This is a genomic window from Streptomyces sp. NPDC055099 (genome assembly GCF_053607685.1).
In genome coordinates this window covers 58351-101873 of record NZ_JBSGUA010000024.1, presented here as the reverse complement: position 1 = coordinate 101873, position 43523 = coordinate 58351, and the positions used below count along the sequence as shown (strand labels likewise).

General features: G+C 71.2%; 38 protein-coding genes. 11 read left to right on the top strand and 27 right to left on the bottom strand.

All coding sequences use genetic code 11. The features are described 5' to 3' along the window. The coding region (locus ACWFRU_RS37925) for an ROK family transcriptional regulator (RefSeq protein ID WP_453692654.1) at window positions 1-1078 on the bottom strand (1078 nt) is incomplete at its 3' end. 97 nt (window positions 1079-1175) lie between these two features. Here ACWFRU_RS37925 and ACWFRU_RS37920 point away from each other — a divergent pair. Further along, a complete protein-coding gene (locus tag ACWFRU_RS37920; RefSeq protein ID WP_453692652.1) occupies window positions 1176-2381 on the top strand; it encodes an MFS transporter in 1206 nt (401 codons plus the stop codon). Between the two features lie 77 nt (window positions 2382-2458). After that, complete coding sequence (locus tag ACWFRU_RS37915; RefSeq protein ID WP_453692650.1) at window positions 2459-3877, top strand: uracil-xanthine permease family protein; 1419 nt, start codon at window positions 2459-2461, stop codon at window positions 3875-3877. On the opposite strand, the gene ACWFRU_RS37910 is transcribed toward ACWFRU_RS37915, so the two are convergent. After that, on the bottom strand, window positions 3856-4977 hold the full coding sequence (locus tag ACWFRU_RS37910; RefSeq protein ID WP_453692666.1) for a glycoside hydrolase family 6 protein: 1122 nt from the start codon (window positions 4975-4977) through the stop codon (window positions 3856-3858). The genes ACWFRU_RS37915 and ACWFRU_RS37910 overlap by 22 nt on opposite strands. Window positions 4978-5209: 232 nt before the next feature. Here ACWFRU_RS37910 and ACWFRU_RS37905 point away from each other — a divergent pair, with 232 nt between their 5' ends. Further along, window positions 5210-5914 (top strand): DUF5995 family protein, encoded by a 705-nt coding sequence (locus ACWFRU_RS37905; RefSeq protein WP_453692648.1) that lies wholly within the window; start codon window positions 5210-5212, stop codon window positions 5912-5914. 88 nt (window positions 5915-6002) lie between these two features. Continuing rightward, window positions 6003-6935 (top strand): LLM class F420-dependent oxidoreductase, encoded by a 933-nt coding sequence (locus tag ACWFRU_RS37900; protein ID WP_453692646.1) that lies wholly within the window; start codon window positions 6003-6005, stop codon window positions 6933-6935. 102 nt (window positions 6936-7037) lie between these two features. On the opposite strand, the gene ACWFRU_RS37895 is transcribed toward ACWFRU_RS37900, so the two are convergent. Both ACWFRU_RS37895 and ACWFRU_RS37890 read right to left on the bottom strand, forming a co-directional pair. Continuing rightward, window positions 7038-8732: a flavin monoamine oxidase family protein gene (locus ACWFRU_RS37895; RefSeq protein WP_453692644.1), complete on the bottom strand. Its 1695-nt coding sequence runs from the start codon at window positions 8730-8732 to the stop codon at window positions 7038-7040. Window positions 8733-8788: 56 nt separating this feature from the next. Then, window positions 8789-9577, bottom strand: coding sequence for a carbon-nitrogen hydrolase family protein (locus ACWFRU_RS37890; protein WP_453692664.1), 789 nt, complete (start codon window positions 9575-9577; stop codon window positions 8789-8791). 334 nt (window positions 9578-9911) lie between these two features. Here ACWFRU_RS37890 and ACWFRU_RS37885 point away from each other — a divergent pair, with 334 nt between their 5' ends. Further along, window positions 9912-10532, top strand: a complete 621-nt coding sequence (locus ACWFRU_RS37885; RefSeq protein ID WP_453692643.1) for a Repetin — start codon at window positions 9912-9914, stop codon at window positions 10530-10532. Here the strand turns inward: ACWFRU_RS37885 and ACWFRU_RS37880 are convergent, their stop codons facing one another. Together ACWFRU_RS37880 and ACWFRU_RS37875 are read right to left on the bottom strand one after the other, a co-directional pair. Continuing rightward, on the bottom strand, window positions 10533-10988 hold the full coding sequence (locus ACWFRU_RS37880) for an Lrp/AsnC family transcriptional regulator (RefSeq protein ID WP_363211043.1): 456 nt from the start codon (window positions 10986-10988) through the stop codon (window positions 10533-10535). Between the two features lie 10 nt (window positions 10989-10998). After that, entirely contained in the window at window positions 10999-12468 is a 1470-nt protein-coding gene (locus ACWFRU_RS37875) for an amino acid permease (protein WP_453692642.1), read from the bottom strand. A gap of 316 nt (window positions 12469-12784) precedes the next feature. On the opposite strand from ACWFRU_RS37875, the gene ACWFRU_RS37870 reads away from it, so the two are divergent. The 3 genes from ACWFRU_RS37870 to ACWFRU_RS37860 are packed head-to-tail and all read left to right on the top strand — an operon-like array spanning window position 12785 to window position 15641. Beyond that, entirely contained in the window at window positions 12785-13900 is a 1116-nt protein-coding gene (locus ACWFRU_RS37870) for an LLM class flavin-dependent oxidoreductase (protein ID WP_453692641.1), read from the top strand. Further along, window positions 13897-14706 (top strand): SDR family NAD(P)-dependent oxidoreductase, encoded by an 810-nt coding sequence (locus ACWFRU_RS37865; RefSeq protein ID WP_453692640.1) that lies wholly within the window; start codon window positions 13897-13899, stop codon window positions 14704-14706. The genes ACWFRU_RS37870 and ACWFRU_RS37865 overlap by 4 nt, the downstream gene beginning before the upstream one ends. Continuing rightward, window positions 14703-15641: a GDSL-type esterase/lipase family protein gene (locus tag ACWFRU_RS37860; protein WP_453692639.1), complete on the top strand. Its 939-nt coding sequence runs from the start codon at window positions 14703-14705 to the stop codon at window positions 15639-15641. The genes ACWFRU_RS37865 and ACWFRU_RS37860 overlap by 4 nt, the downstream gene beginning before the upstream one ends. Before the next feature lie 81 nt (window positions 15642-15722). On the opposite strand, the gene ACWFRU_RS37855 is transcribed toward ACWFRU_RS37860, so the two are convergent. The 5 genes from ACWFRU_RS37855 to rpe all read right to left on the bottom strand — a co-directional run bounded on the left by ACWFRU_RS37855 (window position 15723) and on the right by rpe (window position 20074). After that, window positions 15723-17165 carry a GuaB1 family IMP dehydrogenase-related protein gene (locus tag ACWFRU_RS37855; protein ID WP_453692638.1) on the bottom strand — a complete coding sequence of 481 codons (1443 nt, stop codon included), beginning with the start codon at window positions 17163-17165 and terminating at the stop codon, window positions 15723-15725. A 174-nt stretch (window positions 17166-17339) separates the two neighbouring features. Further along, window positions 17340-17693: a barstar family protein gene (locus ACWFRU_RS37850; RefSeq protein ID WP_453692637.1), complete on the bottom strand. Its 354-nt coding sequence runs from the start codon at window positions 17691-17693 to the stop codon at window positions 17340-17342. Beyond that, complete coding sequence (locus ACWFRU_RS37845) at window positions 17690-18100, bottom strand: ribonuclease domain-containing protein (protein ID WP_453692636.1); 411 nt, start codon at window positions 18098-18100, stop codon at window positions 17690-17692. Before ACWFRU_RS37845 ends, ACWFRU_RS37850 begins: the two co-directional genes overlap by 4 nt. Before the next feature lie 51 nt (window positions 18101-18151). After that, on the bottom strand, window positions 18152-19150 hold the full coding sequence (locus ACWFRU_RS37840; RefSeq protein WP_363211159.1) for a sugar-binding transcriptional regulator: 999 nt from the start codon (window positions 19148-19150) through the stop codon (window positions 18152-18154). A gap of 237 nt (window positions 19151-19387) precedes the next feature. After that, complete coding sequence (gene rpe, locus ACWFRU_RS37835; protein WP_453692635.1) at window positions 19388-20074, bottom strand: ribulose-phosphate 3-epimerase; 687 nt, start codon at window positions 20072-20074, stop codon at window positions 19388-19390. A 132-nt stretch (window positions 20075-20206) separates the two neighbouring features. Here rpe and ACWFRU_RS37830 point away from each other — a divergent pair, with 132 nt between their 5' ends. Further along, on the top strand, window positions 20207-22414 hold the full coding sequence (locus ACWFRU_RS37830; RefSeq protein ID WP_453692634.1) for an MMPL family transporter: 2208 nt from the start codon (window positions 20207-20209) through the stop codon (window positions 22412-22414). On the opposite strand, the gene ACWFRU_RS37825 is transcribed toward ACWFRU_RS37830, so the two are convergent. Both ACWFRU_RS37825 and fmt read right to left on the bottom strand, forming a co-directional pair. Further along, window positions 22388-23836 (bottom strand): RsmB/NOP family class I SAM-dependent RNA methyltransferase, encoded by a 1449-nt coding sequence (locus ACWFRU_RS37825; RefSeq protein ID WP_453692633.1) that lies wholly within the window; start codon window positions 23834-23836, stop codon window positions 22388-22390. The two genes, ACWFRU_RS37830 and ACWFRU_RS37825, sit on opposite strands and share 27 nt — an antisense overlap. A gap of 34 nt (window positions 23837-23870) precedes the next feature. Beyond that, window positions 23871-24815, bottom strand: a complete 945-nt coding sequence (fmt, locus tag ACWFRU_RS37820) for a methionyl-tRNA formyltransferase (protein ID WP_453692632.1) — start codon at window positions 24813-24815, stop codon at window positions 23871-23873. 353 nt (window positions 24816-25168) lie between these two features. Between fmt and ACWFRU_RS37815 the strand changes: the two genes are divergently transcribed. After that, on the top strand, window positions 25169-25717 hold the full coding sequence (locus ACWFRU_RS37815; RefSeq protein WP_363211029.1) for a hypothetical protein: 549 nt from the start codon (window positions 25169-25171) through the stop codon (window positions 25715-25717). A gap of 323 nt (window positions 25718-26040) precedes the next feature. Here the strand turns inward: ACWFRU_RS37815 and ACWFRU_RS37810 are convergent, their stop codons facing one another. From ACWFRU_RS37810 to pyrR, 14 genes are all read right to left on the bottom strand, one after another. Then, complete coding sequence (locus ACWFRU_RS37810; RefSeq protein ID WP_453692631.1) at window positions 26041-28194, bottom strand: primosomal protein N'; 2154 nt, start codon at window positions 28192-28194, stop codon at window positions 26041-26043. 123 nt (window positions 28195-28317) lie between these two features. Then, a complete protein-coding gene (gene metK / locus ACWFRU_RS37805; RefSeq protein ID WP_453449769.1) occupies window positions 28318-29526 on the bottom strand; it encodes a methionine adenosyltransferase in 1209 nt (402 codons plus the stop codon). A gap of 305 nt (window positions 29527-29831) precedes the next feature. Next, window positions 29832-31061: a bifunctional phosphopantothenoylcysteine decarboxylase/phosphopantothenate--cysteine ligase CoaBC gene (gene coaBC, locus ACWFRU_RS37800; protein WP_453692662.1), complete on the bottom strand. Its 1230-nt coding sequence runs from the start codon at window positions 31059-31061 to the stop codon at window positions 29832-29834. 124 nt (window positions 31062-31185) lie between these two features. Continuing rightward, the gene (gene rpoZ, locus ACWFRU_RS37795) at window positions 31186-31458 is read right to left on the bottom strand and encodes a DNA-directed RNA polymerase subunit omega (protein WP_005319902.1); all 273 of its coding nucleotides are present in this window, start codon (window positions 31456-31458) and stop codon (window positions 31186-31188) included. Window positions 31459-31532: 74 nt separating this feature from the next. Continuing rightward, window positions 31533-32126 carry a guanylate kinase gene (gmk, locus tag ACWFRU_RS37790; protein WP_453399536.1) on the bottom strand — a complete coding sequence of 198 codons (594 nt, stop codon included), beginning with the start codon at window positions 32124-32126 and terminating at the stop codon, window positions 31533-31535. A gap of 38 nt (window positions 32127-32164) precedes the next feature. Continuing rightward, window positions 32165-32488 carry an integration host factor gene (locus tag ACWFRU_RS37785; RefSeq protein WP_005319887.1) on the bottom strand — a complete coding sequence of 108 codons (324 nt, stop codon included), beginning with the start codon at window positions 32486-32488 and terminating at the stop codon, window positions 32165-32167. Between the two features lie 296 nt (window positions 32489-32784). Further along, window positions 32785-33630 (bottom strand): orotidine-5'-phosphate decarboxylase, encoded by an 846-nt coding sequence (gene pyrF, locus ACWFRU_RS37780; RefSeq protein WP_453692630.1) that lies wholly within the window; start codon window positions 33628-33630, stop codon window positions 32785-32787. Beyond that, complete coding sequence (locus ACWFRU_RS37775; protein WP_453692629.1) at window positions 33627-34733, bottom strand: quinone-dependent dihydroorotate dehydrogenase; 1107 nt, start codon at window positions 34731-34733, stop codon at window positions 33627-33629. Before ACWFRU_RS37775 ends, pyrF begins: the two co-directional genes overlap by 4 nt. A 74-nt stretch (window positions 34734-34807) precedes the next feature. Further along, on the bottom strand, window positions 34808-38116 hold the full coding sequence (gene carB, locus ACWFRU_RS37770) for a carbamoyl-phosphate synthase large subunit (RefSeq protein ID WP_453692628.1): 3309 nt from the start codon (window positions 38114-38116) through the stop codon (window positions 34808-34810). Then, on the bottom strand, window positions 38109-39257 hold the full coding sequence (carA, locus tag ACWFRU_RS37765) for a glutamine-hydrolyzing carbamoyl-phosphate synthase small subunit (protein ID WP_453692627.1): 1149 nt from the start codon (window positions 39255-39257) through the stop codon (window positions 38109-38111). Before carA ends, carB begins: the two co-directional genes overlap by 8 nt. Beyond that, complete coding sequence (locus ACWFRU_RS37760; RefSeq protein WP_453692626.1) at window positions 39254-39826, bottom strand: PH-like domain-containing protein; 573 nt, start codon at window positions 39824-39826, stop codon at window positions 39254-39256. Before ACWFRU_RS37760 ends, carA begins: the two co-directional genes overlap by 4 nt. Further along, window positions 39823-41109 (bottom strand): dihydroorotase, encoded by a 1287-nt coding sequence (locus ACWFRU_RS37755; RefSeq protein WP_453692625.1) that lies wholly within the window; start codon window positions 41107-41109, stop codon window positions 39823-39825. The genes ACWFRU_RS37760 and ACWFRU_RS37755 overlap by 4 nt, the downstream gene beginning before the upstream one ends. Window positions 41110-41112: 3 nt before the next feature. Further along, window positions 41113-42099 (bottom strand): aspartate carbamoyltransferase catalytic subunit, encoded by a 987-nt coding sequence (locus tag ACWFRU_RS37750; RefSeq protein ID WP_453692660.1) that lies wholly within the window; start codon window positions 42097-42099, stop codon window positions 41113-41115. 81 nt (window positions 42100-42180) lie between these two features. Then, a complete protein-coding gene (gene pyrR / locus ACWFRU_RS37745) occupies window positions 42181-42753 on the bottom strand; it encodes a bifunctional pyr operon transcriptional regulator/uracil phosphoribosyltransferase PyrR (protein WP_383271943.1) in 573 nt (190 codons plus the stop codon). A gap of 198 nt (window positions 42754-42951) precedes the next feature. Here pyrR and bldD point away from each other — a divergent pair, with 198 nt between their 5' ends. After that, window positions 42952-43452, top strand: coding sequence for a transcriptional regulator BldD (gene bldD / locus ACWFRU_RS37740; protein ID WP_249591133.1), 501 nt, complete (start codon window positions 42952-42954; stop codon window positions 43450-43452). The last annotated feature ends 71 nt before the right edge of the window (window positions 43453-43523 follow it).

Here is a 43523-nt window from a genome sequence, read left to right as displayed (position 1 = left end):
GCCCCCGCCCCCCCCCCGGGGGGGGGGGGGGGGGGGGGGGGGGGGCCCCCCCCCCCCCCCGGGGGGGGCCCCCCCCCCCCCCCCCCGCGCGGCCGATCTCGCCGCCGAGCACGACGCAGCCGGGGTCGAGGATCGCGGCCATGGCGGCGGCGCCCACGGCGACACGGTCGGCGGCGGCGTCGAGGAAGGCCTCGGGGCCGGACTCCACGGCGCGGCGCACCATGTCCGCGGCGTCGCCCCCGGCCGCCATGCCGTGTTTCTCGCCGAGTTCGCGCAGGGCGGCGGCGCAGGCCAGCGAGTGGAAGCCGCCTTCGCAGGCGGTGGCGGAGGGCAGTACGTGTGTGCCGGGCACCGGCAGGAAGCCGATCTCCCCGGTGCCGCCGGACGCCCCGCGGCGCAGGGTCCCGTCGAGCACGACGGCGGCGCCGACGCCTTCGCCGAGCCACAGGAGGACGAACGTGTCGCGGTCGTGGGCGGCGCCGTCTCGCTGTTCGGCGCGGGCGGCGAGGTTGGTCTCGTTCTCCACGAGCACGCGGGCCGGGAGCCGTTCCTGGAGGGCTCCGGCGAGGCGGCGGTGCCAGGCGGGCAGCGAGGTGGTGTCGCGCAGTTCGCCGGTGGCGGGGTCGATGAGGCCGGGGGCGCCGATGGCCACGGTGTGCAGCCGCTGGACCCCGCCGTCGCGCGCGGTGCGCTCCACGAGGGCGGCTGCGCGCTCGACGGCGGGCCCGGTGCCGGTGTCGCCGCCGATGGGCGCGGAGGCCTCGGCGAGCACCGCGCCGAGCAGATCGGTGACCACGACGGAGAGGCCGTCGGTGCGTACGTCGAGGGCCGCGAGGTGCGCCCGGTCGGCGACGATCCCGTACAGCCGGGCGTTGGGCCCCCGGCGCCGGGCACCCGCCTCCCCCACGACCGCGATCAGGCCGGAGCCCTGGAGGCGCTCGACCAGGTCGGCGACCGAGGGCCGGGAGAGGCCGGTGAGCTGCTTCAACTGGTTGGCCGTCAGCGGTCCTTCGCGCTGCAGGAGCCCCAGGGCGAGCCGGTCGTTGATGGCCCGGGCGGTGCTCGGTGATGCGGGCATGCCGGGGATCCTTCCATAAAGCTGCTATTTATCAGGCAGGGTTCCTGATAGTTTACGTCGCCGTAGCGGGCGGCATCTCGGGAGGGGCAGAGCATCGATGAGTGAAGTGACCTACGACGTAGGGCAGTTGAAGCGCGCGCGGTACGCCGTGGCCGCCGTCTTCTGTGTGCACGGTGCCGTCACCGGCTCCTTCGCCACCCGCGTGCCCTGGATCCAGGACCACGCGGGCCTCAGCGCCGGACTCCTCGGGCTCGCCCTCGCCTTCCCCGCGATCGGCGCCTCCGTGGCGATGCCGCTCGCGGGCTGGGTCAGCCATCGCTTCGGCGCGCGGACCGCGCTGCGCGGCCTGCTCGCCCTGTGGACGCTCTCGCTGATCCTGCCCTCGCTCGCACCGAACCTGCTCACGCTCTGCCTGGCCCTGTTCGTGTACGGCGCGACGGCGGGCATGTCGGACGTGGCGATGAACGCCCTCGGCGTCGAGGTCGAGGCCCGCATGAAGAAGTCGATCATGTCGGGGCTGCACGGCATGTGGAGCGTCGGCGCCCTCATCGGCTCCGCGGCCGGCACGGTCGCCGCCCACCTGGGCTCGGACGCCCGGCTGCACCACGCGCTGGCCGCCGCGGCGCTCACCGCGATCGGTCTCGTCGCCTGCCAGGGCGTGCTCGACCTGCAGGCGGAGCCCGAGGACGAGGCACCGCCGCGCTTCTCGCTGCCGCCCAAGTCGGCGCTGCTGATCGGCGCGGTCGGCTTCTGCGCGGTCTTCGCGGAGGGCGCGAGCCTGGACTGGTCGGCGGTCTATCTGCGGGACGTCCTGGACAGCTCGGCGGGTGTCGCGGCGGCGTGCACCACCGGGTTCACGCTCACCATGGCCATCGCGCGGCTCGCGGGCGACGCGGTGGTGGACCGCTTCGGGGCGGTCCGCACGGTGCGCGTGGGCGGCGTGGTCGCGGCGCTCGGCGGTCTTCTCGTGGTGGTGGCGCCGCACCCGGCGGTCGCCATGTCCGGGTTCGCGCTGCTCGGGCTCGGCATCGCGGTCGTCGTCCCGCTCGCGTTCGCCGCCGCCGGACGCAGCGGCCCCAACCCGAGCCAGGCCATCGCGGGCGTCGCCACCATCACCTACACCTCGGGCCTGATCGCCCCGTCCGCGATCGGCACGCTCGCCGACGCGACGAGCCTGGTCGTCTCCTTCGGCCTGGTGACCGTGCTCGCCTGCGGGCTCGCGGTGTTCGCGGGGGTGCTGCGCACGGACGGCCGCGAGACCACTGTGGTGGCTCCGGCGGACGCGCCCGCCGGGAAACCGTGAACCTTACGCCGGATTAACATTGCGCTGACTCATTCGGGTCTTGACAAAGTCGGGCGCACAGAAGGCGGAACTGAACCATGGATCTCGGCGTGCGCTGGAGACTGCACGGCGACGGGCGCACCCCCGCGCCCGGAGCAGTCGTCCGTCCCGACGAGCGGCTCTCGTGGCCGCGCACCTTCGGGCTCGGCGCCCAGCACGTGGTCGCCATGTTCGGCGCGTCCTTCGTGGCGCCCGTCCTGATGGGCCTCGACCCGAACCTCGCGATCATGATGTCGGGCGTCGCGACGGTCATCTTCCTGCTGGCCACGCGGGGCCGGGTGCCCAGCTACCTGGGCTGCTCGCTCTCCTTCGTGGGCGTGGCCGCCGTCATCCGCGCACAGGGCGGCTCCTCCGCGACCGTGACCGGCGCGGTCTTCGTGGTCGGCGCGGCACTGTTCCTGGTGGGCCTGGCCGTCCAGAGGTTCGGGGCGCGGATCATCCACGCCGCGATGCCGCCGATCGTCACCGGCGCCGTCGTCATGCTGATCGGCTTCAACCTGGCGCCGGTCACGGCGTCCACGTACTGGCCGCAGGACCAGTGGACGGCGCTCCTGGTGATGCTGTTCACCGGTTTGGCCGTGGTGTGCCTGCGCGGATTCTGGTCGCGCGTCGCGATCTTCCTGGGGCTGATCTTCGGGTACGTCCTGTCCTGGGTCCTCGACCTGGTCTTCGGCAAGATCCACTCGGCGGACGGCTCGGGCAAGGTCGTCGACCACTGGCGCCTGGACCTCTCCGCCGTCGGCAACGCCGACTGGATCGGCCTGCCGACCTTCCACGCGCCGAGCTTCGAGTGGTCGGCGATCCTCGTCGCGCTGCCCGTCGTCATCGCCCTGGTCGCCGAGAACGCCGGGCACGTCAAGGCGGTCGGCGAGATGACCGGCGACTCCCTGGACGACAAGCTCGGCACCGCCATCTCCGCCGACGGCGCCGCCTCCATGCTCTCCACGGCGGTCGGCGGCCCGCCCAACACGACGTACTCCGAGAACATCGGCGTGATGGCCGCGACCCGCGTCTACTCCACCGCCGCCTACTGGGCCGCCGCGTGCTTCGCCCTGCTCTTCGGCCTGTGCCCCAAGTTCGGCGCGGTCGTCGCGGCCATCCCGGGCGGCGTCCTCGGCGGCATCACCGTCATCCTGTACGGCATGATCGGCCTGCTCGGCGCCCAGATCTGGATCAACGCCGGGGTGGATCTGCGCAATCCGCTGAACCTCGTCCCGGCCGCCGCGGGCATCATCATCGGCGTCGGCGGCGTCTCGCTGAAGATCACCGACAACTTCGAGCTGAGCGGCATCGCGCTCGGCACCATCGTCGTGATCACCGGCTACCACGTCCTGCGCGCCTTCGCCCCGCCGCACCTCAAGTCTCAGGAGCCGCTGCTCGATTCGGGCACGTCGACGTACGACACCGCCGACGGGGACGAGGGCGACGACGGCTCTCAGCCGCCCGCCAAGTCGTAGGCGTAGCCGGGCGTGAACGTCCCGGGCGCGCCCTTGCAGCCGTCGGACTCGCCCGGCAGTTTGACCCACAGATAGGCGTCGATGCGGGCCTGGCCGGTACGCAGGGTCGGGTTCGGCCCGAGTCCGCGGCCGTCCGGGTCGCACCACTCGCCGTCCGCCGGGGCGCCGTTTCCGTTGCGGCTCGTGTCGATGACGGCGCCGAGGCCCGCCGGACCGCCGAGCGCGGACAGGACCTGGCGGGCGTACGCGGCCTCGGCGTCGGTGCGGTGGAAGTTCGAGACGTTGGTGAAGACGCCGTCGGACGACGCGGGGGACGCCGCGCCCGCCGCGCGCAGCCGTCCGGCCTGCTTGGCCGCCGCGTTCCAGCCGGAGTGCCCGGCGTCGTAATAGACCCTGGCCCTGGGGTTGGCGGCCTTCAGGGTGCGGCCCGCGCGGGCGAGCGAGGCATAGCGGGCGGTGCGCTCCTTGGCCGTGAGGCACTCGGAGAGCGCGATCGCGTCCGGTTCGAGGATGACGATGACCTCGCCGGAGCCGAGGCCCGCGGCGAACTTCCCGATCCACGCGTCGTACGCCGCGAGGTCCGGCGCACCGCCCTGCGACGCGCCCCCGCAGTCGCGGTCCGGTATCGCGTACGGCACGACGACGGGCACCCGGCTCCCGGCGTTCGACGTCACCGCGCGCACGCGTGAGGTGATGGTCCCCGGCGCGTACTCCGCGAACCACACGGCGGCGGGATGGGCGGCGATCCGTGACTCGATGAGGGGTCTGCGCGGGTCGCTCCGGTTGGCCCTGACCCAGTCCAGGACCTGCGAATCGCCGTGCCGGTAGAGCGAACCGGCCGGGGCGGCGGCGCTGCTCGGCTTCTTCGGACGCTGCGTCGAAGGCTTCGGTCTCGGCTTCGGGGACGCGGCGGACTTGGTGGACGACGGCTTCGCCGAGGTCTTCGAGGGGGACGGCGTCGGCACCGCGGGCAGCGGTTCGAGCGTCGGCGACTTCGTCACCTTCGGGCGCGCCTGGTCCTTGCCGCCGCCTTCGTCCAGGGCGGACACCATTCCGGTGACGGTGCCGACGGCGGCCACGACCGAGGCCGCGGCGACCATGACGCCACGGCGGGCGGCGCCCCTGCGCTCGGCCCGCCGCTCGGCCCTCGGTTCGGCGCGATGTCGTGCGCGGTTGCCTGTCACGGTGCTGTCCCTCCCCCTCACCCGTGTCCCCCTGACACGGCGTGCCGGCTCCCCTCCCCAGGGGCACACACGGCCGCCGTTCCCTCGTTCTGGGGAAGCGGCCGGTGCGGTGGCACTCGGGCCAGCCTACGGCTGGGACCCTGCCACCATGGCGCAGTCGGAGCGGTTCGCGGAGTTCACAGGCTCGGCACACGGGGTTGACGGCGTGGTGACGCGGATGCGCGCGCTGGGCGCCGGATTCCCCTCGGGCGACGGGGTCGGGGTGTTCAACCGGGTCTATCTGTCGGTGACCGAAGAGGTGGGGCGCCATCTCGGCACCGGTCGCTTTCCGGACACCGGAGCGGCGGTCACGCTGGACGTGCTCTTCGCCGAGCGCTATCTGCGGGCGGTCGACGTGGTGGCCGCCGACCGCAGGCCGCCCGCCTGCTGGCGCCCGCTGTTCCAGCTCCGGCGCCATCCCGGCGTACGTCCGCTGCAGTTCGCGCTCGCGGGCATCAACGCGCACATCGGCCACGACCTACCGCTGGCCGTCCTGGACACCTGTCGTACGCTCGGCTGCGAACCGGCGGACCTGGAGGACGAGTTCGACCGCGTGGGCGACATCCTCGTCTCGCTGGAGGAGAGCATCCGCGAAGACCTGATGCCGGGCCCCGACCTCTTCCAGATCGCCGACCCGCTCACCCACCTGCTGGGTTCCTGGAGCCTGGAGCGGGCCAGGGACAGCGCCTGGGCGACGGCACTGACGATGCGGGCACTGGACGAACTGCCCGGCGTCGCCGAGGAGTTCCTGGAGCGTCTGGACGGAGCGGTCGGCCTGGTGGGCCGGATGCTGCTCACTCCCCTGCCGGACTGACCCGGCCACCGTGCGCCCACCGCCGAGGAACTCCCCGACAGTAGCTGTACGTTGAAGGAAGTGACCCCGGATGCGAAGGAGCACCAGCATGGCCACACGACTCGGTCTCAGCCTCCCGCAGGGCAAGCAGTACAGCATCGGACGGGACGTCCCGGCCGTCGCCCGCGCCGCGGAGGAGATCGGGTACGAGAGCTTGTGGGTCTACGAACGCGTCCTGTTCCCCGAACCCGCGACCCAGGGTCTGTACGGCATCGAGGGACTGCCCTGGCCCGACACCTACCGCTCGGTGCCCGATCCGCTGATCACGCTGACCCTGGCCGCCGCCGCCACCGAGCGGGCCCGCCTGGGCACCAGCGTCCTGGTCGCCCCGCTGCACGTGCCGTTCCAACTGGCGCGCTCGCTGGCCACGTTGGACGCGGCGAGCGGCGGCCGGGTCGTCGCGGGGTTCGGCACGGGCTGGTCCCATGACGAGTACGCGGCTTCGGGGGTGGCCCCCTTCGAGAAGCGCGGCAAGGTCCTGGACGAGCTGATCGACGTCTGCCGCGCGGTGTGGGGCCCGGACCCGGTGTCGTACGAGGGTGAGCTGACCACGATCGCCCCCTCGGAGGTCGGCCCCAAGCCCGCGCGCCCCATCCCCGTCCTGCTGCCCGCCAACAGCCCGCGCGCCCTGCGCAGGCTCGTCGACCGCGCCGACGGCTGGATGCCGGTGGGCGTGGGCGCCGAGAAGCTGGCCGAACAGGCCCAGGCACTGAAGGAACTGGCCGCCGAGCGGGGGCGCACCGAACCGGTCCAGAGCGTCATGCGGGCCAACGCGCGGTACACGGCGAAGCCGTACGAGGGCGAGAAGCGCGCCCCCTTCCGGGGCAACGTCGCCCAGATCGTCGAGGACCTGGAGGCTCACGCCTCGACGGGCGCGGTGGAGGAGATCCTCATCGAGCTCCAGGGCAGCACGAGGGACGCGGAGGAACTGAAGGATCTGGCGGCGCAAGTTTACGAAGCAGCAAGGGCGGCAGGGGTATAAGACAGCCGCCCCGAAGGGGCGCTCGTCTTAGGGGCGCGGGGAACTGCGCGACCAGCCACAACCGGCCGGCAGACTCCCACGCGCCCAGGAAGAACGGCGCTCTCAGTCCTCAGGCAGTTCGACGGGAGCAATCTCGTCGTACACATCTCCAGGACCGGGGTTGGTCGCATCCGTGGCCCCGCCAAAGTGATGCATGACCCCCCAGACCGCGTTCAGCGCAGTCTGCACCGCACCCTCGGCCCATCCCGCCGTCCAGGAGATGTCGTCCCCGGCAAGGAAGATCCCCCGCTTGTCCTCGGGCAGCGACTCCTGCATGAAGTGCGTGAACAGACGCCGCTGGTAGCGGTAGTGCCCCGGCAGGTTCGCCTTGAAGGCGCCCATGAAGTACGGCTCGTTCTCCCACGACACCGTCACCGGGTTGCCGATGATGTGCTTGCGGATGTCGACCTTGGGATAGATCTCGCCGAGCGACTTGAGCATGACCTCCATGCGCTCGTTCGCCGACAGCGGCAGCCACTTCAGGCTGTCGTCGCACCAGGTGTACGAGAGGCAGATGACGGCGGGCTTGTCCGGGCCGTCGTCCAGCAGGTAGGTGCCGCGCGTCATCCGGTCGGTGAGCGTCATCGACATGACGTCACGCCCGGTCTCCTCGTCCTTGTCCAGCCAGAACGGCCGGTCGACCGGGACGAAGAGCTTGGAGGACTCCATGTAGTGGGTCCGCTCCATCGCCGTCCAGTGGTCGATGGGGAAGAGCGAGTCGTCGCAGGCGATCTTGCTCAGCAGCAGCCAGGACTGGGCGGTGAAGATCGCCGCCTGGTAGGTGCGGATGTCGCCCGAGGAGTCCGTGACGGTGACGCGGTTGCCCGCGGTGCGGTCCAGACGGGTCACGGCGGGCTTCGGCACGCCGCCCTCGTGCAGCGAGCTCAGGGAGGTGCCGGGCGCCCAGTGCACGATCTTCTGCGGCTCGCGGTCCCACATGCGCAGGGGCAGCTGCTGGCTGCCGCCGACGATGCCGCGGTGGTGGTCGTCGGCCTCGGTGTAGACGACGCGCAGGATCTCCAGGATGGAGTTGGGGAAGTCGGTGTCCCAGCCGCCCGTGCCGAAGCCGACCTGGCCGAAGATCTCACGGTGCCGGAAGGACTTGAAGGCCTCGGACTCGCAGAGGAAGCCGTAGAAGGTCTGGTTGTCGAGCTTCTCGACGAGCTTGGACCAGATCTCGCGGATCTTCCGCACGTCGCGCTCGCGCAGGGCGCGGTTCATGTCGGAGAAGTCGGCGCCCTCCTCCAGGCAGTCGTTCCACGCCTTCGCCACGTCGCGATAGACCTGCGGCAGGTCGGCGACGGTCTCGGCGTAGTGCGACTCGCCCTTGAGGTCGACGACCGTGGAGGGCGTCGACTCGGCGAGCGGGTTGGGGAACGGCTGGGTCTTGAGGCCCACCAGGTCGATGTAGTGCTGGAGCGCCGTCGAGGACGGCGGGAAGCGCATCGCGCCCATCTCGGCGGTGAGGTCGCCGTCACAGCCCTCGAAGCCGACGGTGCGCAGCCGGCCGCCGATCTGGTCGGCCTCGTAGACGACGGGCTTGAGGCCCATCTTCATCAGCTCGTACGCCGCCACGATGCCGGACAGGCCGCCGCCGATGACCGCGACCTCCGTGCCGTGCTCGGTCGCGGGTATCTGGCCGAGGCCCGCCGGGTGGGCGAGGAAATCGTCGTACGCGTAAGGGAAGTCCGGACCGAACATGGTGATCGGCGGCTGGGCGTCGGTGTGCTGGACGGCGGTGGGCACCGTGGACGTCATGGGGTACGGACTCCTTGCGGGAACGGCAGAACAGAAGACAGGGGGCTCGGGAGGGGTCAGACCAGGGAGGCGTACAGACACGGGCGGCGGTCGCGCAGGTAGGGGTTGGCCTCGCGCGACGCGGCGAGGAAGTCCGGGTCCGCGTCGGCGAACACCAGCTGCTCGTCCCGTCCGGCGCGGGTGCGTGCGACGCCGTCGGGTCCTGCCAGCGTGGAGAGTCCGACGAACTCGAACTCCCCTTCCTTGCCGACCCGGTTGACGTACGCGACGTACATCTGGTTCTCGAAGGCCCGCACCGGCACGACCGACTCGGCGACGAACTGGAAGGGGTGCATCTGGGCCGTGGGCACGAGCAGCAGATCGGTGCCCGCGAGGGCGTGCGCGCGGACGTTCTCCGGGAACTCCACGTCGTAGCAGATCATCAGGCCGATCCGCAGACCGCCCAACTCCGCCTGGACGACGTCCTGTTCACCGGGGGTGAAGTGATCCCGCTCGAAGCAGCCGAAGAGGTGGGTCTTGCGGTAGTTCGCGAGGCGCGAGCCGTCGGCGCCGATCAGCTGGACGGAATTGAAGACCTGGTCCGCCTCCCGCTCCGGGTAGCCGTAGGCGATCGCGACGCCGTGGCGTACGGCGGTCTCGGCGATCGCGGCGGCCGACGCCCCGTCGGCGGCCTCGGCGAGTCGCGGCACGTCGTCGCCGATCGCGTACCCGGTGAGGTACAGCTCGGGCGCGACCAGCAGCCCCGCTCCCGCCGCCGCGGCGCGGCCCGCGGCGTCGTCGAGCGCCTTGAGGTTCTCGGCGACGGAGCCGAGCCGCCCGGAACTCTGGAGCAGGGCGGTGCGCAGCGCAGGCATGGCGGATCCTCGGGGCGTACGAAGGGGCAGGTGGGGTCCGTTAGACGGTACGGTCGGCGGCCCTGTCCGGACAAGGCGCGAGCGTTGCGGGCAGATGCGTGATCTGTTGCGCGTGCGGGGCCCTTGGCGGCGATTCGTTGCGCGGCGGTGTGGGACCGGAGCCGTAGCCGTGTCCACCGGCGGGCGCAGGGCGGGCGGGGGTGTTCCCCGCCGCATGGCGGAGGCGGATTGCCGCCCGTGGCCGGACGTGCCGGCACCCCCTGCCGCGAGACCGTGATCTCGCCCGGAAGGACCGGGCGAACGGCACTTCGGACGGAGGCTCCCCATGAGCCGCAACGCAAGCACCCGGATCACCGACGGCCGCCCGACCCGCACACGCAACCGCGCGATCGCCGTCGGGACCGCCCTGCTGCTGTCCATGGGGGCGGTGGGAGCCGCCGTCGCGTCGGACGACGGCGGGGCGCCCAGGGCCGCCTCGGACTCCCGGGCCCGCGAGGCCGCCGCGCTCACCGGCAGCGCGAAGCTGGACCGCAAGACCACCGAGGACGTGACGTTCACCTTCGACGCCCACCTGGCACAGCGCGACAACATGCGCCCGGACAAGGCGACCGGCACCTTCAAGTTCGTGCACCTGGACAAGCCGGGCGGCGAGGGCGGCTGGGCGAAGGGCCGCATCGACTGCCTGATCACGGGCGGCAAGGTCGCCACGGCCACCGGCGTCATCACCGACACCAACCTCGAGGGCATCAAGGGCGGCCGGGTCGGCTTCACGGTCCACGACCAGGGCAAGCGCGACCGCGTGGGCTACAGCTGGGCCGCCGTGGGCCACCCCGACGGTACGAAGAAGCTGACCAAGTGCACCAGCTCCGCCCCCTTCGAGAAGGTCGAGAAGGGCACCGGCGACTTCGACGTCACGCCCTGGCACCCCACGTACCCGACGGACTGACTAGGCAGGCGCCCCGGAGGAGAAGCGCCGCATCAGGGGCGATAGGACGAGCACGGACTTCGTCCGCTCCACGAACGGCTCCCCCGCGATCCGTTCAAGGACCCGCTCGAAGTGCCGCATGTCGGCGGCGAAGACCTGGACGACCGCGTCCGCGTCACCGGTGACGGTGGACGCGGACGCGATCTCCGGATACCTCTCCAGACCTCGCCGGATCGCCTCCGGCGAGGTGTTGCGACGGCAGTAGATCTCGATGAACCCCTCGGTCTCCCAGCCGAGCGCGGCCGGGTCGACCCGCACGGTGAAGCCCGTGATCGCCCCGGTCTCCCGCAGCCGGTCGACGCGCCGTTTCACGGCCGGCGCGGAGAGCCCGACCAGCTGGCCGATGTCGGCGTAGGAGCGGCGGGCGTCCTCGGCGAGGGCGTGCACGATGCGTTCGTCGAGATCGTTCAGTCGCACTGGGGGTGGATCACTTCTCTGCGGAGGCCAATCGGGAGCGGCTCATGCCGTACAGGAAGTAGAACACGAGGCCGACGGCCATCCAGACACCGAAGACGACCCAGGTGACGGTGTCGAGACTGAACATGTTGTACGCGCAGAAGGCGAAGCCGAGGACCGGGAAGAGCCAGCCGAGCGGCACGCGGAAGGTGCGCGGCATGTCCGGGCGGGTCCGGCGCAGCACGATGACGGCGATGTTGACCAGGCCGAAGGCGAAGAGCGTGCCGATGCTGGTGGCGTCGACGAGCTTGCCGAGCGGGATGACCGAGGCGAGCGCGGCGCAGAACAGCGACACGATGACGGTGTTCACGCGGGGCGTGCCGGTCTTCTTGCTGACCTTGCCGAACGCCTTGGGGACCAGGCCGTCGCGGGACATGGCGAACAGGACGCGGGTCTGGCCGTAGAGGACGGTCAGGACGACGGACGCGATGGAGATGACGGCGCCGGCGGCGAGCAGCGTGCCCCAGAAGCTCTGGCCGCTGACGTCGTTCATGATCGCGGCGAGCGCGGCCTCGGAGCCCTCGAAGTCCTTCCAGTTCCAGGCGCCGACGGCGACGGCGGCGACCAGGACGTAGAGGGCCGTGACGATGATCAGCGACAGCATGATCGCGCGGGGCAGGTCGCGCTGCGGGTTCTTGGCTTCCTCACCGGCGGTGGAGGCGGCGTCGAAGCCGATGTACGAGAAGAAGAGGCTCGCGGCGGCCGCGCTGACACCGGCCGTGCCGAGCGGCATGAAGTCCGAGTAGTTGCCGGACTTGAAGCCCATGAAGCCGATGGTGCAGAAGAGCACGAGCGCGGCGATCTTCACGATGACCATGATCGTGTTGGCCCGCGCCGACTCCTTGGCGCCGCCGAGCAGGAAGACCATGGCGAGCAGCACGACGATCAGGCCGGGCAGGTTGATGATGGCCCCGTCGACCTCGCCGGGCGCCGCCGAGAGGGCGTCCGGGATGGTGACGCCGATGGTGCCGTCGAGCAGTTCGTTGAGGTATTCGCCCCAGCCGACGGCCACGGCGGCCACGGACACGCCGTACTCCAGGACCAGGCACCAGCCGCAGACCCAGGCGACGAGTTCGCCCATGGTTGCGTACGCGTACGAGTAGGAGGAGCCCGCCACCGGTATGGAGCCGGCCAGCTCGGCGTACGAGAGCGCGGAGAAGAGGGCGGTGAGTCCGGCGATCACGAAGGAGATGGTGACGGCGGGCCCGGCCTTGGGGACGCTCTCGCCGAGGACGACGAAAATGCCGGTGCCGAGGGTGGCGCCGATGCTGATCATGGTCAGCTGCCACATGCCGAGTGAGCGCCGCAGTGTGCCGCCCTCACCCTGGCCGCCCTCCGCGACCAGGAGTTCCACCGGCTTGCGCCGCATCAGGCGACTGCCGAACCCGGCGGACGCCGGGGGACTCGGTCGGTTCTGCGGGGGTGCGCCTTGGTCGAGCACGCATGGCTCCTTCATCGCTGCCGGTCAGGCGGTCAGGGCGGGCAGGACCGGCGGCAGCTCCCATGCATGGATGGGGACCGCCGAGCAGGCGGTCCCCGCCACACCACGTACAGCGGACGACTCTATGAGGCGAGCTTCACGTACGTAATGCAGCAACCTTGCGCAGACCCGCATGATCGTTGCGTACTTCCCCTTCCCGCGGGTCTTCGTTGCGCGGTCCGTTTCGTCCGTTGCGTGCCGGGGCGCCGGGGAAGTCATTGACACTTCGTCAGATCTCCCCCATCGTGCACCCCGGTCGAGAGGGAGGCAGCAGGCGATGGACCTCGATGTGCTGTACGAGATCGACGTACCGAAGCCCTGGAGCGGACCCCATCCGCATGGCCAGCGCACCGCCGAGCAGCGCGCCTACCGCGAGGCCGTCGAACAGATCCGGCTCGCGGACCGGGTCGGTTTCCGCACGGTGTGGGCGGTGGAGCACCACTTCCGCGAGGGCCGCTCGCACTGCCCCGCGCCCGAAGTCCTGCTCGGGCATCTCGCGGCGCTCACCGAGCGGATACACCTCGGCTTCGGCGTCACGCTCACCCCCTTCGGCTTCACTCCCCCGCAGCGGATCGCGGAGAAGGTGGCGGCCGTGGACGTGCTGTCGGACGGCCGTGTGGAGTGGGGCACGGGACGCTCAACCCCCATGGAACAAACGGCCTTTGGCGTCGACAGGGAGCAGTCGCGGTCCGACTGGCGCGAGGCGATCGAGATCGTGACAGGCATGTGGCGCGAGGAGTACTTCGCCTACGAGTCGGAGCGCTTCACCTTCCCCCGGCGGATGGTCACCCCGAAGCCGGTCCAGGACCCGCACCCACCGTGCTGGATGGCGGCGACGTCCCCCGGCTCGGCGGAGGTGGCGGGCGCGGCGGGCCTGGGTCTGCTCTCCTTCTCGATCATGCAGCCGCTCGACGCGATGGCCCGCCAGGTCGCCGCCTACCGCGCGGCGGCCCGCACCCCGTCCCCGATCACGGACGTCACCACGGACCGCGTCAGCGCGTACACGCTGGTGCACGTGGCGGACCGCCCCTCGCGGCGGGTCTGGGACTCCGTGGCCTGGTGGTACCGCAACCTCGCCCAGTTCACGCTCGACTGGGAGCTGCCGCATCTGACGCCCGACGAGCGCGAGCGGACGTTCCCCTTCCTCACCCCGATCATCGAAGGCAACGTTCCCGTCGACGAGTTCAACGACGGCGACATGATCCTCATCGGCGACGCGGAGACGATCGTCCGCAAGGCCAAGCGTTACGCCGACCTCGGCATCGACCAGCTCATCTGCTACGTCCAGTGGGGCTATCTGGAGCACCAGGAGATCCTGCGCACGATCGAGATCCTGGGCAAGGAAGTCATCCCGGAACTGGCGTCCTACCGGCCCCGGCGGGCGACACCGTGAGCGAGCCGCTCGACACCTCCCCCGTCCCCGACTACGCCTCCCTGCACCGCCTGGACGACCGCGCCTTCGTCGTCCTCGGCGCGGGCAACGGCATCGGCCGCCAGACCGCGCACGCACTCACGGCGGCGGGCGCGCGGGTCCTGTGCGTGGACCTCGACAAGGGCCGCGCGGAGTCGGTCGCCGCCGAGACAGGCGGCGTCCCGTACGTCGCGGACGTGACGCGGCGCGAGGAGATGCGGACCTTATTCGCCCACGCACGGCGGGAGTTGGGGCCGCTCGGGGGTGTCGTCGACATCGTCGGCATGGCCCGCTACACGCCTCTGGACGAGCTTGACGACGCCTCCTGGGACTGGCACTTCTCCCTCGTCCTGCGGCACGCCTGGCTGGCGGTCCAGTACGGCGGTGAGGCACTCGCCGACGCGGGTGGCGGCTCGCTCGTCTTCGTCGCGTCCGTGTCGGGCCTGACGGCGGCGCCCTTGCACGCCGCGTACGGGGCGGCCAAGGCCGGCCTGATCTCCCTGGTCCGCTCGGCGGCGGTGGAGTACGGCCCGCGCGGGGTGCGGGTGAACGCGGTGGCGCCCGGAGTGGTGTGGACGCCGCGCGTGGCGGGCCTGATCGGCGAGGAGGGCCGCGGACGCAACGCTCGCAACGCCCCGCTCGACCGCGTGGCCGAGACCTCGGACATCGCCTCGGCCCTGCTCTTCTTCGCCTCGCCGCTCTCCTCGTACGTCACCGGGCAGACGCTCGTCGTGGACGGCGGGGTCGGCGTGAAGTTCCCGTATCCGACCATCGGAGGCGCACGATGAGGGAGTTCGTGCGGGGTGCGGCCTGGTGGACCGAGGACGGCCGGGTGGTGCGTGCCGATCCCGCCGATCGCGCCCGGCTGCCCGGGGACACGTGGGAGCGGGCGGGTCTCCCGGCCGGGGTGCGGCTGGAGTTCACGGCGCGCGGAGTGAGCGCCGTGGACGTCGCGTACACCGCGTCGCTTCCCTCGGAGACGGACGCCTACCGCGCCGCGCCCGCGGTGTTCACGCTCCTCGCGGGCGAGGACGCCGTCGACACGCCCGCGTCACCGGGCGAGCACCGGGTCTTGATCCCGCTCCCCTCCCCCGACGGCACGTTCACCCTGCACCTGCCGGAGGCGCTGCGGCCCGCCCTGCACGACGTACGCCCGGTGAGCGGCACCCTCACGCCCATCGCCCGGCAGCCGCGCTGGCTCGTCTACGGGGACTCCATCGCGGAGGGCTGGTCGGTCTCACGGCCCCCTCTGGCGTGGCCCGCCCTCGCTGGGCACGCCCTGGGGGTGGAGATGGTGAACCTCGGGTACGCGGGCGCCGCACGCGGGGAGCTGGCCTCCGCCGAGCAACTCGCTTCCCTGGACGCCGACTTGATCACCCTGGCCTTCGGCACGAACTGCTGGTCGCGTACGCCGCATTCGGCGCGGCTGCTGTACGAGACGGCGCGGGCGTTCCTGGATCTGGTGCGCCGGGGCCACCCGGACGCTCCCCTCCTGGTCGTGTCCCCCGTGCTGCGCCCGGACGCCGAGACGGTGCCGAACGTGCTCGGCGCCTCGCTGCGGGACCTGCGCACCGCCCTGGAGCGGGCGGCTCTGGACGCGGGGGTCGACCTGCTACCGGGCGGCGGCCTCCTCGACGCCAAGCACCTGGTGGACGGAGTGCATCCGGGGGACGAGGGCCACCGGATCCTCGCGGAGGCGGTGACGGAGGCGCTCCGCAGGTGAGCGCCCCGCCAGGGGCGCGGGGAACTGCGCGACCAGCCAGTACGGCCCGCGGCGGCAAGACGGCAGCTCCCCGCGAAACGCCTAGCTCCAGCTGGCGTGCAGCGGCTTGCCCTCCGCGTAGCCCGCGGCACTCTGCACGCCCACGGTGGCGCGCTCGGCGAACTCCTCCAGGGAGCCCGCACCGGCGTACGTGCAGGACGAGCGGACGCCCGCGATGATCGAGTCGATCAGGTCCTCGACGCCGGGACGCTCCGGGTCCAGGAACATCCGCGAGGTCGAGATGCCCTCCTCGAACAGCGCCTTGCGGGCACGGTCGTAGGCCGACTCCTCGCTGGTGCGGTTCTTGACCGCACGCGCCGACGCCATGCCGAACGACTCCTTGTAAAGGCGGCCGTTGGCGTCCTGCTGCAGGTCGCCCGGGGACTCGTACGTCCCGGCGAACCACGAGCCGATCATGACGTTCGACGCACCGGCGGCCAGCGCCATGGCGACGTCACGGGGGTGCCGGACGCCACCGTCGGCCCACACGTGCTTGCCGAACTTCGCTGCCTCGGCGGCGCATTCGAGCACCGCGGAGAACTGCGGCCGGCCGACGCCGGTCATCATGCGCGTGGTGCACATGGCGCCGGGGCCCACGCCGACCTTGATGATGTCGGCACCGGCCTCGATCAGGTCCCGTACGCCCTCAGCGGCGACGATGTTGCCCGCGACGATCGGCACCTGCGGGTCGAGCGCGCGCACGGCCTTGACCGCGGCGATCATCGACTCCTGGTGGCCGTGCGCGGTGTCCACGACGAGAGTGTCGGCGCCCGCGTCGAGGAGCTGCTTGGCCTTGGCCGCGACATCGCCGTTGATGCCGACGGCGGCGGCGATGCGCAGCTTGCCGTCGGCGTCAAGGGCGGGCGTGTAGAGGGTCGCGCGCAGGGCGCCCGTGCGGGTGAGGATGCCGGCGAGGCGGCCGTCCTTGCCCACCGCGGGGGCGTAGCGGCGGTTGGCGGCGTCCAGCTTGTTGAAGGCGTCGCGCGGGTCGATGTCCGCGTCGAGCAGCACGAGGTCCTTGGACATGACCTCGGAGAGCTGGGTGAAGCGGTCGACGCCGTTCAGGTCCGTGTCGGTGACGACGCCGACCGGCTTCTGGTCGGCGTCCACGACGACGCCCGCGTTGTGCGCGCGCTTGGAAAGCAGCGCGAGCGCGTCGGCGACGGTCTGCGTGGGGGCCAGGACGATCGGGGTGTCAAGGACGTGGTGGCGCGTCTTGACCCAGGAGATGACCTCGGTGACGACCTCGATCGGAATGTCCTGCGGGATCACGACGAGGCCGCCGCGGCGGGCGACGGTCTCGGCCATCCGGCGTCCGGCGATCGCGGTCATGTTCGCGACGACCAGCGGGATCGTGGTGCCGGTGCCGTCCGGCGAGGAGAGGTCCACGCCCTGACGCGATCCGACGGCGGAACGCCGCGGCACCATGAAGACGTCGTCGTACGTCAGGTCGTACGCAGGCTGGATGTCATTGAGGAAACGCACGTGCTGCTCATCCCAGTCGATCAGAGGTGGCCCCCGGACAGTTAGGCCGAGGGAAAAGCACGTACTTCAGTGTCCCATGTCCCGGGTGATGCGCCGCCTGGGACGATCACCCAGCCGGGCCGCTGGAGCCCTGGTCGGATCCTCCAAGCAGCCACCCGGACGGTCACGCTCCGCTCAGGCGCGCGTGCCGAGCGCGAGAACGATCTCCAGGCCGGTCCCGCGCTCCCTGGCGTACTCCACCGCGTCGGTGAAGACCTCCTGGGCGACGATCCACTCCTGGGGCGCGGCCTCGGCGTACTCCTGCCAGCCGGTGACGACGAGCAGCCGTCCGGGTGCACGCCCCTGGTCGGTGAGACAGTCGGCGAGGGCATCCCAGTTCCGGCCGAACCAGTCGGGCAGGTCGAGCGCACGGGCGCAGCGGTCCATGAAGGCCGACTTGTCGCGCGCCCCGCTCAGGTCGAGCGAGACGGTGCCGAGCCCGGCGGCCCGTACGGCCTCCAGGACGGCTGCCAGCGGTTCGGGCGTCATCTCAGTACCGCCTTGAAGGACGCGTAGTGATCGTCCGTGTAGTAGGTCTCGTCGCCGCTCCCGGTGACGATCCGCCGTGCGCCCCGGTCGCGTTCGCCGGGGGTGCGCACGGTGTACTCGCGATAGTGGCCGCGCCGCTGCTTCGGCAGCTCGCCCTCGAAGTTGCCGAAGACCGACCCGTCCTTGGCGTACGGGAAGGGCCCGCCGTCATCGATGAGCCGCAACGTCCGCCGCGCCTCGGCAGGCAGCCGGTCGGCCCGTACGGTGGCCATGCCCTGCGGCGCCCACGCGGGGGCGGAGGCGGAGGCTTCCGCTGTGCTGCCGTCGCCCGAGGAACACCCGGTGACGAGCACGGCCAGGCAGACAAGGGCCGCACCAAGGACCCGAGGGACAAACCGGAGCACCATGGGCCAGATGCTCCCATGACCGATCCCGAGCCGCAGCGCGCCCGCGGGCGGTCAGCTGCCGTCCGGATCCGCCCGGTCCAGCGCGGGATGCGGCGTGTGCCCCATGACCATCAGCTGATCCGCGGCGGCGGTGTCCGTCACCAGGCTGGTGACGAGCCCGGACCGAAGCACCGCGTCGATGGCAGCGGCCTTGCGCTGTCCGCCCGCGATGGCGACGACCTCGGGAATCCGCCGAAGCCGGTCCGCCTCGACCGTGATGCACCGCTCCCCCAGGTCGCGCCCGACCCGACGCCCTTCGGCGTCGAAGAGGTGCGCGGACATCTCGGCGGCGACGCCCAGCGAGGCGTAGTGCGCACGCTCCTCGTCGCTGAGCATGTCGTGGACGGTGGAGATGCCGGGCTCCCAGGAGCCGATGGACACCGCGGCCACGGTCACCTTGTCGAAGTACTCGAAGGCCCGCGCGATGCCCGTCTGGTTGCGCAGGGCCGCGGCGGTGGCCGGGTCCGGCAGGAGCATCGGCGCGTAGATGGGGTGGGCCTCGCCGCCGGAGACCTGCGCGGCACGCCGCACGGCCTCGACGGAGCCGCGCTCGGCGGTCCCGGCGTCGTACACACCCGTCAGCTGCACCACCGTGCACGGCGGCAACTGGTCGAGGGCGGCCGCCATGTGAATGGTCGAGCGCCCCCACGCGAGGCCGAGGACATCGCCCTCGGTGACCAGCTCGCCCAGCAGGTCGGCCGCGACCTCGCCGAGGTTCTCGGGGTCGGGCGACTCGTCGATCTCGTCGGCCGGGGCCGGCGACTCGACGACGACCGCGTGCCGCAGGCCGTAGCGGGCGCGCAGCGCGTCCGAGCGCTCCGCGTCCAGCTCGGCGGGCACACGGATCTCGATCCGTACGAGGTCACGCTCCAGGGCCGTCTCCAGGACCCGGGCCACCTTGAAGCGGCTGACGCCGAACTCCTCGGCGATCTGGATCTTGGACTTGCCCTCGAGATAGAAGCGGCGGGCCATGGCCGCCGCCTGCACCAGCTCCGCGGGTCCCATCCGCATGGCTGACCGGCCGCCCGTCGACACGACGGTCTCCTCACTGTCATTTCAAGACTGTCATTTCAAGCAACTGCCGTGCACGCGTTCGCACGCATACGCATTCACGCGCATTGGTGCGGCTTCGCGCACATTGCCACGGCTTCTCGCGCATTGCCGCAGCGCAACCAGGGTTCGCCGTTCATCCTTGCAGATCCGGCGTACTTGATCAGCCCCGAAGGGCTGCGTTCACGTATCCGTGGCTCAGTGGTCGCATGCCCACGCCGCCGAGGACGTCGCCCCGGCCGCCTGGGTGCGCAGTGCACGTACCGCCGCCGCCGGGTCGTCGGCCCCGTAGACCGCGGAGCCCGCGACGAAGACGTCGGCGCCGGCCTCGGCGCAGCGCTCGATGGTCGCCGCGGAGACGCCGCCGTCGACCTGGAGCCAGAGTTCGAGGCCGTGCTTGCTGATCAACTCGCGGGTGCGGCGGATCTTCGGGAGCATGATGTCAAGGAAGGCCTGGCCGCCGAAGCCGGGCTCGACGGTCATGATCAGCAGCATGTCGAGCTCGGGGAGCAGGTCCTCGTACGGCTCGATGGGCGTCGCGGGCTTCAGCGCCATGGAGGCGCGGGCGCCCTTGGCGCGGATCTCGCGGGCCAGGCGGACGGGAGCCGCGGCCGCCTCCGCGTGGAAGGTGACCGATCCGGCGCCCGCTTCGACGTACTGCGGCGCCCAGCGATCGGCGTCCTCGATCATCAGATGGCAGTCCAGCGGCGTGTCCGTCGCTCGGGCGAGAGACTCTACGACCGGCACCCCAAGGGTGAGGTTGGGGACGAAGTGGTTGTCCATGACGTCTACATGGAGCCAGTCGGCACCTTCGACCGCCCTTGCCTCCTCGGCAAGACGGGCGAAATCCGCGGACAGGATGCTGGGGTTGATCTGCACGGCCATGCCCCAAGACTGCCATGCCCCGCGCTCGTTGCCTTCCGCGGTCCGTAGCGTGAGCCAACCGGCTCCTTTGACCATGGACCCCATGCCATGCTGGGCGGTCCACCGGCACCACGTGGGGCAGCGGGGGTAGCCATGCCAGACGAACGGTCGGACGTTCGGTCGGACGGACAGCGCACGGCGGGCCGAGGAGTGGCCTGGCTGGTGTGCGGGCGGCGCACCAAGTGGCTCGTGGTGCTGTTCTGGCTGGTGGTGACCGTCGCCGCGGCACCGCTCGCCCAAAAGCTCACCGACGCCCAGGACAACCAGGCCTCGTCCTGGCTGCCCGGCTCCGCGGAATCCACCCAAGTCCTGGAGATATCCGAGGAGTTCAGGCCCGAGCAGATCCCCGCGATCATCGTGTACGCCCGTGACGGCGGGCTGACCGCCGAGGACCGGGCGCGGATCTCCGAGGACGTCGACGAGCTCAAGGAGCTGAGCGCCCACGGCGTGCGCGGCGCCGAGACCCGTGGCCCCGTCTTCGACACGAAGAACACCTCGGGCGCCGACGCGGCCGAGGCGGCCCAGATCTTCGTGCCCATCACCATGGACGAGAAGGGCTGGGAGCGGATCACCCCGGCAGTGGACTCCATGCGCGAGGTCGTGGGCGAGGGCTCGGGCGGTCTTTCGGTGCACGTCACCGGGCCCGGCGGTACGTCGGCGGACTTCTCCGAGGCGTTCGAGGGCATCGACTCGACGCTGCTCCTGTCGGCGGCCGCCGTCGTCGTCGTGATCCTCCTGATCACCTACCGCAGTCCGGTCCTCCTGATCGTCCCGCTGCTCGCGGCGGTCGTCTCCCTCTTCACGGCGCAGGCGCTGATCTACCTCCTGGCGGAGCACGCCGGCCTGACGGTCAACGGCCAGAGCGCGGGCATCCTGACGGTGCTCGTCTTCGGCGCGGGGACGGACTATGCCCTGCTCCTGGTCGCCCGCTACCGGGAAGAGCTGCGCCGCCACGAGGACCGGCACGAGGCCATGCAGCTCGCCCTGCACCGGGCGGGTCCCGCGGTCATCGCGTCGGGCGCCACGGTCGTCGTCAGCATGCTGGTGCTGCTCACCGCCGACATGAACTCCACGCGGGGCCTCGGCCCCGTGGCGGCCATCGGTGTCGCGGTCGCCCTGCTCGCGATGCTGTCGCTGTTCCCCGCGCTCCTGGTGGTCTGCGGCCGGTGGCTCTTCTGGCCGCTGATCCCGCACAACGGCTCCGAGGAGCCCACCGAGCGCGGCATCTGGGCCCGCATGGGCCGCCGTATCGCCCACCGTCCGCGCCTGACCTGGAGCGTCACCGCGGTGGCGCTCGCGGCCCTGGCTCTCGGCCTGACGCAGCTGCGTGCCGAAGGGCTCAGCAACGCCGACTCGTTCACGGACAAGCCGGACTCGATCGTGGGTCAGGAGGTGCAGGGGAAGTACTTCCCCGCGGGCAGCGGCGACCCGCTGGTGATCGTGGCGAACGCGGACCAGGCCGACGAGGTCCGCGACGCGGTCGCGGGGACGCGTGGCGTGGAACCGGCGAGCATCGGCGTACCGCCGGGGACGAAGGCGGAGGCCGGGGGCCAGGTCCTGTTCGAGGCGACGCCGACCGACCCCTCCGACAGCGACGCGGCCAAGCAGACCGTGGAGCGGGTGCGCGACGCGGTGCACGCGGTGCCCGACGCGGACGCGCAGGTGGGCGGCGGCACGGCGGCCCTCCTGGACATGGACCGCGCGACGACCCACGACAACAAGCTGGTGATCCCGCTCGTCCTGGTGGTCGTCCTGCTGATCCTCGCCGTGCTGCTGCGCGCCGTGGTCGCACCGCTGCTCCTGATCGCGACCGTGGTGCTCTCCTTCTCCGCCGCGCTCGGCATCAGCGCGCTCGCCTTCCGCCACCTCTTCGACTACGCGGGCGAGTCCACGGACTTCCCGCTCTTCGTCTTCGTGTTCCTGGTGGCGCTCGGCATCGACTACAACATTTTCCTGTCGACCCGCATCCGTGAGGAGGCGGGCCGCCAGGGCACCCGTGCGGGCGTGGTGACGGGCCTCGCCGCGACCGGCGCGGTCATCACCTCGGCGGGCCTGGTCCTCGCCGGCACCTTCGCCGCGCTCGGCACGCTGCCGATGGTGGCGTTCGCCGAGATCGGCTTCGCGGTCGCGCTCGGCGTCCTGCTCGACACCTTCGTCGTACGGTCTGTCCTGGTCACCGCCCTGTTCTTGGACGTGGGACCGAAGGTGTGGTGGCCGCACGCCCTGAGCAAGGACCCGGCGGTCCCCCGCACACCGGAGCCGGCGAAGGTCTCCTCAGGCGGTCCGCCGGATCAGCGCTAGGTACATCGCGTCCGTGCCGTGCAGATGCGGCCACAGCTGGACGTCGGGGCCGTCACCGAGCGCGGGGACGCCCGGCATCAGCGGCCGCGCGTCGATGAGCTCGGCCCCCTCGTGCTGCTTGAGCACGTCGTCGACGACGGCACGCGTCTCCGCGAGGTGCGGTGAACAGGTGGCGTATCCGACGACGCCCCCGACGCGCACGGACTCCAACGCGGTGCGCAGCAGCCCCCGTTGGAGCGGCGCGAAGCCGTCCAGGTCCTCCGGGCGGCGGCGCCAGCGGGCCTCGGGGCGGCGGCGCAGGGCGCCGAGCCCCGTGCAGGGCACGTCCATCAGAACGCGGTCGAAGCTGCCGGGCTGCCACGGCGGCCGGGTGCCGTCGGCGGCGATGACCTCGTAGGGGCCCGGGTTGCCCCGCAGGGCCTGCGCGACGAGGCGGGCCCGGTGCGGCTGCTTCTCGGCGGCGAGGAGGGCGGCGCCCCGCCCGGCCGCGAGACCCGCGAGCATGGCGGCCTTGCCGCCCGGCCCGGCGCATCCGTCGAGCCACTTCTCGTCGCGCCCCTCGACCGGGGCGTTCGCGAGTGCGATCGCGACGAGCTGGCTGCCCTCGTCCTGAACCCCGGCACGCCCCTCGCGCACGGCCTCGATGGACCCGGGCTCGCCGCCTTCGCTGAGCCGCACGGCGTACGGAGACCAGCGCCCCGGCAGCGCGGACTCCTCGCCCACCACGTCGAGGAGTTCATCGGCGGTGGTCCGTCCGGGCCGTGCCACGAGCGTCACCTCGGGCCGTTCGTTGTCGGCCTCCAGGAGGTCTTCGATGCCCGCACGGCCGCCGCCGAGCGCGTCCCACAGCGCGGAGACGACCCAGCGGGGATGCGAGTGGACGACGGCGAGATGGTCCTCGGCGTCCTCGTCGTAGGGCGGCGCGACCTTCTCCACCCAGCCGTCGAGATCGTCGGCGGCGACCTTGCGCAGCACCGCGTTCACGAACTTGGCCCGCCCGTCACCGAGCACCACGCGCGCCAGCTCCACGGAGGCGGAGACGGCGGCGTGCGTGGGGATGCGCGTGCCGAGCAACTGGTGCACGCCCATGTTCAGGACGTCGAGGACCGGCGGGTCGACCTCGCGCAGCGGCCGGTCGATGCAGGCGGCCACGATCGCGTCGTACGTCCCCTGCCGGCGCAGCGTCCCGTAGACCAGCTCGGTGGCGAGCGCGGCGTCACGCGCGTCGAACTTGTCGGCGCCCTCCTTCTCGCGGGCCTTGCGCAGGAGTGGCGGCAGGACGAGGTTCGCGTAGGCGTCCCGCTCGTCCACGGCCCGCAGCGCCTCGAAGGCGAGGAAACGGACGGGGTCCTTCTTGGGACGGCGGTGGGGCTTGCCGGGCTTTCCCTGCTTCTGGGGACGCCGGCTCGGCTGGTCGCTCAAAGGTGCTCCGCTATTGGATGGGGGCTGAACCTATTCAGCGTACGTCGGTGTCGCCGAGCCGCTCGCCCGGGGCGATCCGCACCCCGCGCGCCCAGTCGGCGCCGCGCATCGGCTTCTTGCCCTGCGGCTGGACCCAGAGCAGCTCCACGGCGTGCGAGCCGGTGCCGACGTACACGTTGTTCTTGGCGGCGCCGAGTTCACCGGGCGCGAGGTCGGTACGGTCGGCGACGAGCGCGGACTGGATGATCTTCAGCCGCTCCCCGCGGAACACGGACCAGGCACCGGGCGCCGGGGTGCAGCCACGCACGACCCGGTCGACGCGGAGGGCCGGAGCGGCCCAGTCCACCTGGGCGTCCTCGACGGTGATCTTCGGGGCGAGGGTGATGCCGTCGGCGGGCTGCGGTACGGCCTTCAGGGAGCCGTCCTCGATGCCGTCCATGGTGGCGGCGAGCAGCCCCGAGCCCGCGAAGGCGAGGCGGGTGAGCAGGTCACCGCTGGTGTCGGTGGGCCTGACGACCTCGGTGACGGTCCCGTACACCGGCCCGGAGTCGAGCCCCTGCTCGATCAGGAACGTCGAGGCACCGGTGATCTCGTCCCCCGCCATCACGGCGTGCTGCACGGGCGCGGCGCCGCGCCAGGCGGGCAGCAGCGAGAAGTGCAGGTTGACCCAGCCGTGGGCCGGGATGTCCAGGGCGGCCTTGGGCAGCAGCGCGCCATAGGCGACGACCGGGCAGCAGTCGGGCGCGATCTCGCGCAGCCGCGCAAGGAAGTCCTCGTCGCGCGGCTTCGCGGGCTTGAGCACCTCGATGCCGGCCTCCTCCGCACGCTGGGCGACGGGGCTCGCGACGAGTCTGCGGCCGCGGCCCGCGGGGGCGTCGGGCCGGGTGACAACTGCGGCCACCTCGTGCCGGTCGGAGGCGATCAGGGCGTCCAGGGCGGGGACGGCGACCTCGGGGGTGCCTGCGAAGACGAGCTTCATCGGTGGCTGTCGGCCTCTCGGGGCGGGAACGTACGGGGAAGGTGCGGGAAGGTACGGAAAGGTGCAGGAAGCACACCAGTCTATGAGCCGCACCACCGGGCCGCTCTCCGCGGGGCGGTGGCGGTCCGCCCTCCCGTCCCGGCGCCGCTCCCCTCACGCCGCCCGCTTCCGTCACGCACGCCGCATGACGGCCCGCACGGGGGCGTACGCGCGGCCGTGCGCCCTGTGCATATGCGCACACGCCCCCGCACCGTGACCCCACACGAACTAGCGCGTTGGTCAAGAAAGAGTTGACCACAACGGGCCGCGACAGCGGCCCGATCCTTTTCAACGCCGGTTCGAGAGGCTTGTTCATGGCCGACCACGCAACCCACGACGCCCAGGCACGGGCGAGCCTGCACCTTCTGGTTCGGGACATCGAGCGGGTCCGCCGGCAGGTGGACGCACTGCGTACGCTCACCGCCCAGCTCGGCAACGTCTACCGCCCGCGCCGCTCCAGCCCCTCCGCGGGCTTCGTCGTGTACGGGCGTGCCCCCGCCCCGACCGTCCGCCTCGCCCAGGAACTGCGGGACAGCGTCGAGACGCTGGTGACCGCCGCGGTGGACTTCGACCGTTCGCTGGGCTTCTCGTGGGACGCGGTGGGTTCCGCCCTCGGGGTCACCAAGCAGGCGGTGCACCGCCGTTACGGAGCCCGCAGGGCCACGACCCAGGCCGCGGCTGAGGCGGAGCGCGCCACGGAGACGGTCCCCGCAGCCACGGCCGCCCGGCCCCCGGTCCCGGTCGGCGCCCCGCTCCCCTCGGTGCCCGCGGCCCGCGCGATGCCGACCCAGCCCACGGCGGGCAGCCCCGCCCTCCGCGAGGACCCCCGCCCCAACATCTTCCCGGGCCCACGCAACGGCTGACACGGCAAAGCGGCGGCTGTCTCCACCGGTTTCCCCCGGCGAGGACAGCCGCCGCCGTCGTTCCCCACTACGACCAGGCGAGACCGCCCCGCCCTCGTTGTGGGCAGGCGTCACCGCCCCTCCGCCGTTGTGGGCAGGCGTTCCGCAGGGCGATTGGGGTCTCCCCTGGTCGAGCGAAGCCGAGAGCTTGGGGAAGGGTGGGCACAACAGCGAAGCCGCCGTGCACCGAGAAACGAGACGGCAAGAACAACCCGGGCAGCCCCGCGCAGCGGGAGTCCTCTGCCCAGGCAGGGAGCCCCCCGGCGGGAAGCCGGGAGAGAGCCCTAGCCAATGTCCAGCGGGTCCACCCGGATCCGCACCAACTCCCCACCCCCGGCGCCCCGCGCCATCCGCGCGGCCTGAGCCGCCTTCAGCGAAGCGGCAAGCGCGGCCCCGCTCCCCGGCGGCACCCGGATCAGCACCCGCTCCCACCGCTCCCCGGCCGGCGCCGCCCCGGCCCGTCGCGCGGGCCCGGGCCCCGCGTCCGGTACGGGCACAGGCCCCAACACCGCCGCGTCCGAAGGGAGTTCGGCCGCCGCTAGGAAGCCGGAGAGCGCCTCCGGGGTCCCCGCGACCGACGCCATCCGCGACACGGGCGGAAACCCCAGCTCGGCCCGCTCGGAAAGCTCCCGTACCGCGTGCCCCACGGGATCCCACCGCACCAGGGCCTGCACCGGCCGCAGCGTCGGCTCGGCGACGACCACCACGGTCCCGCCGACTCCCTGGGGCCGCACCAGCGCGGACGCCGCGATCCAGCGCCGCAGCGCGTCCTCCCCGGCCCGCAGATCAGGGCGGCCCAGCATGGCCCAGCCGTCGAGCAGCAACGCGGCGGCGTAACCGCCCTCGGCCACCGGCTCGGCCCCCGGCGTACTCACCACCAGCGCGGGTGTCCCCGCCACGGTGTCGAGGACCTGCTCACGCCCCGACGTCCGCACCGGCACCGCGGGAAAGGCCCGCCCCAACTCCTCTGCCGTACGCCGCGCACCGACCACCTGCGCCCGCAGCCGGAAGCCCCCGCACTCCCCGCAGTGCCAGGCGCCTTCCTCCACCCCGCACCAGCCGCACCACAGCCCGCCGCCGTCCCGCGCCTCCAGCGGCCCCGCACAGTGCCTGCACCGCGCGGGCTCCCGGCACCGCTCGCACGCGAGCCGGGGCACATAGCCTCGACGGGGCACCTGGACCAGCACAGGCCCGTGCTTGAGTCCTTCCCGTACGACATTCCAGGCCAGCGACGGAAGCCGCGCGGCCCGGGCCGCCTCGTCGCGGGCGAGGTCGCCGTCCCCCACGGTTCGTACGAGCGGCGCTGCCCCCCGCACCTGCTCCCGGTCAGCGACCAGCGGCGCCGCCCACCCGCTCTCCACGAGCTGCGCGGCCTCCACCGTGCAGCTCCAACTGCCCAGCAGGAAGCCGCACTTGTCCCGCGTGGCCCGCAGTTCGAGCACCTCCCGCACATGCGGGAAGGGGGCGTTGTCGTCGCTGTGACCGGCGTCGCCGTCGTCCCAGATCACGACGAGCCCAAGATTGCGCACCGGGGCGAACATGGCCGCACGCGTGCCCACCACGGCCCGCACGACGCCACGCCGCACGGAGAGCCACTCCCGATACCGCCGCTCCTGCCCGGCGTCAGCGGTGAGCAGAGCGTGCTGCCCCTCCCCCATCAGCCGGGTCAGCGCCGCGTCGACCCTGGCCGCGGGCCGCCCGGCGGGCACTACGACCAGGGCCCCCCGCCCCGAGGCGAGAGTCGCCTGCACGGCACGCGCGATCTCCTCGGCCCACTCCGGCCCGGGAAGAGCGGTCCACACGGCCCGAGGCGCACCCCCGGAGGCCAGCGCCCCCAGTAACTCCGCCCCATGCCCGTACCGCCGCCAGGTCCCCGCATCAGGCGCGGGAGGAGCTGGTGGAGCCTCCCCCATCTCCCGCGCCTCGGCCTTCGCGTGCCGGGGCGGGACCGCCAGCTGCAACACGTCGGCAAGGCTGCCCGCATACCGGTCGGCCACGGCGCGCGCCAACCCGAGCAACTCACCGTCCAGCACAGGCTCGGGCGACACGACCTGTGCCAGCGCGGCCAGCGGCCCGGAGTAGTCGGTCTCGGCGACCCGCTCGACGAGAAACCCGTCGATCAAGCCCCCGCCCTCACGCCGTCCACCGCGCACGTTCCGCGCCCCGGCCCCGAACCGCACCCGGACCCGCACCCCGGGCTGAGCCTGCTCGTCCAGCTCCTCGGGCACCGCGTAGTCGAAGTACCGGTCAAGATGCAGCACGCCCTTGTCGACCAGTACCCGAGCCACCGGCAACGACTTGGCCAACGCGGCCCCCCGCCACGTCCGCGGCTTGGCCCGGGGCACCTCGGCCTTGCGCACCGCTTCCCGAATGAGCGCAAGCTGCTCCGGAGGCTCGGCCCCGCCGCCCCCCTCAGACTTCCGATTCTCGCTGCTCACAGCAGCATTCCTACCAGACCCCACTGACACGGCCCCGAGCCCGATGGGCACCACGGCACGACGAAGCCCGGCACCCCCACCAGGGGCGCCGGGCTTCGTCGGAACTGGTCGGGCCAGGGAGTCCTAGAGCCCCGCGGCCTTCCGCAGCGCGTCCACGCGGTCCGTGCGCTCCCACGTGAAGTCGGGGATCGCGCGGCCGAAGTGGCCGTACGCGGCGGTCTGCGCGTAGATCGGGCGCAGCAGGTCCAGGTCGCGGATGATCGCGGCCGGACGCAGGTCGAAGACCTCGGAGATGGCGGCCTCGATCTTGTCGGTGTCGACCGTGGCCGTGCCGAAGGTCTCCACGAACAGGCCCACCGGCTCGGCCTTGCCGATCGCGTACGCGACCTGGACCTCGCAGCGGGCGGCGAGGCCGGCCGCGACGACGTTCTTGGCGACCCAGCGCATCGCGTAGGCGGCCGAGCGGTCGACCTTGGACGGGTCCTTGCCGGAGAAGGCGCCGCCGCCGTGGCGGGCCATGCCGCCGTACGTGTCGATGATGATCTTGCGGCCGGTGAGGCCGGCGTCGCCCATCGGGCCGCCGATCTCGAAGCGTCCCGTCGGGTTGACCAGGAGGCGGTAGCCGTCGGTGTCCAGCTTGATGCCGTCGTCGAGGAGGGCCTTCAGCTCGGCCTCGACCACGAACTCACGGATGTCGGGGGCCAGGAGCGAGTCCAGGTCGATGTCCGACGCGTGCTGGGAGGAGACCACGACGGTGTCGAGACGGACGGCCTTGTCGCCGTCGTACTCGATGGTGACCTGGGTCTTGCCGTCGGGGCGCAGGTACGGGATGGTCCCGTTCTTGCGGACCTCGGACAGGCGGCGCGAGAGACGGTGCGCGAGGTGGATCGGGAGCGGCATCAGCTCCGGCGTCTCGTCGCAGGCGTAGCCGAACATCAGGCCCTGGTCGCCGGCGCCCTGCTTGTCGAGCTCGTCCTCGTCGCCTTCGACACGCTTCTCGTACGCCGTGTCGACGCCCTGCGCGATGTCGGGGGACTGCGAGCCGATGGACACCGAGACACCACAGGAGGCGCCGTCGAAGCCCTTCTTCGAGGAGTCGTAACCGATCTCGAGGATCTTGTCGCGCACCAGCTGCGCGATCGGCGCGTACGCCTTGGTCGTCACCTCGCCGGCCACGTGCACCAGGCCGGTGGTGATCAACGTCTCCACGGCGACCCGGGATTTCGGGTCCTCACGCAGAAGGGCGTCGAGAATGGTGTCGCTGATCTGGTCAGCGATCTTGTCGGGGTGACCCTCGGTCACAGACTCCGAGGTGAAGAGACGGCGGGACACATCGCTCCCTGTGGTTGCAGCGGCTGCTGGCTGATCATTGGTGGACGGCCGGGAGCTGCGCCCGGCGTCGTCCGAGACCAGTTTATCGGTCGCACTCGGCCGCCGGACCACGTGTCTCGCCACTTGGGAGCGCTGTGACCTGCGGCACTGCATTGTGCGGTAAGACGATCCTTCTCCACCAGAGGGCCTCACGCCCGAATTTCCCGGGTTTGAGGCGCCCAGTGGGGCGATTGTGACATTCGAGGCCCGGATTCCGCCCCTGTTCTGCCGTGGTTTTCGACAGGGGTTTCTTCTGGGGGTCACCCCTATTTTTTCGGGAATTCCTCGACGGGCGGCGCCAGACGTTCCACGACGAGATCCCAGACCGTGTCCGCGAGCGCTTCCTTGGGGCCGTACGGGACCGGCGTCTCGCTGCCGTCCGCGCCGAGCACGACCGCCTCGTTCTCCTCGGAACCGAAGGTCTTGCGCTCGCCCACCTCGTTGACGACGAGCAGGTCGCAGCCCTTGCGCTCCAGCTTGGCGCGGCCGTTGGCGAGCACGTCGTCCGTCTCGGCGGCGAACCCGACGACGATCTGGCCGGGGCGCGGCCGCCGGCCCGCGATCTCGGCGAGGATGTCGGGGTTGCGGACCAGGGCGATCGGGGGCTGCTCCTGACCGTCCCTCTTCTTGATCTTTCCGGTCGCGTACGTCTCGGGCCGGAAATCGGCCACGGCCGCCGCCATCACCACGGCGTCGGCGTCCGCCGATGCCTTCAGCACGGCCTCGCGGAGCTGGATCGCGGTGCCCACGGGCACGAGGTCGACGCCCGCCGGCTCGGGCAGCGCCGGGTTCGCCGACACGAGCGTGACGCGGGCGCCCCGCGCAGCGGCGCTGCGGGCCAGGGCGTAGCCCTGCTTGCCGGAGGAACGGTTACCCAGGAAGCGGACCGGGTCGAGCGGCTCGCGGGTGCCGCCCGCGCTGACGACGACGTGCCGCCCCGTGAGGTCCTGCCCGAGATCGCCGCGCGCCAGGACACGGCGTACGACCTCGAAGAGCTCCACCGGGTCGGGGAAGCGGCCCTTGCCCGTGTCCACGCCGGTGAGGCGGCCGACGGCGGGCTCGATGACGAGGGCGCCGCGGCGGCGCAGCGTGGCGACGTTCTCCTGCGTGGCCGGGTGCTCCCACATCTCCGTGTGCATGGCGGGCGCGAAGATCACCGGACAGCGGGCGGTGAGGAGCGTGTTCGTCAGGAGGTCGTCGGCGAGGCCGTGGGCGGCCTTGGCCATCATGTCGGCCGTGGCGGGGGCGACGATCACGACGTCGGCGGACTGGCCGATCCGTACGTGCGGCACGTCGTGGACGGAGTCCCACACCTCGGTCGAGACCGGGTTGCCGGACAGCGCCGACCAGGTGGCCGCGCCGACGAAGTGCAGCGCCGCGTCGGTCGGCACGACACGTACGTCATGGCCCGACTCGGTCAGCCGCCGCAGCAGCTCACAGGCCTTGTACGCGGCGATTCCGCCGCTGACCCCCAGAACGACCTTGGGCTTGCCCACGGTGACGGTGCCTCCCCGCACTTGTGATCCCCGCATCCGGGGACGTACGACTCCATGACACACCACAGGCCCGGCAGTCGCGCTGCCGGGCCTGTGGTGAAGAACTGCAGGAAAAGAACGGCGCCTACTGGGCCGGGCCCTCGATGGCCTCGGACGTCAGCAGGCCCGCGTTGATCTCGCGGAGCGCGATGGAGAGCGGCTTCTCGTGGACGTGCGTGTCCACCAGCGGGCCGACGTACTCCAGCAGGCCCTCACCGAGCTGCGAGTAGTACGCGTTGATCTGGCGCGCGCGCTTGGCGGCGTAGATCACGAGGCTGTACTTCGAGTCGGTCGCTTCGAGGAGCTCATCAATCGGCGGGTTGATGATGCCCTCGGGCGCAGTGATGGAAGAGGACACTCTCTGCCTTCCGATGGGGATTGACCTTCGAACGGAAATTGAGGGTCAGTCCGGGTTACTGAGGATGAAGAAGATCAAACAACTTTCATCAAGGCTAGCAGCTCACGGGCCACGTCCTCGACGGAGGTATTGACCAGGGTCGTGTCGAACTCGGCCTCCGCGGCGAGTTCGATCTTCGCCGCGCCGAGCCTGCGCTCGATCACCTCGGGCGCCTCGGTCCCCCGGCCGGTGAGCCTGCGGACCAGTTCTTCCCAGCTCGGCGGGGCGAGGAAGACCAGTTGCGCCTCGGACATCGACTCGCGGACCAGACGCGCGCCCTGCAGATCGATCTCCAGGAGGACGGGCTCACCCGCTTCGAGGCGCTGGAGAACAGCACCCCGCGGCGTGCCGTAGCGGTTGCCCGCGAACTCGGCCCACTCAAGGAGCTCGCCGTTGGCGATCAGCTTGTCCATCTCGTCGTCGGAGACGAAGAAATAGTGGACGCCGTCCTTCTCGCCTGGGCGCGGCTTCCTGGTGGTGGCCGAGACCGAGAGCCAGACCTCGGGGTGTTCCTTGCGCATATGAGCGACGACCGTGCTCTTGCCGACCCCTGAGGGGCCGGAGAGCACGGTCAGCCGCGGACGTACGTCCGGGGGCACGGGGGTCGTCCCCCGGGATGTTGCAGCCATGCAGCGATTATCCAGGTTCTCAGGAGTGCCTGAGAACGTCAGGCAGCGCCACCGCCGAACTCACGCTCCAAGGAGGCGATCTGGTTGGAGCCGAGACCGCGCACACGGCGGCTCTCGGAGATGCCAAGACGCTCCATGATCTGCTTCGCGCGGACCTTGCCGACGCCGGGCAGGGACTCCAGGAGAGCGGAGACCTTCATCTTGCCGATGACATCGTTCTCCTGACCCTGCTTGATGACCTCATGAAGAGAGGCGCCGGAGTGCTTGAGTCGATTCTTGACCTCGGCCCGCTCCCGGCGAGCCGCGGCGGCCTTTTCGAGCGCGGCTGCGCGCTGTTCAGGGGTAAGGGGCGGAAGAGCCACGCCTACGTCACCTCGGATGTCGAACTGTCGGATACGGACCGGTGAGGAACCTAGTCGCCCCACACCTGGTGAGCAACGTGCAACGCGCTTGCCCGTTCGCTCTCGTCGGAGACTAGCGGGCATGGCCGCCGGAGTCAGCGAGAACAGACGAAAAGTCCTGGTCAGCCTCTGTCGAGGTGTGCATTTCGGGCATTTCACCCCTGATTTCGCTCCGTGAGTCATCAGCGAAACGTGGGGACGTGGCCGGACACGACCTTCGAAGACGGAAAAACACCCTCAGCGGGCCTCCGAAAACCTCAGACCGAGGCGACGGCCTCACGGATCTCGTCCGCGAAACGGGTCGCGGCGACGCGCAGACCCGCCACGTCGGGACCGTGACGCAGGACACCCCGGCTCACGCTCGGCACGACGTTGCGCACGGCGTCCCCGAAGACCCCCGGCAGATCCGCCGGAGTGGCGCCCTGCGCCCCGATGCCGGGGGCGAGCAGCGGGCCGTTGATCGCGAGGTCGTACGAGGACAGGTCCCCGAGCGTGGCCCCGACGACGGCGCCGAAGGACCCCAGGGGCTCCGCCCCGGCGTTCTCCGCCGCCAGGTGCCCGAGCATCGTCGCGCCGATCGTGCGGCCGTCCTCGCGCACCGCGTGCTGCACCTCGGCGCCCTCGGGGTTGGAGGTGAGGGCGAGCACGAAGAGCCCGGTGCCGTTCTCGCGCGCGAGGTCGACGGCCGGCTTCAGCGAGCCGTATCCGAGGTAGGGCGAGACCGTGAGGGCGTCGCTGAAGAGCGGCGAGTCCTTGTGCAGGAAGGTCTCGGCGTACGCGGCCATCGTCGAGCCGATGTCGCCGCGCTTGGCGTCCATGACCACCAGGGCGCCTGCCGCGCGCAGCTCCTGGACCGCCTTCTCCAGTACGGCGATGCCGCGCGATCCGAAGCGCTCGAAGAACGCGCTCTGCGGCTTGAAGACCGCCACCGTGCCGGCCAGCGCCTCCACGACGGTCCCGGTGAACCGCTCCAGGCCCGCCACGTCGTCGTTCAGGCCCCAGGCGGACAGCAGGGAGGCGTGCGGGTCGATGCCGACGCAGAGCGGTCCGCGCTCGTCCATGGCGTGGCGAAGGCGGCTGCCGAAGGATTCGAGGGCACTCATGCGGGCTTCCTTACGTCGGCGCCGACAGCCTCGGCGAGGGTGGCGTAGGAGCTCGCGCGAAGACGTGCGGCGAGCCCCTTGTGGATGGCGCGGCCCCAGAAGGGCCCTTCGTAGATGAACGCGCTGTAGCCCTGCACCAGGGTGGCGCCCGCGAGGATGCGCTGCCAGGCGTCCTCGGCGTTCTCGATGCCGCCGACGCCCACGAGCGTGATGCGGTCGCCCACGCGCGCGTAGAGGCGGCGCAGGACCTCCAGGGAGCGCTCCTTGAGGGGCGCGCCCGACAGACCGCCGGTCTCGCCGTAGAGCGAAGGTTCGGATCGCAAACCGAGGCCCTCGCGCGCGATGGTCGTGTTCGTGGCGATGATGCCGTCCAGGCCGAGTTCCACGGCCAGGTCGGCGACTGCGTCGACGTCCTCGTCCGCCAGGTCGGGGGCGATCTTCACGAGGAGCGGGACGCGGCGCCCGGTCACGCTGCGGTCGGCCGCCTCGCGTACGGCGGTGAGCAGCGGCCTCAGCGACTCCGTGGCCTGGAGGTTGCGCAGGCCGGGGGTGTTCGGGGACGACACGTTGACCACGAGGTAGTCGGCGTGGGCGGCGAGGCGCTCGGTCGACTTCACGTAGTCGGCAGCGGCCTCCTCCTCGGGGACGACCTTGGTCTTGCCGATGTTGACGCCCACGACCGTCCTGAAGACGGCCTTGCGGGCGGCCAGGCGCTCGGCCACGGCCGCCGATCCCTCGTTGTTGAAGCCCATGCGGTTGATCAGCGCACGGTCCTGCACGAGACGGAACAGCCGCTTCTTGGGGTTGCCGGGCTGCGGCTCGCCCGTGACGGTGCCGATCTCGATGTGGTCGAAGCCCAGCATCGACATGCCGTCGATCGCGACGGCGTTCTTGTCGAAGCCCGCGGCGAGACCGAAGGGTCCGTGCATCCGCAGGCCCAGGGCCTCGGTGCGCAGCTCCTTGTGGCGCGGCGCGAGCACGGCGGCGATGAACGTGCGCAGCACGGGGATACGGGCCGCGAGCCGGATCCAGCGGAAGGCCAGGTAGTGGGCCTGCTCCGGGTCCATGCGCTTGAAGACGAGGTCGAAGAAGAATTTGTACATGTGGGTGTCCTCAGGGGTCCTCAGGTGTGCTCACCAGAAGGGGGACACCGGATCGGTGTCCCCCTGGTGGGCTGCTAGTCGCGGGCCGCGGTCAGATGCTCCGCGTGTTCCTGGAGTGAACGGACGCCCACGTCCCCGCCGTTGAGCGCGTCGATGCCCTGGACGGCGGCGGCGAGCGCCTGGACCGTCGTCAGGCACGGCACGGAGCGGGAGACGGCCGCCGTACGGATGTCGTAGCCGTCGAGGCGGCCACCGGTGCCGTACGGGGTGTTGACGATGAGGTCGACCGCGCCGTCGTGGATGAGCTGGACGATCGTCTTCTCGCCGTTCGGGCCCTCGCCCTCGCTCTGCTTGCGCACGACCGTGGCGTTGATGCCGTTGCGCTTGAGCACCTCGGCGGTGCCGGACGTGGCGAGCAGCTCGAAGCCGTGCGCGACCAGTTCACGCGCCGGGAAGATCATCGAGCGCTTGTCGCGGTTGGCCACCGAGATGAAGGCGCGGCCCTTGGTCGGCAGCGGACCGTACGCGCCGGCCTGCGACTTGGCGTACGCCGTGCCGAACACCGTGTCGATGCCCATGACCTCACCGGTGGAGCGCATCTCCGGACCGAGGACCGTGTCGACGCCGCGCCCGTGGATGTCGCGGAAGCGGCTCCACGGCATGACGGCTTCCTTCACCGAGATCGGCGCGTCCATCGGCAGCGTGCCGCCGTCACCGGTCGCCGGGAGCATGCCCTCGGCGCGCAGCTCGGCGACGGTGGCGCCGAGCGAGATGCGCGCGGCGGCCTTGGCCAGCGGCACCGCGGTCGCCTTCGAGGTGAAGGGGACGGTGCGCGAGGCGCGCGGGTTGGCCTCCAGGACGTAGAGGATGTCCCCGGCCATCGCGAACTGGATGTTGATCAGGCCGCGGACGCCGACGCCCTTGGCGATGCCCTCCGTGGAGGCCCTCAGGCGCTTGATGTCGTGGCCGCCGAGGGTGATCGGGGGCAGCGCGCACGCCGAGTCGCCGGAGTGGATGCCGGCCTCCTCGATGTGCTCCATGACGCCGCCGAGGTAGAGCTCCTCGCCGTCGTAGAGCGCGTCCACGTCGATCTCGATCGCGTCGTCGAGGAAGCGGTCGACGAGCACCGGCCGCGAGGGGCTGATCTCGGTCGACTCCTCGATGTACGCGGAGAGGCGGGTCTCGTCGTAGACGATCTCCATGCCGCGGCCGCCGAGCACGTACGACGGGCGTACGAGGACGGGGTAGCCGATCTCGTCGGCGATGGCCTTGGCCTCGGCGAACGTGGTGGCGGTGCCGTGCTTGGGCGCGGGGAGACCGGCCTCCGCGAGGACGCGGCCGAAGGCGCCGCGGTCCTCGGCGGCGTGGATGGCCTCGGGCGAGGTGCCCACGACCGGCACGCCGTTGTCCTTGAGCGCCTGCGCCAGGCCCAGCGGGGTCTGGCCGCCGAGCTGGACGATGACGCCCGCGATCGGACCCGCCTGCGCCTCGGCGTTGACGATCTCAAGCACGTCCTCGAGCGTGAGCGGCTCGAAGTAGAGGCGGTCGGAGGTGTCGTAGTCCGTGGAGACGGTCTCGGGGTTGCAGTTGACCATCACGGTCTCGTAGCCCGCGTCGCTCAGCGCGAAGGAGGCGTGGACGCAGGAGTAGTCGAACTCGATGCCCTGGCCGATGCGGTTGGGGCCCGAGCCCAGGATGATGACCGCGGGCTTCTCGCGCTCGGCGACCTCGCTCTCCTCGTCGTACGAGGAGTAGAAGTACGGCGTCTTCGCGGCGAACTCGGCGGCGCAGGTGTCGACCGTCTTGTAGACCGGGCGGACACCGAGCGCGTGGCGCACCTCGCGGACGACGTCCTCGCGCAGGCCGCGGATCTCCGCGATCTGGTGGTCGGAGAAGCCGTGGCGCTTGGCCTCGGCGAGCAGGCCGGCGTCCAGGCGCTCGGCGGCGGCGAGCTCGTCCGCGATCTCCTTGATCAGGAAGAGCTGGTCGACGAACCACGGGTCGATCTTCGTGGACTCGAAGACCTCCTCGGGCGTCGCGCCCGCGCGGATGGCCTGCATGACGGAGTTGATGCGGCCGTCGGTCGGCCGGACCGCCTCTTCGAGGAGCTCGGCCTTGTCGCCGGGCTCGCCCACGAAGGTGAACTGCGAGCCCTTCTTCTCCAGGGACCGCAGCGCCTTCTGGAGCGCCTCGGTGAAGTTGCGGCCGATGGCCATGGCCTCGCCGACCGACTTCATGGTGGTCGTCAGGGTCGAGTCCGCCGAAGGGAACTTCTCGAAGGCGAAACGCGGGGCCTTGACCACCACGTAGTCGAGGGTCGGCTCGAAGGACGCCGGGGTCTTCTCGGTGATGTCGTTCGGGATCTCGTCCAGCGTGTAGCCGACGGCCAGCTTCGCCGCGATCTTCGCGATCGGGAATCCGGTGGCCTTCGACGCGAGCGCCGAGGACCGCGAGACACGCGGGTTCATCTCGATGACGATGACCCGGCCGTCCGTCGGGTCGATGGCGAACTGGATGTTGCAGCCGCCGGTGTCGACGCCGACCTCGCGGATGATCGCGATGCCGACGTCACGCAGGGTCTGGTACTCGCGGTCGGTCAGCGTCATCGCCGGGGCGACCGTGATCGAGTCGCCGGTGTGTACGCCCATCGGGTCGAAGTTCTCGATGGAGCAGACGACCACGACGTTGTCGTTCTTGTCGCGCATCAGCTCCAGCTCGTACTCCTTCCAGCCGAGGATGGACTCCTCCAGGAGCACCTCGGTGGTCGGCGAGAGCGTGAGGCCCTGTCCGGCGATGCGGCGCAGCTCCTCCTCGTCGTGCGCGAAGCCGGAACCGGCGCCGCCCATGGTGAAGGAGGGGCGGACGACCACGGGGTAGCCGCCGAGCTCGTCGACGCCCTTGAGGACGTCGTCCATGGAGTGGCAGATGTACGAGCGGGCGGACTCGCCGTGCCCGATCTTCTTGTTGACCTCTTCGACGACGCCCTTGAAGAGGTCGCGGTCCTCGCCCTTGTTGATGGCCTCGACGTTGGCGCCGATGAGCTCGACGCCGTACTTCTCCAGGACGCCCTGCTCGTGCATGGAGATCGCGGTGTTGAGCGCGGTCTGGCCGCCGAGGGTGGGCAGGAGCGCGTCGGGGCGCTCCTTGGCGATGATCTTCTCGACGAACTCGGGGGTGATCGGCTCGACGTAGGTCGCGTCGGCGATCTCCGGGTCGGTCATGATCGTCGCCGGGTTCGAGTTCACCAGGATGACGCGCAGGCCCTCGGCCTTGAGTACGCGGCAGGCCTGGGTGCCGGAGTAGTCGAACTCCGCTGCCTGGCCGATGACGATCGGGCCGGAGCCGATGACCAGGACGGACTGGATATCGGTGCGCTTAGGCACGCTGGCCCTCCATCAGGGTTACGAAGCGGTCGAAGAGGTACGCGGCGTCGTGCGGGCCGGCAGCCGCTTCGGGGTGGTACTGGACGCTGAACGCGGGCTGGTCGAGGAGCTGGAGCCCCTCCACCACCTGGTCGTTCAGGCACACGTGGGAGACCTCGGCACGGCCGTAGGGCGTGTCGGAGACCTTGTCGAGCGGCGCGTCGACGGCGAAGCCGTGGTTGTGCGCGGTGACCTCGACCTTGCCGGTCGTGCGGTCCTGCACGGGCTGGTTGATGCCTCGGTGGCCGTACTTCAGCTTGTACGTGCCGAAGCCGAGCGCGCGGCCGAGGATCTGGTTGCCGAAGCAGATGCCGAAGAGCGGCGTCTTGCGCTCCAGGACGCCCTTGACCACGGTCAGGTCGACGGTGGAGGGGTCACCGGGGCCGTTCGACAGGAAGAAGCCGTCCGGATTGACCGCGTACACGTCCTCCAGCGTCGCGGTGGCGGGGAGCACGTGCACCTCGATGCCGCGCTCGGCCATGCGGTGCGGGGTCATGCCCTTGATGCCGAGGTCCAGGGCGGCGACGGTGAACTTCTTCTCGCCGATGGCCGGGACGACGTACGCCTCGGTGGTGGCGACCTCGCTGGAGAGGTCGGCGCCCACCATCTGGGGGGCCTCCTTGACGCGGGCGAGCAGGGCCGCGTCGTCCGCGACCGCCTCGCCGGAGAAGATGCCGACGCGCATGGCGCCGCTCTCGCGCAGGTGGCGGGTGAGGGCACGGGTGTCGATGCCGGAGATGCCGACGACGCCCTGGGCGGTGAGCTGCTCGTCCAGGGTGCGCTTGGAGCGCCAGTTGGAGGGCACGCGCGCGGGGTCGCGCACGACGTAGCCGGAGACCCAGATGCGGGCGGACTCGTCGTCCTCGTCGTTCACGCCCGTGTTGCCGACGTGCGGGGCCGTCATGACGACGACCTGGCGGTGGTACGAGGGGTCGGTGAGGGTCTCCTGGTACCCGGTCATGCCGGTGGAGAACACCGCTTCGCCGAAGGTCTCCCCCACGGCCCCGTAGGCGCGGCCGCGGAAGATGCGGCCGTCCTCCAGGACGAGTACGGCGGGAGACGCCTTTTGCCTAACGGCGGATCCCCTTGTGGAGGTCGTCATCGTGCGGTGCCTTCCGTAGTGCTGGTCTTGTTGATCATGTTGTTGATGGCCTCGACCCATTCCGCCTGCTCGGCCGCGTGGTCCGAGCGGAAGCCCGAGTCGATCAGCTTCTCGCCGTGCTCCCAGGTGACGATCAGCAGACCGCCCTCCGCGAGGACCTTTCCGGCGATGCCCTTGTCGAGGCGGGCCTCGCGCAGCTGCGCGGCCGGGACGAAGAAGTCGGCCGCGCCGGGGCGTACGACGTCCAGGCCCGCGTCCGTGAGCGTGAGCTCGACGCGGCTGCGGGTGCCCAGACCATGCGCCACGATGCGGTCGAGCCACTGCCCTGCCGTGGTCGAGCCGTGGTAGCGGCCGCTCAGCTCAAGTCTGGCCGGACCCGGCTCGGACGGCGCGGCGGGAAGCTCCGGCAGGTCGCCCTGGAGCGTGCCGCGCCACTTCCACCCCTCGCGCATCAGCCAGTAGACGAGCGCGATGAAGAGCAGCAGTCCGACGACCCAGCCCGCGCGGGCGGCCCAGTCGGTCACCTCCGCCGATTCCTTCTCGGCGGCCAGTTCCAGAAGAGATGTCACGCGAGCTTCCCGTCGACGACCGTGGCGCGGCCCCGCAGCCACGTGTGCGTCACGCGACCGGGCAGCTCACGGCCCTCGTAAGGGGTGTTGCCGCTGCGCGAGCTGAAGCCCGCCGGGTCCACGACACCACGGTAAGCCGGATCGAGAAGCGTGAGGTTCGCGGGCTCACCTGCCGAGACGGGGCGTCCGTGGCCCTTGGCCCGTCCGATCTCGGCGGGCTTGACGGACATCCGGTCGGCGACCCCGGCCCAGGTGAGCAGGCCCGTCTCGACCATCGTCTGCTGGACCACGGAGAGCGCGGTCTCCAGGCCCACCATGCCCATGGCGGCCGCGGCCCACTCGCAGTCCTTGTCCTCGTGCGGGTGCGGGGCGTGGTCGGTGGCGACGATGTCGATCGTGCCGTCGGCCAGGGCCTCGCGCAGCGCCATGACGTCGCGCTCGGTGCGCAGCGGCGGGTTGACCTTGTAGACCGGGTTGTACGAGCGGACCATCTCGTCGGTCAGGAGCAGGTGGTGCGGGGTGACCTCGGCGGTCACGTCGATGCCGCGCGACTTCGCCCAGCGGACGATCTCGACCGAGCCGGCGGTCGACAGGTGGCAGATGTGCACCCGCGAGCCCACGTGCTCGGCGAGCAGCACGTCACGCGCGATGATCGACTCCTCGGCGACGGCGGGCCAGCCGCCGAGGCCAAGCTCGGCGGAGACGACGCCCTCGTTCATCTGGGCGCCCTCGGTGAGCCGCGGCTCCTGCGCGTGCTGCGCGACGACGCCGCCGAAGGCCTTCACGTACTCCAGGGCGCGGCGCATGATCACGGCGTCGTCGACGCACTTGCCGTCGTCGGAGAAGACGGTGACGCCGGCCGCGGACTCGTGCATGGCGCCGAGCTCGGCGAGCTTCTTGCCCTCGAGGCCGACGGTGACGGCCCCGATCGGCTGGACGTCGGCGTACCCGCCCTCCTGGCCGAGGCGGTAGACCTGCTCGACGACGCCGGCGGTGTCGGCGACGGGGAAGGTGTTGGCCATGGCGAACACGGCGGTGTAGCCACCGGAGGCGGCGGCCTGCGTGCCGGTCAGGACGGTCTCGGAGTCCTCGCGGCCGGGCTCGCGCAGGTGAGTGTGCAGGTCGACGAGGCCGGGCAGCAGGATCTGGCCCTCGGCCTCGACGACGGTCGCGCCGGTCGCGTCGAGGCCGGTGCCGACCTCGACGATCGTCCCGCCGTCGATCAGGACGTCCTGGGGCTCGCCGCCGAGCACCTTCGCACCACGGATCAGGGTCTTGCTCATGTCTTACTTCTCCTCTGAGGCGGTGGGGCGCGTGTGGGTGACAGCGGGTTCGTTCCCGCCCAGGAGCAGATACAGGACGGCCATCCGGGTGTGCACACCGTTGGCGACCTGCTCGATGACCGTGCAGCGGTCGGAGTCGGCGACCTCGGCCGTGATCTCCATGCCGCGGACCATCGGGCCGGGGTGCATCACGATGGCGTGCTCGGGCATCTTCGCCATGCGCTGGCCGTCCAGGCCGTAGCAACGCGAGTACTCGCGCTCGGTCGGGAAGAACGCGGCGTTCATGCGCTCGCGCTGCACGCGCAGCATCATCACGGCGTCGGACTTCGGCAGCACCCGGTCCAGGTCGTACGACACGTCGCAGGGCCAGTTGTCCACGCCGACCGGGACGAGCGTGGGCGGGGCGACCAGGGTCACCTCGGCGCCCAGGGTGTGCAGCAGGTCGACGTTCGAGCGCGCGACCCGGCTGTGCAGGACGTCGCCGACGAGCGTGATGCGCTTGCCGGTCAGGTCCTTGCCCAGGCCCGCGTCGCGGCCGACGAGGCGGCGCCGCATGGTGAAGGCGTCGAGCAGCGCCTGGGTGGGGTGCTGGTGGGTGCCGTCGCCCGCGTTGATCACCGGGGCGTCGATCCAGCCGGAGGTGGCGAGGCGGTAGGGGGCGCCGGACGCGCCGTGCCGGATGACGACGGCGTCGACGCCCATCGCCTCCAGGGTCTGCGCGGTGTCCTTGAGCGACTCGCCCTTGGAGACGCTGGAGCCCTTGGCGGCGAAGTTGATGACGTCGGCGGAGAGGCGCTTCTCGGCGGCCTCGAAGGAGATCCGGGTCCGGGTCGAGTCCTCGAAGAACAGGTTGCAGATCGTGCGGCCGCGCAGGGCGGGAAGCTTCTTGATCGGCCGGTCGGCGACCCGGGCCATCTCCTCGGCGGTGTCGAGGATGAGAACGGCGTCGTCGCGGGTGAGGTCGGCGGCCGAGATGAGGTGTCGCATCATCTGGGTGTACTCCGTCATGTGGAGGTGTGCGGGCATGCGGGCGCGCAGGGGTGTGCCCCGGGTCCCGCAGGAAAGCCGGTCCTACGCGGAAGCGGGCTTGGCACCGAGCAGCACGGCGTCGCGGCCGTCCTCCTCGGCGAGCTGGACCTTGACCGTCTCCCGCAACGACGTGGGGAGGTTCTTGCCGACGTAATCGGCACGGATCGGCAGTTCGCGGTGGCCGCGGTCGACGAGGACGGCGAGCTGCACCGCGCGCGGGCGCCCGATGTCGTTCAGACCGTCGAGGGCGGCGCGGATGGTGCGACCGGAGAAGAGCACGTCGTCGACGAGGACGACGAGGCGGCCGTCGATGCCGTCACCCGGGATCTCGGTGCGGGCCAGGGCGCGCGGCGGATGCATGCGCAGATCGTCGCGGTACATCGTGATGTCGAGTGAGCCAACCGGGATCGTGCGTCCGGTGATTTCTTCGAGCTTCTCGGCGAGGCGCCGGGCGAGGAAGACGCCGCGGGTGGGAATGCCGAGCAGCACCACGTCTTCCGCGCCTTTGGCGCGCTCGACGATCTCGTGCGCGATACGGGTCAACACCCGTGCGATGTCCGGGCCTTCGAGCACGGGCCGGGCGACATCGGGTTCGTTCGTGTCGTGCGAGTCCATATGAAACGGACCTCCTTCTCCGCCTCACGGGACGGACCTTAAAGGACGTCGAAATTGCGCCATCCACGGTACCAGCACCGGAAACGTCCCCGGTCACGACCCCCCTCGGAAGTGCCGGTACGGACCATTCGGCTTGACGCACCCAAGTAACGCTGCGTAACCTCACAGTGAGTTACCGTTCTTCGTCCGGGGAGCTATATGTCCAGCGAATACGCCAAACAGCTCGGGGCCAAGCTCCGCGCCATCCGTACCCAGCAGGGCCTTTCCCTCCACGGCGTCGAGGAAAAGTCCCAGGGACGCTGGAAGGCGGTCGTGGTCGGTTCGTACGAACGCGGCGATCGCGCCGTGACCGTACAGCGCCTTGCCGAGCTGGCGGACTTCTACGGCGTCCCGGTCCAGGAGCTGCTGCCCGGCACCGCTCCCGGCGGCGCGGCCGAGCCGCCGCCGAAGCTCGTGCTCGACCTCGAGCGCCTCGCGCACGTGCCGCAGGAGAAGGCGGGCCCCCTTCAGCGGTATGCCGCCACGATCCAGTCGCAGCGCGGTGACTACAACGGCAAGGTGCTCTCGATCCGCCAGGACGACCTGCGCACCCTCGCCGTGATCTATGACCAGTCGCCCTCGGTTCTCACCGAGCAGCTGATCAGCTGGGGCGTCCTGGACGCGGACGCGCGCCGCGCCGTCGCTCACGACGACGTCTGATCCCTCAAGGGACACTTGAGCAGAAACGTACCGCCGGGGGGGGGGGGGCCCCACGGGGGGCGGGCCCCCCC

Coding starts and splice junctions, on each gene's coding strand:
- ACWFRU_RS37920 (WP_453692652.1), top strand. CDS start 1,176: ATGAGTGAAGTGACCTACGACGTAGGGCAGTTGAAGCGCGCGCGGTAC.
- ACWFRU_RS37915 (WP_453692650.1), top strand. CDS start 2,459: ATGGATCTCGGCGTGCGCTGGAGACTGCACGGCGACGGGCGCACCCCC.
- ACWFRU_RS37910 (WP_453692666.1), bottom strand. CDS start 4,977: ATGGTCGCCGCGGCCTCGGTCGTGGCCGCCGTCGGCACCGTCACCGGA.
- ACWFRU_RS37905 (WP_453692648.1), top strand. CDS start 5,210: ATGGCGCAGTCGGAGCGGTTCGCGGAGTTCACAGGCTCGGCACACGGG.
- ACWFRU_RS37900 (WP_453692646.1), top strand. CDS start 6,003: ATGGCCACACGACTCGGTCTCAGCCTCCCGCAGGGCAAGCAGTACAGC.
- ACWFRU_RS37895 (WP_453692644.1), bottom strand. CDS start 8,732: ATGACGTCCACGGTGCCCACCGCCGTCCAGCACACCGACGCCCAGCCG.
- ACWFRU_RS37885 (WP_453692643.1), top strand. CDS start 9,912: ATGAGCCGCAACGCAAGCACCCGGATCACCGACGGCCGCCCGACCCGC.
- ACWFRU_RS37870 (WP_453692641.1), top strand. CDS start 12,785: ATGGACCTCGATGTGCTGTACGAGATCGACGTACCGAAGCCCTGGAGC.
- ACWFRU_RS37860 (WP_453692639.1), top strand. CDS start 14,703: ATGAGGGAGTTCGTGCGGGGTGCGGCCTGGTGGACCGAGGACGGCCGG.
- ACWFRU_RS37850 (WP_453692637.1), bottom strand. CDS start 17,693: ATGACGCCCGAACCGCTGGCAGCCGTCCTGGAGGCCGTACGGGCCGCC.
- ACWFRU_RS37845 (WP_453692636.1), bottom strand. CDS start 18,100: ATGGTGCTCCGGTTTGTCCCTCGGGTCCTTGGTGCGGCCCTTGTCTGC.
- ACWFRU_RS37840 (WP_363211159.1), bottom strand. CDS start 19,150: ATGCGGATGGGACCCGCGGAGCTGGTGCAGGCGGCGGCCATGGCCCGC.
- rpe (WP_453692635.1), bottom strand. CDS start 20,074: ATGGCCGTGCAGATCAACCCCAGCATCCTGTCCGCGGATTTCGCCCGT.
- ACWFRU_RS37830 (WP_453692634.1), top strand. CDS start 20,207: ATGCCAGACGAACGGTCGGACGTTCGGTCGGACGGACAGCGCACGGCG.
- fmt (WP_453692632.1), bottom strand. CDS start 24,815: ATGAAGCTCGTCTTCGCAGGCACCCCCGAGGTCGCCGTCCCCGCCCTG.
- ACWFRU_RS37815 (WP_363211029.1), top strand. CDS start 25,169: ATGGCCGACCACGCAACCCACGACGCCCAGGCACGGGCGAGCCTGCAC.
- gmk (WP_453399536.1), bottom strand. CDS start 32,126: ATGGCTGCAACATCCCGGGGGACGACCCCCGTGCCCCCGGACGTACGT.
- pyrF (WP_453692630.1), bottom strand. CDS start 33,630: ATGAGTGCCCTCGAATCCTTCGGCAGCCGCCTTCGCCACGCCATGGAC.
- ACWFRU_RS37775 (WP_453692629.1), bottom strand. CDS start 34,733: ATGTACAAATTCTTCTTCGACCTCGTCTTCAAGCGCATGGACCCGGAG.
- carA (WP_453692627.1), bottom strand. CDS start 39,257: ATGACGACCTCCACAAGGGGATCCGCCGTTAGGCAAAAGGCGTCTCCC.
- ACWFRU_RS37755 (WP_453692625.1), bottom strand. CDS start 41,109: ATGAGCAAGACCCTGATCCGTGGTGCGAAGGTGCTCGGCGGCGAGCCC.
- ACWFRU_RS37750 (WP_453692660.1), bottom strand. CDS start 42,099: ATGATGCGACACCTCATCTCGGCCGCCGACCTCACCCGCGACGACGCC.
- pyrR (WP_383271943.1), bottom strand. CDS start 42,753: ATGGACTCGCACGACACGAACGAACCCGATGTCGCCCGGCCCGTGCTC.
- bldD (WP_249591133.1), top strand. CDS start 42,952: ATGTCCAGCGAATACGCCAAACAGCTCGGGGCCAAGCTCCGCGCCATC.